The organism is Salegentibacter sp. Hel_I_6 (genome assembly GCF_000745315.1).
Lineage (GTDB): Bacteria > Bacteroidota > Bacteroidia > Flavobacteriales > Flavobacteriaceae > Salegentibacter.
In genome coordinates, this window is sequence record NZ_JQNQ01000001.1 from 4,036,454 (window position 1) to 4,094,124 (window position 57,671).

At 35.4% G+C, this 57,671-nt stretch carries 53 protein-coding genes (2 of these 53 running past the window's edge); 23 read left to right on the top strand and 30 right to left on the bottom strand.

What is annotated here, in order from left to right; all coding sequences use genetic code 11:
• Together FG27_RS17775 and nhaA are read right to left on the bottom strand one after the other, a co-directional pair.
• Window positions 1-1,765, bottom strand: partial view of a heavy metal translocating P-type ATPase metal-binding domain-containing protein gene (locus tag FG27_RS17775; protein ID WP_037321521.1) — the 5' portion only. Its footprint begins 641 nt before the window's first position; 1,765 of the gene's 2,406 nt are visible here — the first part of the coding sequence; its start codon is at window positions 1,763-1,765; the stop codon falls past the left edge of the window.
• Between the two features lie 75 nt (window positions 1,766-1,840).
• Window positions 1,841-3,166 carry a Na+/H+ antiporter NhaA gene (gene nhaA, locus FG27_RS17780; RefSeq protein WP_037321524.1) on the bottom strand — a complete coding sequence of 442 codons (1,326 nt, stop codon included), beginning with the start codon at window positions 3,164-3,166 and terminating at the stop codon, window positions 1,841-1,843.
• A gap of 258 nt (window positions 3,167-3,424) precedes the next feature.
• Between nhaA and corA the strand changes: the two genes are divergently transcribed.
• Window positions 3,425-4,501 carry a magnesium/cobalt transporter CorA gene (gene corA, locus FG27_RS17785; protein WP_037321527.1) on the top strand — a complete coding sequence of 359 codons (1,077 nt, stop codon included), beginning with the start codon at window positions 3,425-3,427 and terminating at the stop codon, window positions 4,499-4,501.
• A 13-nt stretch (window positions 4,502-4,514) separates the two neighbouring features.
• On the top strand, window positions 4,515-5,636 hold the full coding sequence (locus tag FG27_RS17790) for a lactonase family protein (RefSeq protein ID WP_231563360.1): 1,122 nt from the start codon (window positions 4,515-4,517) through the stop codon (window positions 5,634-5,636).
• A gap of 121 nt (window positions 5,637-5,757) precedes the next feature.
• On the opposite strand, the gene FG27_RS17795 is transcribed toward FG27_RS17790, so the two are convergent.
• The 6 genes from FG27_RS17795 to FG27_RS17820 form a co-directional block, all read right to left on the bottom strand.
• Window positions 5,758-6,678 carry a succinylglutamate desuccinylase/aspartoacylase family protein gene (locus FG27_RS17795; protein ID WP_037321530.1) on the bottom strand — a complete coding sequence of 307 codons (921 nt, stop codon included), beginning with the start codon at window positions 6,676-6,678 and terminating at the stop codon, window positions 5,758-5,760.
• A gap of 22 nt (window positions 6,679-6,700) precedes the next feature.
• On the bottom strand, window positions 6,701-7,750 hold the full coding sequence (locus FG27_RS17800; RefSeq protein WP_037321532.1) for a glutathione synthetase: 1,050 nt from the start codon (window positions 7,748-7,750) through the stop codon (window positions 6,701-6,703).
• Complete coding sequence (locus tag FG27_RS17805; RefSeq protein WP_037321535.1) at window positions 7,750-9,594, bottom strand: flavohemoglobin expression-modulating QEGLA motif protein; 1,845 nt, start codon at window positions 9,592-9,594, stop codon at window positions 7,750-7,752. The genes FG27_RS17800 and FG27_RS17805 overlap by 1 nt, the downstream gene beginning before the upstream one ends.
• Window positions 9,595-9,838: 244 nt before the next feature.
• Window positions 9,839-10,927 (bottom strand): endonuclease/exonuclease/phosphatase family protein, encoded by a 1,089-nt coding sequence (locus FG27_RS17810; RefSeq protein WP_037321538.1) that lies wholly within the window; start codon window positions 10,925-10,927, stop codon window positions 9,839-9,841.
• 111 nt (window positions 10,928-11,038) lie between these two features.
• On the bottom strand, window positions 11,039-12,349 hold the full coding sequence (locus FG27_RS17815; protein ID WP_037321541.1) for a mechanosensitive ion channel family protein: 1,311 nt from the start codon (window positions 12,347-12,349) through the stop codon (window positions 11,039-11,041).
• A gap of 3 nt (window positions 12,350-12,352) precedes the next feature.
• On the bottom strand, window positions 12,353-12,637 hold the full coding sequence (locus FG27_RS17820) for a DUF3817 domain-containing protein (RefSeq protein ID WP_037321544.1): 285 nt from the start codon (window positions 12,635-12,637) through the stop codon (window positions 12,353-12,355).
• Window positions 12,638-12,793: 156 nt separating this feature from the next.
• On the opposite strand from FG27_RS17820, the gene galE reads away from it, so the two are divergent.
• The gene (galE, locus tag FG27_RS17825) at window positions 12,794-13,834 is read left to right on the top strand and encodes a UDP-glucose 4-epimerase GalE (protein WP_037321548.1); all 1,041 of its coding nucleotides are present in this window, start codon (window positions 12,794-12,796) and stop codon (window positions 13,832-13,834) included.
• 68 nt (window positions 13,835-13,902) lie between these two features.
• On the opposite strand, the gene FG27_RS19035 is transcribed toward galE, so the two are convergent.
• From FG27_RS19035 to FG27_RS17840, 4 genes are all read right to left on the bottom strand, one after another.
• Window positions 13,903-14,061, bottom strand: coding sequence for a YqaE/Pmp3 family membrane protein (locus FG27_RS19035; RefSeq protein ID WP_079713206.1), 159 nt, complete (start codon window positions 14,059-14,061; stop codon window positions 13,903-13,905).
• Window positions 14,062-14,151: 90 nt separating this feature from the next.
• Entirely contained in the window at window positions 14,152-14,925 is a 774-nt protein-coding gene (locus tag FG27_RS17830; protein ID WP_037321551.1) for a DUF1206 domain-containing protein, read from the bottom strand.
• A 95-nt stretch (window positions 14,926-15,020) separates the two neighbouring features.
• Window positions 15,021-15,638: a YqaA family protein gene (locus tag FG27_RS17835; RefSeq protein ID WP_037321554.1), complete on the bottom strand. Its 618-nt coding sequence runs from the start codon at window positions 15,636-15,638 to the stop codon at window positions 15,021-15,023.
• A gap of 192 nt (window positions 15,639-15,830) precedes the next feature.
• A complete protein-coding gene (locus FG27_RS17840; RefSeq protein WP_037321557.1) occupies window positions 15,831-16,205 on the bottom strand; it encodes a hypothetical protein in 375 nt (124 codons plus the stop codon).
• Window positions 16,206-16,480: 275 nt separating this feature from the next.
• Here FG27_RS17840 and FG27_RS17845 point away from each other — a divergent pair, with 275 nt between their 5' ends.
• The 5 genes from FG27_RS17845 (at window position 16,481) to FG27_RS17865 (ending at window position 20,848) form a co-directional block, all read left to right on the top strand.
• Complete coding sequence (locus FG27_RS17845; protein WP_037321560.1) at window positions 16,481-17,191, top strand: SDR family oxidoreductase; 711 nt, start codon at window positions 16,481-16,483, stop codon at window positions 17,189-17,191.
• A gap of 262 nt (window positions 17,192-17,453) precedes the next feature.
• The gene (locus FG27_RS17850; protein WP_037321563.1) at window positions 17,454-17,786 is read left to right on the top strand and encodes a helix-turn-helix transcriptional regulator; all 333 of its coding nucleotides are present in this window, start codon (window positions 17,454-17,456) and stop codon (window positions 17,784-17,786) included.
• A gap of 32 nt (window positions 17,787-17,818) precedes the next feature.
• Window positions 17,819-18,868 (top strand): ACR3 family arsenite efflux transporter, encoded by a 1,050-nt coding sequence (arsB, locus tag FG27_RS17855; RefSeq protein WP_037321566.1) that lies wholly within the window; start codon window positions 17,819-17,821, stop codon window positions 18,866-18,868.
• Complete coding sequence (locus FG27_RS17860) at window positions 18,868-19,923, top strand: ArsO family NAD(P)H-dependent flavin-containing monooxygenase (RefSeq protein WP_037321568.1); 1,056 nt, start codon at window positions 18,868-18,870, stop codon at window positions 19,921-19,923. The genes arsB and FG27_RS17860 overlap by 1 nt, the downstream gene beginning before the upstream one ends.
• Before the next feature lie 178 nt (window positions 19,924-20,101).
• A complete protein-coding gene (locus FG27_RS17865) occupies window positions 20,102-20,848 on the top strand; it encodes an SDR family oxidoreductase (protein WP_037321571.1) in 747 nt (248 codons plus the stop codon).
• 248 nt (window positions 20,849-21,096) lie between these two features.
• Here FG27_RS17865 and FG27_RS17870 read toward each other — a convergent pair whose 3' ends face one another.
• Window positions 21,097-22,092 (bottom strand): NADP-dependent oxidoreductase, encoded by a 996-nt coding sequence (locus FG27_RS17870; RefSeq protein WP_037321573.1) that lies wholly within the window; start codon window positions 22,090-22,092, stop codon window positions 21,097-21,099.
• A gap of 204 nt (window positions 22,093-22,296) precedes the next feature.
• On the opposite strand from FG27_RS17870, the gene FG27_RS17875 reads away from it, so the two are divergent.
• The 3 genes from FG27_RS17875 to FG27_RS17885 are packed head-to-tail and all read left to right on the top strand — an operon-like array spanning window position 22,297 to window position 26,934.
• Entirely contained in the window at window positions 22,297-24,540 is a 2,244-nt protein-coding gene (locus tag FG27_RS17875; protein WP_231563361.1) for an FUSC family membrane protein, read from the top strand.
• Complete coding sequence (locus FG27_RS17880; RefSeq protein ID WP_037321575.1) at window positions 24,541-25,062, top strand: DUF6155 family protein; 522 nt, start codon at window positions 24,541-24,543, stop codon at window positions 25,060-25,062.
• A gap of 18 nt (window positions 25,063-25,080) precedes the next feature.
• The gene (locus FG27_RS17885; RefSeq protein ID WP_037322468.1) at window positions 25,081-26,934 is read left to right on the top strand and encodes a T9SS type B sorting domain-containing protein; all 1,854 of its coding nucleotides are present in this window, start codon (window positions 25,081-25,083) and stop codon (window positions 26,932-26,934) included.
• On the opposite strand, the gene FG27_RS17890 is transcribed toward FG27_RS17885, so the two are convergent.
• Entirely contained in the window at window positions 26,923-28,134 is a 1,212-nt protein-coding gene (locus FG27_RS17890; RefSeq protein WP_037321577.1) for an MFS transporter, read from the bottom strand. The genes FG27_RS17885 and FG27_RS17890 overlap by 12 nt on opposite strands.
• A 474-nt stretch (window positions 28,135-28,608) precedes the next feature.
• On the opposite strand from FG27_RS17890, the gene epsC reads away from it, so the two are divergent.
• Window positions 28,609-29,403, top strand: a complete 795-nt coding sequence (gene epsC / locus FG27_RS17895) for a serine O-acetyltransferase EpsC (protein ID WP_037321578.1) — start codon at window positions 28,609-28,611, stop codon at window positions 29,401-29,403.
• The gene (gene cysM, locus FG27_RS17900) at window positions 29,396-30,280 is read left to right on the top strand and encodes a cysteine synthase CysM (RefSeq protein ID WP_037321580.1); all 885 of its coding nucleotides are present in this window, start codon (window positions 29,396-29,398) and stop codon (window positions 30,278-30,280) included. Before epsC ends, cysM begins: the two co-directional genes overlap by 8 nt.
• Before the next feature lie 86 nt (window positions 30,281-30,366).
• On the opposite strand, the gene FG27_RS17905 is transcribed toward cysM, so the two are convergent.
• A complete protein-coding gene (locus tag FG27_RS17905) occupies window positions 30,367-30,930 on the bottom strand; it encodes a hypothetical protein (RefSeq protein WP_037321582.1) in 564 nt (187 codons plus the stop codon).
• A gap of 108 nt (window positions 30,931-31,038) precedes the next feature.
• The gene (locus FG27_RS17910; protein WP_197051698.1) at window positions 31,039-31,749 is read right to left on the bottom strand and encodes a Crp/Fnr family transcriptional regulator; all 711 of its coding nucleotides are present in this window, start codon (window positions 31,747-31,749) and stop codon (window positions 31,039-31,041) included.
• A gap of 159 nt (window positions 31,750-31,908) precedes the next feature.
• Here FG27_RS17910 and FG27_RS17915 point away from each other — a divergent pair, with 159 nt between their 5' ends.
• The gene (locus tag FG27_RS17915; RefSeq protein WP_037321583.1) at window positions 31,909-33,423 is read left to right on the top strand and encodes a DEAD/DEAH box helicase; all 1,515 of its coding nucleotides are present in this window, start codon (window positions 31,909-31,911) and stop codon (window positions 33,421-33,423) included.
• Window positions 33,424-33,526: 103 nt separating this feature from the next.
• On the opposite strand, the gene FG27_RS17920 is transcribed toward FG27_RS17915, so the two are convergent.
• On the bottom strand, window positions 33,527-34,006 hold the full coding sequence (locus FG27_RS17920) for a hypothetical protein (protein WP_037321585.1): 480 nt from the start codon (window positions 34,004-34,006) through the stop codon (window positions 33,527-33,529).
• Between the two features lie 147 nt (window positions 34,007-34,153).
• Here FG27_RS17920 and katE point away from each other — a divergent pair, with 147 nt between their 5' ends.
• The gene (gene katE, locus FG27_RS17925) at window positions 34,154-36,304 is read left to right on the top strand and encodes a catalase HPII (protein ID WP_037321587.1); all 2,151 of its coding nucleotides are present in this window, start codon (window positions 34,154-34,156) and stop codon (window positions 36,302-36,304) included.
• Window positions 36,305-36,469: 165 nt separating this feature from the next.
• On the opposite strand, the gene FG27_RS17930 is transcribed toward katE, so the two are convergent.
• A complete protein-coding gene (locus FG27_RS17930; RefSeq protein ID WP_037321589.1) occupies window positions 36,470-38,773 on the bottom strand; it encodes a penicillin-binding protein 1A in 2,304 nt (767 codons plus the stop codon).
• Window positions 38,774-39,685: 912 nt separating this feature from the next.
• Between FG27_RS17930 and FG27_RS17935 the strand changes: the two genes are divergently transcribed.
• From FG27_RS17935 to FG27_RS17955, 5 genes are all read left to right on the top strand, one after another.
• Window positions 39,686-40,546, top strand: a complete 861-nt coding sequence (locus FG27_RS17935; protein WP_051935926.1) for an SdiA-regulated domain-containing protein — start codon at window positions 39,686-39,688, stop codon at window positions 40,544-40,546.
• 9 nt (window positions 40,547-40,555) lie between these two features.
• Window positions 40,556-41,260 (top strand): TVP38/TMEM64 family protein, encoded by a 705-nt coding sequence (locus tag FG27_RS17940; RefSeq protein WP_037321590.1) that lies wholly within the window; start codon window positions 40,556-40,558, stop codon window positions 41,258-41,260.
• A 216-nt stretch (window positions 41,261-41,476) separates the two neighbouring features.
• Window positions 41,477-41,929 (top strand): cold-shock protein, encoded by a 453-nt coding sequence (locus FG27_RS17945; RefSeq protein WP_037321592.1) that lies wholly within the window; start codon window positions 41,477-41,479, stop codon window positions 41,927-41,929.
• 126 nt (window positions 41,930-42,055) lie between these two features.
• Window positions 42,056-43,357 (top strand): DEAD/DEAH box helicase, encoded by a 1,302-nt coding sequence (locus FG27_RS17950; RefSeq protein WP_037321593.1) that lies wholly within the window; start codon window positions 42,056-42,058, stop codon window positions 43,355-43,357.
• Between the two features lies 1 nt (window position 43,358).
• Window positions 43,359-43,574, top strand: coding sequence for a VF530 family DNA-binding protein (locus FG27_RS17955; RefSeq protein ID WP_037321594.1), 216 nt, complete (start codon window positions 43,359-43,361; stop codon window positions 43,572-43,574).
• Here FG27_RS17955 and FG27_RS17960 read toward each other — a convergent pair.
• Window positions 43,571-44,485, bottom strand: coding sequence for an AEC family transporter (locus FG27_RS17960; protein WP_037321595.1), 915 nt, complete (start codon window positions 44,483-44,485; stop codon window positions 43,571-43,573). The genes FG27_RS17955 and FG27_RS17960 overlap by 4 nt on opposite strands.
• The gene (locus tag FG27_RS17965; protein WP_037321597.1) at window positions 44,469-45,989 is read right to left on the bottom strand and encodes an FAD/NAD(P)-binding protein; all 1,521 of its coding nucleotides are present in this window, start codon (window positions 45,987-45,989) and stop codon (window positions 44,469-44,471) included. The genes FG27_RS17960 and FG27_RS17965 overlap by 17 nt, the downstream gene beginning before the upstream one ends.
• A 436-nt stretch (window positions 45,990-46,425) precedes the next feature.
• Here FG27_RS17965 and FG27_RS17970 point away from each other — a divergent pair, with 436 nt between their 5' ends.
• The gene (locus FG27_RS17970) at window positions 46,426-46,881 is read left to right on the top strand and encodes a KTSC domain-containing protein (protein WP_037321599.1); all 456 of its coding nucleotides are present in this window, start codon (window positions 46,426-46,428) and stop codon (window positions 46,879-46,881) included.
• A 172-nt stretch (window positions 46,882-47,053) separates the two neighbouring features.
• Window positions 47,054-48,298 carry an NAD(P)/FAD-dependent oxidoreductase gene (locus FG27_RS17975; protein ID WP_037321601.1) on the top strand — a complete coding sequence of 415 codons (1,245 nt, stop codon included), beginning with the start codon at window positions 47,054-47,056 and terminating at the stop codon, window positions 48,296-48,298.
• A gap of 91 nt (window positions 48,299-48,389) precedes the next feature.
• Here the strand turns inward: FG27_RS17975 and FG27_RS17980 are convergent, their stop codons facing one another.
• Both FG27_RS17980 and FG27_RS17985 read right to left on the bottom strand, forming a co-directional pair.
• Complete coding sequence (locus FG27_RS17980; protein ID WP_037321602.1) at window positions 48,390-48,902, bottom strand: hypothetical protein; 513 nt, start codon at window positions 48,900-48,902, stop codon at window positions 48,390-48,392.
• A gap of 165 nt (window positions 48,903-49,067) precedes the next feature.
• Window positions 49,068-49,562, bottom strand: coding sequence for a DUF4251 domain-containing protein (locus FG27_RS17985; RefSeq protein ID WP_051935927.1), 495 nt, complete (start codon window positions 49,560-49,562; stop codon window positions 49,068-49,070).
• 231 nt (window positions 49,563-49,793) lie between these two features.
• Here FG27_RS17985 and hpf point away from each other — a divergent pair, with 231 nt between their 5' ends.
• Entirely contained in the window at window positions 49,794-50,099 is a 306-nt protein-coding gene (gene hpf / locus FG27_RS17990) for a ribosome hibernation-promoting factor, HPF/YfiA family (RefSeq protein ID WP_037321604.1), read from the top strand.
• An 82-nt stretch (window positions 50,100-50,181) separates the two neighbouring features.
• Here the strand turns inward: hpf and FG27_RS17995 are convergent, their stop codons facing one another.
• From FG27_RS17995 to FG27_RS18030, 8 genes are all read right to left on the bottom strand, one after another.
• Window positions 50,182-52,200 (bottom strand): aconitate hydratase, encoded by a 2,019-nt coding sequence (locus FG27_RS17995; RefSeq protein WP_037321606.1) that lies wholly within the window; start codon window positions 52,198-52,200, stop codon window positions 50,182-50,184.
• A 263-nt stretch (window positions 52,201-52,463) separates the two neighbouring features.
• A complete protein-coding gene (locus FG27_RS18000; protein WP_037321608.1) occupies window positions 52,464-53,180 on the bottom strand; it encodes a hypothetical protein in 717 nt (238 codons plus the stop codon).
• A 73-nt stretch (window positions 53,181-53,253) separates the two neighbouring features.
• On the bottom strand, window positions 53,254-53,817 hold the full coding sequence (locus FG27_RS18005) for a 4'-phosphopantetheinyl transferase superfamily protein (RefSeq protein WP_037321610.1): 564 nt from the start codon (window positions 53,815-53,817) through the stop codon (window positions 53,254-53,256).
• Entirely contained in the window at window positions 53,814-54,068 is a 255-nt protein-coding gene (locus FG27_RS18010) for an acyl carrier protein (protein WP_037321611.1), read from the bottom strand. The genes FG27_RS18005 and FG27_RS18010 overlap by 4 nt, the downstream gene beginning before the upstream one ends.
• 102 nt (window positions 54,069-54,170) lie before the next feature.
• The gene (locus FG27_RS18015; RefSeq protein WP_037321612.1) at window positions 54,171-55,433 is read right to left on the bottom strand and encodes a beta-ketoacyl synthase; all 1,263 of its coding nucleotides are present in this window, start codon (window positions 55,431-55,433) and stop codon (window positions 54,171-54,173) included.
• 11 nt (window positions 55,434-55,444) lie between these two features.
• The gene (locus tag FG27_RS18020; RefSeq protein ID WP_037321614.1) at window positions 55,445-55,891 is read right to left on the bottom strand and encodes a 3-hydroxyacyl-ACP dehydratase FabZ family protein; all 447 of its coding nucleotides are present in this window, start codon (window positions 55,889-55,891) and stop codon (window positions 55,445-55,447) included.
• Between the two features lie 8 nt (window positions 55,892-55,899).
• Window positions 55,900-56,694 carry an enoyl-ACP reductase gene (locus FG27_RS18025; protein WP_037321616.1) on the bottom strand — a complete coding sequence of 265 codons (795 nt, stop codon included), beginning with the start codon at window positions 56,692-56,694 and terminating at the stop codon, window positions 55,900-55,902.
• Window positions 56,688-57,671, bottom strand: partial view of a type III polyketide synthase gene (locus tag FG27_RS18030; protein ID WP_369794132.1) — the 3' portion only. Its footprint extends 111 nt past the window's final position; 984 of the gene's 1,095 nt are visible here — the last part of the coding sequence; its start codon lies off the right edge, out of view — the gene reads right to left on this strand; the stop codon is at window positions 56,688-56,690. Before FG27_RS18030 ends, FG27_RS18025 begins: the two co-directional genes overlap by 7 nt.

Genomic DNA, 57,671 nt, shown 5'->3' on the forward strand with positions numbered 1-57,671 from the left:
TTTGACTTTCCCTCACAAAAGAAGATGAACCAATCTTCATTTTACTGCCATTATTTCCAGAGCTAATTCCTTTCCCAGTATGTTCACTAAATTCATCTAAACTCAGGATATTGTTTTTATCCAGGATCTGATATAGTTGCCTACTAAGTGGATGCCCCGATGCTCTTAAACTGCTGCTAAGCAATTGTTCTTCTTCAGCATTAAGTTTTAAACCTTCGTAGAAAACTTCGGTTTTTTTATTTGAGGTAATCGTTCCGGTTTTATCGAAAACAAGACAATCTATTTTTGCTATTTGTTCAATAACACCGGCTTCTTTTAAGTAAAATTTATTTCTTCCGTAGATGCGTAATAAATTTCCGAGGGTAAACGGTGTAGCTAAAGCAATGGCGCAGGGACATGCGATGATTAGAACCGCGGTAAACACATTTAATGCTATAGAAGGATCGTAAATTAGCCAGAAAAGGGTTGATAGAAATGCTATGCTTAAAACCCCAGCGGTAAAGCGTTTGCTTATTTGATTTATTAAACTTTGAAATTGTCCTTTTTTATCTTTTTTGAAGACTTCATTGCTCCAAAGTTTGGTCAAATAACTCTGGTCTATGGCTTTTATAGCTTCAATCTCCAGGACTCCCCCTTGCTGACGACCACCTGCGTAAAGGGTTTCGCCAGATTCTTTCTTAACCGCTTCTGCTTCCCCGGTTACAAAACTGTAATCTATATTGGCCGCACCCTTTATTAAAACCGAATCTATAGGAATTAACTCTCCGTTTCTTATTAAAACCCTATCTCCGGGCTTCACTTTATAAACCTGAACCTGCTCTTCTATAATTTCTTCGGAAGAACTTTTTGTTATTCTAGTGACCGCCATTGGGAAATAGGATTTGTAATCCCGTTCAAATGAGAGATAGGAATAGGTTTTTTGCTGAAAGAATTTTCCAAGGAGTAAAAAGAAAACCAGTCCTGTGAGACTATCAAAAAATCCTGTACCCAAATCCAGAAAGATTTCTGTGGTACTTCTTATAAAAAGTACTGCGATTCCCAGGGCAATGGGAACATCTATATTTAATATTTTAGCCCGTAAACCTTTATAAGCCGATATAAAATAATCTGATCCTGAGTAAAAAACTACAGGTAGAGAAAAAACAAACATTAACCATCTAAATAAATGCTTGAATTGTTCCAGCCAGAACTCTTTTACCTCAAAATATTCGGGAAAAGAGAGGAACATCACGTTACCAAAGGCAAAACCGGCAACGCCTAACTTATAAATTAAGCTTCGGTCTATGCTGTGATCTTTTTCATCGTAATCTTTCAGGGAAATATAGGGTTCGTAACCAATTCTGCTTAGAAGATATACCAGCTCTTTCAGGCTTATTTTTTCCGAAGAAAAACTTATGCGTACGCTTTTCTTCGGGAAATCTACCTGCGCAGATTTTACACCTTTGTTTAATTTCCCAAGATTTTCCAGAACCCAAATACAAGAACTGCAATGCATAGAGGGAATAAGAAAATTAACGATTTGGGTATTATGCTCATTGAATTCCAGCAGTCTTTCGGCTATTTCAGGATTGTCCAGGAAATCAAATTTACCTTCTGAGACAGCTGGGGAAATACCGGGTTTTTCCTGAAGATCGTAATAGTAAGTTAGATCACTTTCGTTTAAGATTTCAAAGACGGTTCTACAACCCGTGCAACAGAAATCCTTTTCCTGAAAAACAATGTGATCTTCTTTACAAGCTTCACCACAGTGAAAACAGCTACTCATAACCAATGTATTTTAGCTGCAAATTTTCGGGAAATTAGTTTTTTATAATATGATGGGAATCAGCTTTGGCAAGAATTAATCTCCGTTCCCTATTTTTCGCAAATAGAAATAACCAATTAAGCCTGCTATTAATGAGGCTAGAAGAATACCAATTTTAGCTTGAGAAATATAGTTTTCGTTTGCAAAGGCAAGTTCGGTAATAAAAAGTGACATTGTGAAACCAATGGCTGCAAGAAAACCAATCCCATACACATGTTTCCATTTTACTTTTTCCGGAAGTGATGCTATTTTAAACCAAACCATAAGCCTGGAAAGCAGGACGATACCAAAAATTTTTCCAAAGATGAGTCCAACTGAAACTCCCGTGGTCACCGGACTTAAAATGGAATCTAAGGAAGTTTCGTTTAGGCTAACTCCCGCGTTAGCAAATGCAAATATTGGTAATACCACAAAACTTACAAATGGGTGCAATGCATGTTCCAAACGCTGCAGGGGAGGTGTGGCATCTTCGGTTAAAGAAGAGAATTTCTCTATGTTACGGTTAATATGTTCTTCGGCTTCTTTAGGGTTTTTATTTCTATTTTTAAAATCCTGTTTTATTTGGTAGGCTAAAAGTTTAGATTTCCGAAGAAATAATGGAGTATTTATACGTTTTGTGTTTGGAATAGCAAAGGCTGCTAAAACAGCTGCAATGGTGGCGTGAACACCAGAAAGTAAAATAGCCAACCATAAACCACCAATACCCATGATGGCATAAAATATAGTGTTTCTAATTCCTATTAAATTGGCTGTAGCGAGGATGAGAACAAAAATCCCGGCAATAGCGAGACTTTGCATAGAAATATCTGAGGTATAAAAAAATGCAATAACCAGCACCGCACCCAGGTCATCTACAATGGCGATGGCTGTTAAGAATACTTTTAATGGTAAAGGAACGCGGTCTCCAAGTAAGTATAAGATTCCCAGGGCAAAAGCAATATCTGTAGCCATAGGAATTCCCCATCCAGAAACAGAATCTAAACCAGAATTAAAATAGAAATAGATAAGTGCAGGGAACAACATACCGCCAATAGCAGCGCCAATGGGGAGCATAGATTTTCTAAAACTGGAAAGTTCACCCTGTAAGATTTCCCTTTTAAGTTCCAGCCCAATCATAAAAAAGAAAATAGACATTAGCCCATCATTGATCCAATGCAATAGATTTTTCTTTATTACAAAGTCGTTGATTCCTAAATGAATGTATTGTTTCCAGAGATTATGATAAGCATCTGAAAGAGGTGAATTTGCCACGATCATTGCAAGAATTGCAGAAAAAATTAGCAGCAAACCCACTGATGTTTTTTTCTCGATAAAGTTTTTTATAGGTAATAACAGGTAGATGTCAAGTGGCGTTTTTTTCATGATAACCTGGTTCTAATGAATAGCTTATTTTATATAAATAATAAATTTATGCCCATTTTTAAATGATAAATATGATTAACCTCAGGTTTAAAGACTTAGTTGAGTTTAAATTGTTTGAAAACAGATAAATTAGTTTTATAAATTATGGAGTAAATAAGTTTGAATTTCTAAATAATTCAGGAAAATAAACTTTGCTACCTTTAGCCTTATAAAGTAAACTACCTAATAACATTTAAATCTCGATTATCAAGTAAAATTATGGTGAAGAAAATAACCCAAAGTTTAAGGAGGCCAAAGATGAAATCTGTTAACCAACCTCCTGGTACCGTAACTTATGTTGGAAGAAAAGAATCCAGTGAAACCAAACTTGAGGTAATTGATTACAATAAAGATAATTTCGAAAAATTAAGCTCGTCAACTACTGAAGATGCCTTTAAATTTGAAGCCGAAGATCGTATTACCTGGTTTAATATTGATGGATTAAGCAATACCGCTGAAATAGAAAAACTTGGGAAATATTACGATTTACACCCACTAATCATCGAAGATATTGTGAATACAACACAACGTCCAAAAATAGATGAGTATGAAGATTACTTATTTATTGTGGCTAAAATGTTATATCACCAGGATGGAAAATTGGTTAATGAGCACATAAGTTTTGTATTGGGAAAAGATTATGTTCTTACTTTTCAGGAAGCCGGTGGCGATGTTTTTGATGGGGTGCGGGGCCGGCTGGAAAAAGCTTATGGCCGTATTCGCAGTAACGGATCTGATTACCTGGTTTTCGCGCTTTTAGATGCTATTGTAGATCATTACTTTTTAGTTGTAGACGAACTTAGTGAAAAGGTAGAGGCTTTAGAGGAACAACTTTTTGAAAGCCAGCCAAGCAATGATATTACTTATGAAATCCAGGATCTTAAAAGAGCTATTTTAAGAGTTAGGCGTGCAGTTTTTCCACTTAAAGAGGTGATTTCCAGGTTTCAGAATATGGAAAATGAGCTTATTAAAAGTAGAACTAGAAATTACATAAACGACCTCCATGACCATATTTTACAGGTTTCAGAGAATATAGATCTTTATCGTGAGATGGCCTGGGGTCTAATGGATATGTATATGACAACCATTAGCAATAAAATGAACGAAGTGATGAAGGTTCTAACCATAATGGCTTCTATTTTTATTCCGCTAACTTTTATTGCCGGTATCTACGGGATGAATTTTGAGTATATGCCAGAGTTGCAGTGGGAGCATAGCTATTATGTATTATGGGGAATAATGATAGTTATTTTCCTATTAATGATCTTCTATTTTAAACGAAAAAAATGGTTATAATCTAACCTTAATTATGATGAAAATTACTCTAATAATTCTTGCCGTAGTAATTAGCGGAAGTTGCATTGCACAAAATACTGAAAGTGCTGTTTATATTGGTACATATACCAAAAAAGAAGGTCACGTAAACGGGAAAGCAAAAGGAATATTCCTGGCAAGCCAGGATCCTGAAAATGGAGGTGTACAGCCTGAAAAAACCGTAGCTGAAATTACAAATCCCAGTTTTGTAAAAGTTTCTAAAGATGGTGAAAATTTATATGCGGTAAGTGAATTGGGTGGGGGTGATGCTAAATCGGGTTTTATATATTCTTATAAAAGAAATAGTGATAATAGCCTGGATGAATTAGGAAAGTTAAGTACAGAAAGCTTTGCACCCTGTCACATTGAAATTGACAAAAGTAGAAAGTATGTTTTTGTTTCCAATTATATGGGAGGCGTGGTCATGGTTTATAAAAGAGGTGAGGACGGCAACCTGCAAAAACAACAAAAAGTGCAATTAGAAAATCCCAATACTTCACACGCACATTCTGTTTCTATTACCTCAGATAACCAAACTGCTTATATTTCAGATTTAGGGAACGATAAGATATGGATATTTGATTTTAATGCAGAAATCGGAAATTTAAGTCTTAAAGAAAATCCGTTTTTGCAATTGGAAAAAGGAGCTGGCCCAAGGCATTTTAGCTTTTCTAAAAATGAAAAATTTGCTTTTTCTATGAATGAACTCAATTCAACAATAAGTGTGCTTGAAATTGATAAAAATGGAAACCTGGAAATTATTCAGAATATTTCAACTTTGCCTGAAGATTTTAAGGGTAAGAATTCTGGAGCAGATATTCATTTACATCCTTCAGGAAAATTTATTTATGCTTCCAACCGTGGGCACAATAGTATCGCTGCTTTTAAAGTAGATGAAAAAGAAGGGAAATTAAATGCAATTGCCCATTACACTACAAAAGGTGAAACCCCGAGAAATTTTGCGATCTCTCCCGATGGAAAATTCCTTTATGCTGCCAATCAGGATACTTCCACAATTAGCAGTTTTAAAGTAAACCAGGACACCGGTGAATTGGAAGAACACTTGCTGCCGGTAGAGGTGATGTCTCCGGTTTGTGTAGAGTTTGCTGAAAACTAATCATATAAAAAAGACCTCACAGGTTTTTTAAATCTGCGAGGTCATAATTGAAATTAGAATCCATACTGAACTTATTTCAGGATTTAAGATGTTATTCAGTTAATTTAAGTTTTCTGAAGGTTTACTTTCCTTCAACTTCTTCAATGACAAAAAAACCATCATTTCCTTGCGACTGATAGAGCGGCATAAAGATTCTCGCGTCCCATTCGCTTTTCAACTCTTTTCCATTTTGTATTGCAAGGATTTCTCCTTTTTTAATCTTTTGGAAATTCTCATAGCCTGGTTCCATTTCAAACTTATCAGAATCTTCAAGTCCGTGGCGATGTACTAACTCGAAAGTTTTTTGATCTGGAGCATTCTTTTCAGCAAACCGGTTTACGCATTCAGGATAAGTTTCAATTTTAGAAAGATCAAGATTACAAGCTTCTTTTAAAGCAAGCCAAATTACTCCTTCATGATTCTCTACAGAGGTTTTATCTTCATGCTGGCCGGCTTCAAATACAAAACCGGTCATACCAGTTCTACTCAAATAGTGATCTATATCGCCGGTTATAATATCGCTAAATCCGCGTACGATAAATGTTGGGAAATTGTGTGCCCATTTATCATTATCATTTACCTCCTGCACCGAGACATAAGGTAAACTAGCTGATGAGGTAGTATGGCAATCAAGGAAATATCGTTTGCTAAAATTTTTCTCGGGAAATTGGTTTAAGATTTCAATAATCTCCCACATTTCTTTTTGCTCATGGGTTTCAGACTTATTTTGTTCGATATTTTCTTTTGTCCAAACACGATTTAAGTCTTCATCTATATACCGCTTATTTTGATTAAGCGCTTTATGATTTCCTGAAACCCCAACCAGGGTTCCTTCAATTTCAGGTTTTGTTTTTTCCAGTTGTTTAAATACCTCTTCTAAAGCCTTTACTCCACTGGGTTCATTTCCATGAATACCTGCAGTGACGAAAAGTAGAGGTCCTTTTTTATTGCTGGTGTATTTCCCAATTATCCTGGGAATATGTTTATCTGGTTTGTTATCCATAATATGTTCCTTTTATTCTAATCTATTGCATACAGGCTATTTCCCGGTTGTCAAACTGGTGACCGTAAAGTTCTTTATATTCAACTTTGCGTTCTATAGCTTCAATCACGACATCTGAAAATTCAGGTAATCCAATATCTTTAAAATGTTCCATTCCTCCGGGACTCAATACATTGATCTCAATAAGTTTATCTTTTACCACATCAAGGCCAACAAAGAAGAGCCCGTCGCGAATAAGTTTGGGTGCGGTTAGATCTACAATACGCTGCATCTCTGGCGTAAGATCACTACTATCTGCAGTAGCACCTAGCGCGAAATTACTTCTAAATTCACCTTCACCGCTTACACGCCTTATAATGGCTTGCTTGCCGTCTTTAGTCATCACGCGGCCATTCATTAATATAATTCTTACATCACCATCTTTTACCGCCGGAAGGAATTCCTGAGCTATTACATAGCCTTGCTGACTAATAGTTTCAATAATCTGGTTGATGTTTTTCTCATTTTCATCAATTAGAAAAACATTTTGACCTCCAGAACCTTCTAATGGTTTTAATACGATCTTTTTATTATTCTTCTCCCAAAATTTTAGAATATCTTCTTTATTCCTTGTAATAAGTGAATCGGGTTTAATCTCAGAAGGAAGTTCTTCAAAATAGAGTTTATCTATAAATGCATTTGATAGCGCATAGGCATCATTAAGCACCAAAACTCCCTGTTGCTGCATCATTCTTCCAAAAGCTACACCGGCCTGCTCAGCCCATTCTCTTCCAGATTCTTCCTCGGTTGGATTATTTCTTATAAACAATACATCTAGTGTATTTGCTGTTATTTTTCTTTTCCTGGCTTTACTGCTTTGTAAAGCTTCCAAAAACTTTTTTGGTGATTTGGTTTTAGTACTTTTAGGAACCTGAGTGCTATAAATACTAATTGGCGAATCGTGATGAAAATTAAAATCTCCAACACCCATTGCATAGACTTCGTGACCTCTAGAATGAGCCATTGTCATTAGCATTACCGAAGTTCCGCAACTTTCGGTAGCGATATCATTTAATACAAAACAAATTTTCATTAGGTTATCATTTGTGAAAGGGGAAGCCCCTCTCTGATTAGGTTTAATTTATTGGTAATATTTTCGGTTAATAAATAACTTGGGCGCAAAGCGCTTGTTTTTAATACTTTTCTTTCGGTTAATTCTTCAATGATTTTGGTATGTTTTAAACCGAATTTTCCTGCTAATAAAGGTTCGTATTCACCACCATCCTGAAGATGATCCCTTAGTTGAACCAGTCCTTTTAAATAGATAATGTCTTTTAAAAATCCGCCTCCCTGCATTATTCTGGAAGTAATATTAAAAGCTCTTTCTGCGGTAAATCCATAATCCATTTTTAGCAATCTAAATAACTGGGGAAACTCAGCTCCTTCCATTAATGCCGATCCTGCAATCACCCTTCCGGCAAGGGTTCTTAACCTGTTTCCGGTAAGTCCATTTACTAAAAATTCAGACATTACGGCGAGACCTTCCTGTAAGGGATCGTAATCTGCAAGACCGCTGCTTAATAATTCTAATGGTTGCTGAGTTCCGTTAAAATAGGTAAGTACATGGGTACCAACTTCATGCTGAATTAGCGCGGTAGCCTCGGTTTTATTCATTCTGTAATCTGCAGGAATATATAGCTCACCTTTGCTAACCATCATAATGTTCACATCTTTACGAATATGAACCTTACTTTTAAAATTTTCGTCCTGCTCAGCGAAATAATCAAATTCCCGCCTTGCCAAACTACTAAAGCCTTTGGCGTCTATAAATTCAGCATTTTTATCTTCTTCAACTTCATCTACTTCTCTTAATATCTTACCTGCCTCATCACTTAATTTGGGACTTAGACCCTTATAAAGTCTAATACTGTTGTAAAAGAAATTAGGGGTGCCACGTTCACTCAACATGGTAATTTGTTGATCTAGCTCCTCCCGTTTCTCCCTAAAAATATGAGACATTGCAGGATCATCTATTTCTTCAATTTTAAGATTGTAAAGCTCTCTTTTTAAAATATCTGGATCTATTGGCAGTAACCGGTAATGGTAGTCTAGTACCTTCTCATAATTGCTTTCAAAAAAGGTTTCTTTGATATTATGAATATTGGCCGGGGAAACCAACCATAGAAATTGATAAGATCGCTCTATTTTTGCAAGCGCTTTATCTATTTCGAAAACTTTATCCTTGAGGTGTTTTCTACCCAGCGCTAAATAACTGCCTACGCCGCTTGTAGTTTGCACCCGCACATAATCGAATATCGCTTTATGAATGCAGGTAATAAGATAATCTTTAAATTTCCGTAAAAATACCGGATAAACTTCGTTGTTTTCATCGCGATACACAGGCGGAATCTCAAGCCCTAAAATAACGGCCCCCGATTTCTTTGCATCTTCAATACTCAAAAGTTCCTCATCACCTTGCTTTTGACGATTAGGGGTATCTTTAATTTCTGCTTTTAAATAAAGTCCTGAAAATACTTCGTTTATAGTATTCAGTTCTTTTTGTAAAACTTTTACAGAGCTAGGTAATTTTTTTGCCGGGGCTTTAATAGTAAAGCAATTATTTGTTTCCCCTGTATAGATTTCAAAAACCATATAAGATTTGAAATCGGAGGAAAGCTTATCTGCCAGGGCATATATCAGCTTTTGATACGCATCAAAAAATTTGTTACCGACTAAAAGATATGAGGCTTCGCTAATAATAATTCGTTGGGTACCAGCATCATTTTCTCGTTTTCGGTAAACTACCAGGTAAGGTAAATTATCTTCTATATGAATTAAACCACCTCCCGGAAGCGATGCGCTTATTTTACCATCTTCTTCAAGAATTGTTAAAATTTGTTTAATTGATTTCTCCGATAATTCAGATATTTCCAGCATTCTTAGTCGTTTCTATTTTTTAATTTGAATATTATTAAATCAGAATCAGGGATTCAAAGCGAAATATTCACCATAAATGTGCTTGAACAATATTTAAATTTAGAAAGAAAACTAAGGAATACTAGTTCTTAAACTTACTTTGGGTTTTATTTAAGAGATAAGGTAAATAATTACTTAAAAAGAGAAAATGATAAAAAGACAGAAGAATAAAATGGGAAAACTAACAATATAATAAGAATAAAAATTACTCCTTACTTTTTGCTTTCTCCTTCGCTTTTTCTTCCTGCTTTTCTATCTGCTCACGAGCATTTTTTAATTCAGCTTCTGTAGCGGGCTCAGGTTTTTGCTCTTCAGCCTTTTCTGGCTCAAGATTAAGTTCGATATATAAGGGATAATGATCTGAATCTATTTTACTGCCTAATCTAAAATCTGCCACCCTAAATTCTTCAGTTACAAACACGTGATCTAGAGACCAGCGCATAAGAGAACTGCTGGCATCAAAGGAATTATAGAATCCGCGACCAATCCTGGTATTTAGTAGCCCACCTACATTTTGAAAGAGTGCGGTGGTAGAAGACCATGCGACATCATTAAAATCTCCTGCAACTAGCACAGGGATTTTAGAATCTTTAGCCATAAAAGCAATTTTCATCATTTCGGCATCCCTATCTGTAGAAGAAGGATTATGTTGTGGCATAGGAGGTGTAGGATGAATGCCGTGAAACATTATCTTATCACCAGATCTTAATTTTAAAATACTGTGAATAGAAGGAATACTATCATCTACCAAATATCGAACCTGGGGATCTTCAAGTTCTAAGCGCGAATAGAGAAGCATCCCGTAGGTATTATCTAAAGGAATTTCTACTTTATAGGGATAAGAATTTGTAACTTCAGAAAGATCGTTTTTCCATCGTGTATCTGTTTCGGTAAAAAGTAAAACATCGGGATTTTGCTTCTTAATATCTGCTATAACCAGATCTGGATTTTCATTTTTCTGAAGCACATTTGCTGCATAAAGGCTAAATCTATTACTAAAATTTTCTTCTGAAACTTCTCCAACTTCGTAATTCTTATGCGGAAAATAGGGGTAGATCTTTACTACCTGGAATAGGAAGCAAGCAAGTAAAACACCCATAAAAATATAATCTTCAGCACGTTTTATATCAAACTTTATAAAATATGCAGCCAGGGCTGTAAGGGTAAGTAAGCTTAGCTGAATATGCAAATAATCAAAAATACGTATCCACCAGAAATCGGCAGCAATTAGGGGTATTAGCGTCATCACTACGGCGATAACCCCAAATACCTGAAGAAATCCTTTTAAAGTCATAAATTTTTGATTGGTTTGGCAGCCGAAAGATAATCGTTTATTCGGAGTTACTTACTAAACGTGATTTAAAATGCATGGAGACTAGCACTTAACTTTTTAAATCGAAGAAGATTAATTTCCTGATTCCTGTTCAGATTTTGACTGTATTTTTTCATTAAGATAATCGCGAATATCATCGCCTGATGGAGCTTCATAAAGTTGAAGGTCAAAATAAGACACGGCAGCTATAACGTGATCAAAAATATCAGCAGTGATATATTCAAAATTTTCCCAGCGTTTGTCCCGGCTAAAACAAAGAATTTCTAAAGGAATTCCATGTTCTGTAGGTTGCAGATGCCTAACTATTATATACATTTCTTTATGTACGGCCGAGTGGTTATTTAAATAAGTATCTATATACTTTCTAAAAATGCCCAGGTTGGTTTGGTTTCTTCCGTTTAAAGGAAGCTTTCTATCAATATCATTTTTAGTATTGAAATCGTTAATTTCATTTTGCCGATCTTCCAGGTAAGAAGAGATTATCTGTATATTTTTATATTTCTCAAAATCATCAGAAGTAATAAATTTTACAGAATTCTGCTTTATAAAAACAGATCGTTTAATTCTTCTTCCAGGAGATTCCTGCATACCACGCCAATTTTGAAACGATTCAGAAATAAGGCTATAGGTAGGAATAGAAGTGAAAGTGTTATCAAAATTTTGAACCCTAACGGTAGCAAGGCTAATTTCGGTTACGGTACCATCGGCGCCATATTTACTAAAAGTGATCCAGTCACCAATTCTAACAATATCATTTACACTTACCTGTATAGAAGCCACAAAGCCCAGGATAGTATCTTTAAAAATCAATAATAAAATCGCGGAAGCCGCACCCAGGGAAATTATAAAATTAACGACATCTTTACCCGTAATTTCAGCAATAATGAAAATAAAGGCAAATAGCCAAACAATAATCATTATAACCTGAATATAGCTTTCTACCGGCTTATCTTTAAATGATTCTAAGGTTCTTAAATAATTTTTGGTAGCTCGCAGAATACTTCTTATTAACCATACAATAAGAAAGATTATATAAATATCTATAAGAAAATAAAAGGCTTTTACTGCCAGGGGAAATTCCTGTAAGATATAGGGAACAGTAAAATATACGATGATTAATGGAGCTATTTCACCTATATATTTAGGGAATTTGGTCTTTATAAGATAGTCATCAAAAGTTGTTTTGGTCTTGTGGGTAAAACTTTTAAAGGCTTCAACTACAACATTTTTCATGAGATAATTTACTCCCCAAAGTATTACAGCCAGAATCAGGAAATTAAGCAGCAAATTAAGATAAACCGCAAGAGTTTCATTAACTCCCTGATCTACCAGAAAGTTTTCAAATAGAAAAATCAAATTTTTGAATCCTTCTTCTATATTCATAGCCTATAGATATTTTTTTTCAACATAAAAAGGGCCAAAAGGAACGAGGGAGCAACCAAGAATAATAAGCAACTCTTTAAAGTTCCAGTTCAAGGGTTTAAATAACCAAATAGCGCCAAATACGTAAGCGATAAAAAGAACTCCATGTGCCATTCCTACTTGCTGCACCATTTGTGGCATATCCCAAATATATTTTAGCGGCATTGCTATAAACAATAGTAATAAAAATGAAAGTCCTTCAAGTATGCTTACATATTTAAAAACCGTTTTTTGTCTTTCTAGGGGCATAATCTAAAATTTAGATTGCAAAGATAGGTTTTATAGAGAATTTAGTGTTTTAGATTCCTACTTTCCTTGAGATTATTAATAGTAGGAATTAGTATTTTCTTAGCAGCAATAACAAATACATTTTTATTAATTTGCATTTAAACAAAATTAAAAGAAATGAGCTCTAAAATATTGGTAACCGGCGGACTTGGATTTATAGGTTCACATACGGTTGTTGCACTTCAGGAAGAAGGTCACGAGGTAGTGATTATAGATAATTTATCTAATTCCTCTATAGATGTACTGGCAGGCATTACCAAAATCACTCAAAAAACTCCGACTTTTGAAAATATTGATCTTCGGAATAAAAATGAAGTAAAAGATTTTTTTGATAAATATCCCGATATTGAAGGAGTAATACATTTTGCTGCATCTAAGGCTGTTGGGGAAAGTGTAGAAAATCCTTTACTATATTACGAAAACAACCTTTCAAGTTTAATCTACCTGCTTAAAGAATTGCAACAAAAAGAAAATGCCTATTTCATATTTAGTTCTTCATGTACTGTTTATGGCCAGGCAGATACCTTACCAATCACCGAAAATGCTCCTGTTAAAAAAGCTGAATCTCCCTATGGAAATACTAAACAAATAGGTGAGGAGATCCTTATTGATACCGCTAAAGTTAATAAGAATTTTAAAGCGATTTCCCTTAGATATTTTAACCCAATAGGCGCCCATCCTTCTGCTGAAATTGGTGAATTACCTATTGGTACTCCACAAAATTTAATTCCTTTCATTACCCAAACGGCTATAGGTAAACGAAAAGAACTTTCGGTTTTTGGAGACGATTACTCAACTCAGGATGGTACCTGTATTAGAGATTATATTCATGTAATGGATTTAGCCAAAGCACACGTTGTTGCCCTGGAAAGACTTCAGCAAAATAAGGAGAAAAGCAATTTTGAAGTTTTTAATTTAGGAACAGGTAAAGGTAGCTCGGTTTTAGAAGTTATCAACTCTTTTGAACGTTCTACAGGTGAAAAATTACCTTATAAAATTGTAGGTAGAAGGGAAGGCGATATTGTTTCAGCCTATGCTGATACACAAAGGGCAAACGCAGAATTGGGTTGGAAAACCGAAAAACATTTGGATGAAGCTTTAAAGAGTGCCTGGGATTGGCAAAAGGTAGTAGTAAAAAGAGAAGAGGAAGAAAATTAATTTTTCTTCACTTAATTTAATAAAAAAAGGTCTGGAATTATTCCAGACCTTTTTTTGGTATATAAGATTTATCGCGAGCCGTTTACGATGAACGCGTGAATTACTCCGGGAATCCATCCCAATGCAGTCAATAATAAACTTATTAAAAAAGTAACGCCTAAACCGTGTTTCATAAATACGGCTAGTGGCGGTAGTAAGATATTTAAAATGATCGTTAACATAATTATTTTTTTATTGGTTATTTCATTCGAAATTACGCAGAAATAACAACCCTGGAATTACATTTAACGAGTCCTTGGTATGGGTTTAACAAAATATCATGCTTTAAATTTTCTGTATCTGGCGAGCATAAAGACATAAATACTGTAGCAAACAAAACCCGCAGCTACCAATCCCATTAACCACGAACCATATTGAGATTCCTGTAAAAACGAAAATGCATCGGTGGTGCCTTTTATATCTGAAGTATTAGATTCTATCGCTCCTCTAATAAAAATATATGCTAAAATACCGAAGATAATTCCACGAGCGATAAGCCCAAGATATCCCGTATTCTTAATAGTTTTTCGTTTCTTTTCATCAGTAATGGAATCGAAACCGAAATCCTTTAAAAATTCTTTAGTTTTAGCTTTCTTAAACTGAAAAATACTGGCAACTACAAGTCCTAGACCAATAACTGCAAAAATAACTACTCCAAGTGTACCGGTAAGTCCGCCCCCAGAGCCACCTCCAGAGGAGCCGGCATTAATTAATTGCATAAAAGCGAAAACGGCAAGACCAAGATATAAGACCGCACTTATAAAATAAGCGACTCTTTTACCCTTTCCTTCTTTATCATCTCCAATATTTTCAGGATCTTTAATTGCTTGTATAAAGCGCCAGGCGGAGTAGCATAATAAACCCAATCCTATTAAAACAAGTAAAGCATTACCAAAAGGTTGCTTTTCTAAAAATTCAATTACTTGTAAGTTGCTAGATTTTTGCCCGCCCATATTAAAAGCAGCCATAAATGTAAGTATCCCCATAATACCATAAACCGTAGCTTTAGCTACATAGCCAATACGGGCCATTTTTTTTAATTTAGAATCCATCTCAAGAATAATTTGGTTAGTTAATTAAAATTACTCCTTTGGAAATAGAAAATAGAAAACTTGGGAAAATTTTAGACTTTTGAAATTAATAAGAATTATACCATTTCAAAAATAACCAGGGCATATAGGTAGAATCTTACAAAACGAAGTAAGCCAAACATTAAGTAACTGGCAAAAGGAAACTTTATAATGCCTGCAGCTATACTTGTCATGGCAAAAGGAATAGGAAGTAGCGCACCTACAATAATTAAAAAACCACCCCATTTACGGGTGTTTTTAATATGTTGTGCCATCTTTACCTCAATTGCCTCGTGTACTGCCGGGATTTTTGTCATCCATCTTCCAATAAAATAGGAAATTACCCCGCCTAAATAAGACGCAAGGGCTAATAAGGATAGAAATAAAATTGGACTGGCAGATTTACCAGACCAGGCGATAAATAATTCTGGAGGGATTAATCCTAATAAAGATTCTGAAGCAAAAAATACGCTTATAATACCAAGAGGTGAATAAGTTTCAGTAACCGTAACGAGCATTTGCTCAATATCAAGAACCCAACGATCTATGGCTAAAAGCGCTCCAATAAATAAAACGATGGGTAATATTGCCTTCTTTACGCTTTTCCAGACAAAACTGTAAAAACCGGTATAACTATAATACTGGTGCAACAAGCGTATGCGCGACTTCTTTTTAGATTTCGCATTTTTCTTCATCAACTTCTCCTTTAGCAATTTACTCACTAAGTAAAACTTCAATATCCTGCCGTAAATACCGAATATTTATATTCTATAAACTTAATGGCTTGTGGGCTTAGCCCAAGATTATTTCTTATCGAAATATTTCAATAAGAATTCTATGCAGATGATATTCAAATACCAGGCCGTAGTATTTATTTAAATTACGATCTAATTTTCTTCAGCATATTCATTGAAAGCGTTTACGTATTCACGTAATTCAATTTCATTAACACGGTTAGTAGGATCGGCCATCAAAGAAAGTAAATAGTCCAGACTTTCCTGCCCGGTTGTCTCCTCCTGTACCGGTGCTTCTTCTCCTTCTTCTATAGGGTCATCTTCTGGAATCGCAATATTAAAAGAATCGTAAGCATCTACGTGTTCATAAGTTAACCTGATTATTTTAGCTAAAAGTGGCTGCCCTTCTTCTACGACAAGGGTCCTTAACTCTTTCAGGTCAGTTACCAGGGTATTGGTAATAATTCCGTTACGCATTAAATCGCGCTGAATCTTATTGAGTAATTTTTGGGCTTTGATATTATTCAAGAGAAAATAAGTTAATCAGGTTATACTATTTTTTGCAAATGTACTGCTTTCGTGGTTTTATAAAACATTTTAACAAAGAAATTAATGGAAATCACTACGCGCAGGCACAAGCCCCAAAGTGGTATGTCCAAACTAACTTTTGCCTAAGAGCAAAACCGTATTCAAAAATTTTATCATTTTAAATTTCTTTAAAATTAACAATATCTTAGTCCTTAAGATTTCAGCGAAATAGCATTGTTTAGTAGCTTTAACTCAATCAAAAAAATACAAATACTATGAGTTCATTAAAAGGAAAAGTTGCATTTATAACAGGTGGAAGTAAGGGTATTGGATATGGAGTAGCCCAATCACTTTTAGACCTGGGAATGAAAGTTGCCATAACAAGTAGGTCTAAAGATGCTGCCGAGAAAGCTGCAAAAAAATTAAGCGCCACCGATGCTCTAGGTTTAGAAGCAGATGTAAGAAATTACGAAAGTCAGGAAAAGGCTGTAAAAGCGGCAATTGATAAATTTGGGCAATTAGACGTGATGGTTGCCAACGCAGGGATAGGTCACTTTGGATCTATAGATGAATTATCTCCCGAGAAATGGCAGGAAACGATAGATACCAATTTAACCGGAGTTTTTTATAGCGTAAAATCCAGTTTAGCTGCTTTAGAAAAATCTAAAGGATACCTAATTACCATTTCCAGTCTTGCCGGAACAAATTTCTTTGCAGGAGGAGCTGCCTATAATGCCAGTAAATTTGGATTAACAGGTTTTACTCAGGCAGTGATGCTAGATCTTAGACAAAAAGGAATTAATGTAAGTACAATTATGCCAGGTTCTGTGGCTACGCATTTTAACGACCATACCCCAAATGAAGAAGATGCCTGGAAAATTCAGCCGGAAGATATTGGCGAATTAGTGGTAGATCTTCTAAAAATGAATAAACGTACCTTACCAAGTAAGATAGAGGTAAGACCATCAAAACCACCTCAGAAATAATTTTTTAAGAAATTAGAAATTGAGGCTGTTTTAAAAGATTTAATGTCATCAAGTTGTAATGAGATTTTTGAAATTGGATAAAAAGTTTTAGATCTCGTCATCCTGAATTTATTTCAGGATCTAACATGTTAGAAGCTGAAACAAGTTCAGCTTGACTAATTTTTACTTTTTGTACGACCTGGACAGATTAAGAAACTTTTTAAACAGCCTCTTTTTTTAGCGCTCTATTTATCGTAATATTGCAATAAACAATTATAGAAAAATGGGTCTTACAAAATCTGAAATATTTTCTCCTTCGCAAAATGAACTAGCGGGAATCGCTAAAGTCCTGGGGCATCCTGCAAGAATAGCTATTCTTCAGGAAATTATAAAATCAAAATCCTGCATTTGCGGCGACCTGGTGCAGGAAGTTGGTCTCGCACAACCCACCATTTCTCAACATTTAAAAGAACTAAAAAATATCGGTTTAATAAAAGGAGATATAGAGGGTACCAGAGTTTGCTATTGCATAAATGCCGAAAAATGGAAACAGGTTAAAGAACTTTTTACCACTTTTTTAGATTCTAATATCCCTCAAAAGGATCAATGTTGCTAACCAATTAATTTTCAGAATAAATATTTTCCGTGATGTCTCTAAAAAAGATGAATTTTCTCGATAAATACCTTACGCTTTGGATTTTCCTGGCAATGTTTATAGGAGTTGCAATAGGTTATTATTTTCCGCAAAGCTCTGGAATTATTGATTCTTACAGCATAGGAACAACTAATATTCCCATTGCGATAGGTTTAATTTTAATGATGTATCCGCCCCTGACGAAAGTGAATTATAAATATTTGCCCAGGATTTTTAAAAATGTAAAAATCCTGAGTGTATCCTTATTATTAAACTGGATCATTGGCCCAGTTTTGATGTTTTTCCTCGCAATAATTTTTCTTCAGGATCACCCCGAATATATGGTGGGCTTAATTCTTATTGGCCTCGCCCGTTGTATCGCCATGGTTTTAGTATGGAATGATCTCGCTGAAGGCAGCAGCGAATATGGCGCCGGTTTGGTCGCCTTAAACAGTATTTTCCAGGTTTTCTTTTATAGTTTTTATGCATGGATTTTTATTACCATTTTACCTCCATATTTTGGATTTGATGGCGCTATTGTAGATGTTTCTATAGGTACAATCGCGGAAAGTGTAGCTATTTACCTGGGAATTCCATTTTTTGCCGGATTTTTAAGTCGGGTGATTTTGGTTAGAGCTAAAAGTGAAGCCTGGTATAAAGAAAAATTTCTTCCGGCTATTTCGCCCCTCACTTTAATCGCATTGTTATTTACAATTTTAGTGATGTTTAGTTTAAAAGGAGAAACTATTGTTGAAATTCCAATAGACGTAGTTTTAATCGCTATTCCGCTGGTGGTTTATTTCATTCTCATGTTTTTTATCAGCTTTTTTGTTTCTAAATTCTTTGGAGCAAATTACAAACAGAATGCTTCCATTTCCTTTACCGCAACCGGAAATAATTTTGAACTTGCCATAGCGGTAGCTATCGCGGTCTTCGGAATAAATAGCGGCCAGGCTTTTGCCGGTGTGATCGGGCCTTTAGTGGAAGTTCCGGTTTTAATTGGTTTGGTGAGTGTGGCATTTTGGTTGAAACAGAAATATTATCCTAAAGAAAAATTAGCATAATGGCGGAAGTTTATGACGTAATAGTAATTGGAGGTGGTCAAAGCGGACTTGCCTGCGCTTATTATTTAAGAAGAACAAAACTGAATTATTTAATACTTGATGGACAGGAGAAATGCGGTGGAGCCTGGCAAAAAACCTGGGATTCTTTAAGGCTTTTTTCACCGGCAGATCAATCCTCGCTTCCGGGTTGGCTAATGCCTAAAAATGAAGATGGATTTCCACCCAAAGATCACGTGATTAATTATTTGTGTAAGTACGAAGAACGTTATGAGTTTCCGGTTAAGCGCCCGGTTAAGGTTGAAAATATAATAAAGGAATCAGGCATTTTTAAGATTAAAACATCAACAGGAGATTTTTCAGCAAAAACAGTGATTTCCGCAACCGGAACCTGGAAAGCGCCTTTTATTCCGAAGATAAAAGGAATAGATATTTTCCTCGGAAAACAGATTCATTCGGCTCATTATAAAAATACCGATGAGCTTAAGAATAAGAATGTGCTTATTGTTGGGGAAGGAAATTCTGGAGCACAAATTTTAGCTGAAATTTCTAAAGTTGCGAACACTAGTTGGGCTACTTTAAAAGATCCTGAATATTTACCCGATGATGTAGATGGAAGAGTTATTTTTAATGTGGCTACCGCAAAATATAAAGCCGAAAAAGAAGGAAAGAAATTCAACCCAGAAGCTTACAATCTTGGAAATATTGTAATGGTACCAACTGTTAAGGAAGCCCGGGAAAGGGGAGTACTTAAAACCAAAGGTAGTTTTACCGAGTTAACCGAAAGTGGCGTGAAATGGAAAGACGGAACTAAAGAAGATTTTGACTTTATAATTTGGTGTACCGGGTTTCATTATGCTACCAATCATCTTGAAAATATTGTGAAAATTGATGATAGAGGTAAAGTGAAAACAAAAGGAACAAAAGCCCAAAATTCACCCGGACTTTGGTTAGTAGGTTATGGTGGCTGGACCGGTTATGCATCAGCAACGCTAATAGGTGTTGGTAGATCTGCCAGAGCAACGGTAAAAGAAATCACCGAATATTTAAAGGAGTAAACTCTCTTTGAATAATTAAATTTCGATTATCTAGTAATTTCATAATTTTTTAAGAAGTTAGAATACTTCATATTGATGTATGTTAGGCAATGCCGTTAAATGCATACTAAAAATCTAAAATTACTGGTTTTCAGTCCTTATCCACATTAGCTTTGTTATAGAACCAAAAAAAATAGATATGAGTATTAAAGGAAAAACTATAATAATTACAGGAGCTTCTAGTGGAATTGGAGAAGCTACAGCAAAGAAATTATCTCAGGAAGGCGCAAATGTTGTACTAAGTGCTCGCCGTGAAGACAGATTAAAGTCTTTGAAAGATGAAATAGTAAAAAACGGTGGATTAGCTTTAGTGGTAGCTGGTGATGTTACTAAAAAAGAAGATTTTAAAAAAATAGTTTCATCAACTTTAGAAGAATTTGGAAGTATTGACGGAATTGTAAATAATGCCGGATTAATGCCTCTTTCTTACGTGAAAAATCTTCATACTGAAGAATGGGATAAGATGATAGACGTGAATATTAAAGGAGTAACAAACGGTGTAGCCGCAGTGCTACCAACAATGATGGAGCAAAAAAGCGGACATATAATCAATATTTCTTCCAGTGCAGGGCATAAGTATTATCCCGGCGGAGCAGTTTATTGCGCTACAAAAGCTGCAGTAAAGATGTTTTCTGAAGGACTTAGAGCAGAGTTAGCTCCTAATTATGGAATTAATGTGACTTCTATAGATCCTGGATTTGTTTCTACGGAATTGACAGATACAATTACCGATGATGAGATCAAGAAAGATATGGAGCCAATGTTTAAAGAATTAACTCCATTACAGGCAGAAGATATTGCTGATGCAATTTATTATTCATTAAGTCAGCCGAAAAGAGCTAATATCAATGATGTTTATATAATGCCAACAGACCAACAACAATAAGTTAGGCACCTTAATTTAAAAGAAGTTATCTGAAACGTTTTAAAAACGTCATCCTGAATTTATTTCAGGATCTAAAATATTAATAATTGAAACAGGTTAGAAGCTGAAACAAGTTCAGCTTGACGAGAATAGAATTCTTAGAAACCTCTTTTTTATACTTTACAGATATCAATTATTTTTAAATTTAAAAGCTCGTTTGAAAAATTTTCCAAACGAGCTTTTTTTTATGACTAATTCTAAGAAGAATTCTAAATTTCAACCACCATTTTACCGGTATTTTTTCCTTCAAAAAGATCTAGAAATGCCTGTGGTGTTTCCTCAAAACCTTTTACAATCGTTTCATCGTATTTAAGTTTTCCCTCATTTAGCCATCCTGCAAGTTCTTTTATTGAACTTTCAAATTCATCAAAATGATTTCTTACTAAAAAGCCCTGCATTAAAGCACTTTTTTTGATCATTATTCCTTCAAGCCTTGGGCCTGTAGGCATTTCTTTTTCATTGTAAATAGAAATTGCTCCGCAGTTAATAATCCTGGCAAATCGGTTAATATTCATCATCACTGCGTCTAGAATTTCACCACCAACGTTATCAAAATAGACGTCAACACCATCGGGACAGGTTTTGGCTATTGCCTTTTTCATACTTTCGGTAGTCTTATAATTTATACCTTCATCATAACCGAATTTCTCTTTTATATGATCTATTTTTTCATCGGTTCCGGCAATTCCAATTACCCTACAACCTTTAATTTTCCCAATTTGTCCGGCAACACTACCAACTGCACCTGCGGCACCTGAAACTACAAGGGTTTCTCCTTTTTCAGGTTTTCCAATATGTTTAAGGGCTAAATGAGCGGTTAAACCGGTTAATCCCAAAATACCAAGGTATGCGCTGGCCGGGGCTAAATTAGTATCAATCTTATTCAAATTCTCACCGGTATGGGTTTGGAAAAGCTCCCACTTTAGCATTCCACTTACAAAATCTCCAGCATTAAAATCTTTGCTATTACTTTCTATAACTTCAGCCACCAACATAGATTCTATAGGTTTATTCAATTCAAATGGTGGGATATAGGATTCCTCGTCTCGCATTCTTCCACGTAAATATGGATCTACAGATATATACTTCGCTTTTAGTAAAATTTCATTTTCCCCCGTTGTTGGTTTTTCAATCTCTTTAATTTCAAAATCTGAAAGGGATGGTTTTCCCTTTGGGCGGTTTTTTAATAATATACTTTTATTCATTTTAGATATTTTTTTTATTTCAAAGTAAATTACCGCTTAGTAGAGACCTCTGCAACTCAGGATTATTAATTTAAACTTAAAATCTCCATTTTCATATAATGGTCTCAGTTCAAAATTTCTTTATTGTGTAAATGTTATCATTTTTTAAAGGATTGCCAATTACTCTATAATACACCGTAACTTTGTTTTATAAAAGCACAAAATTTGCCCAACATTATTTTTAATTACTGGCAGGAATTCCTGAAATATCTTAGAAGCACCGACTTCTCTAAAGCGATGGTGCTAACTGTGGCTATAGGCTCACCGGTTGGGATTTTCATTTGGTTAGGCAATTTTGAAATAGGAGTAGTGCTGGCGATGGGCGCTTTACTAAGTTCTCCCAGTGATATTCCCGGTAGTTTTAGACATCGAAATGTTGGGGTAATTATTGCCGCAGTATTAGCTGGAATTGTATCCATAATAATGGGTTATTCGGCGCCTTATCTTTGGCTCGTTTTACCTCTTTTGGGCATTTTAATGTTTGGTATTTCTTATTTGGCGGTTTATGGTTTTAGAGCCTCTCTTGTAGCTTTTGCCGGTTTATTTGCGATTGTTTTGAGTTTTGCTAATATCTCGACGGAAATTCTACCCTGGGAACGAGGTTTACTAATTACCGGCGGCGGTTTGTGTTACCTGCTCTTAAGTAATTTCTGGACCTATCTTAATCCGAAACATCATACGGAACAACTTTTAGCTGAATGCCTTGAGCTTACCGCAAAATATTTAAAAACAAGAGCGCATCTTCTTACTGAAACTAATGAGAGAGAAAAACTTCAGAAGGAATTATTTCTTCTTCAAACCGATCTTAACGAAAAACACGAAAGTCTACGAAACTTACTAATTAATGCAAGACGTGCTTCCGGAAACTCCAATTATGCCCGTAAACGTCTACTTATTTTTATTGAATTGGTAGATATCCTGGAGTTGGCTATGGCGAACCCCGTTGATTACAAAAAAATGGACGAGGTGCTGAAGGATGACCGGGAATTGTTAGAACGCTTTAAAAAACTAATAAAAAAGATCGCATTTCAGCTTGACGAAATTTCAGTAGTGGTTGAAAAAAAGAAAGAATCTTCAACTAAAGAAATTCGGGAATATTTAAAAGCAATAGAAGACAATTTTAAGGAGGTACGCGCACTTATTTCTTCAGAAAATAATGAAAAAGCATTTTTACTTCAGAATCTATTCGATTATCTGGAAAAACAAGGGCAAAAGATAAATACCATTGTTAGGGTTCTACATAATCTAGATACCCGTGAGCCGGTATTAATGAAAAACAAAGAGGTAGCACAATTTATAACTCCGCAAGATTATGATCCCAAGACCTTAATTGAAAACTTTAATTTTGGCTCTCCAATTTTCAAGCACTCGCTAAGACTTGCTATCGTGATTTTAGTAGGTTTTAGTATAGGATTATATTTTTCGTTTGAAAATGCGTATTGGATCATTCTTACCATTGTAGTAATTATGCGTCCAAATTACGGACTAACAAAAGACCGTTCAAAACAGCGTATTGTAGGTACTCTTATAGGTGCCGTAATCGCTCTGGGAATTGTTTTTCTAATAAAAAACCAGGTTGTTTATGGTTTTTTGGGCTTATTTTCACTTACGCTGGCTTTTTCCTTATTGCAGCGGAACTACCGTACCGCAGCGGTTTTTATTACTTTGAGTATTATATTCATTTATTCTCTCCTAAAACCTGATATCTTTAATGTAATCCAGTTTAGAGTAATAGATACTGTGCTGGGAGCCGGTCTTGCTGCTTTAGGAAATCTCGTTTTGTGGCCCGCGTGGGAGTCACAGCATATCAAGAACGTAATTAGAGAAAGCATTAGTGCCAATCAAAAATACCTGAAAGAAATTGATAGTTTTTATCACGAAAAGAAGAATCTCCCTACTTCCTATAAACTTTCCAGGAAAAAGGCCTTTCTGGCGATGGGTAATTTAAGTGCTTCCTTCCAGCGAATGACCCAAGAGCCAAAATTTAAACAAAAGGAATTAGAGCAGCTTTATAAAATTGTAGGTTTAAACCAAACCTTTCTTTCTGCTTTGGCGTCCCTGGGAACTTTTATTAGAAATCATAAAACCACTACAGCATCCAGGAATTTTGAAGTTTTTGTTTCCCATATTTGCACCAATCTTGAAAATGCAGCGAAAGGCCTGGAAGAGACTCAAACTTTGAAGGAGGTTGATCCCTCAAGTACAGAAAAAGCTGCTTCTGAACTTCTTAAAACCTATAAAAGCTTACTGGCAGAAAGTCAAAAACAACTAAAAGAGGAACCGCAAAAAGATCAAAAAGAAGTACAGCTAAAATTACAGGAAGCTCAATTGGTTAGTAGTCAATTGCAATGGCTGTTGGAAATCTCAGAAAATCTGCAAAAATCCATAGCGAAAATAAAATTTAGCTAAATGAGTAAGCGCCAATTAAAAAAATACCTTGAGGAATTAAGTAAAGAACAACTGGAAGAGCAAATTGTAGATCTTTATGAGCGTTTTAAACCGGTAAAGGTTTTTTATGATTTTGTATTTAATCCCCGGGAAGAAGAATTAATGCGGAAATCGAAATTGAAGATCTCAAAAGAATATTTTCCAGAAACCAGACGTAAACCAAAGGCCCGACGTTCTATTGCGCAAAAAGAAATAAAACATTTTAAGCAACTTGGGGTTGAACCTCATTTAACCGCCGATTTGATGCTTTTTAATGTGGAAATTGCCCAAACTTTTGCTGAAGAAAAAAGCAATTTAAAAGAGCCATTTTGCAAAAGTATCTTTAAATCTTTTGAAGAAGCAGTACATTTTATTAACAAGCAAGGAATATTAGCAGCATTCAAACTTAGAATTCTAAAAATTGCTGCCGAAGCTGAAAGTCAAAACTGGCCTAACGCTTACAGGTTTGAGAAAATTGAAATGCAATTTCAAGATGCGCAGTAATTGTGTACTTTTGAAGAAATGAGATTTTCGCTTCTTTTCTGTTTTCTAATATTTTGCACTTCCGGATATGCCCAACTGGGTTTTTGTGAAGGCAGTAAAGGTGACCCCATATTTCAGGAAGATTTTGAAGGAATAACCCAATTATCTGCCGGTACAACTAATTATACCTACGTAGATCGTGATCCTGAAGATGGGCAGTACACGGTTTCTAACCAAATTGGAAACTTTATTACCTCCTGGCATTCAAGCTTGCCGCCCAACACTGTTTCTAATAGAAACGCACTTATTGTAAACGCGTCTTTTACTTCTGGCCGATTTTACCAAACAGAGATTACCGGTCTCTGTGAAAATACTACTTATGAGTTTTCGGCATTTTTAATGAATATTTATGATCGCTCCAGTAATGTGTGTGAAAATGGTGGAATTCCAATAAACGTTCGTTTTGAAATTTGGGATGAAAATGATGCAAACTTGCTTAAAGAAGGAAATACAGGAGATATTACCTCTACAAATAGTCCGCAATGGGAGCAATATGCACTTACTTTCCAAACTGAAGTAGGGCAGGAGGCCATTATCCTTAAAATGTTTAATAATGGAGAAGGTGGCTGCGGTAATGATTTAGCCATAGACGATATCATTTTCAGGTCTTGCGGTGATCTTACCACGATTACTTCAGAAAACGCTAATAATCGATTAGATTTTTGTGCTGAAGAAGCGCCGGTAAGTCTTAGCCTGGAGGCGACGCCAGATTTTTCGGTTTATGACACTCACGCTTACCAATGGCAGGAAAGCAATGATAATGAAACCTGGAATGATATTTCTGGGGAAAATGATGAAGTTTATAATACTCCACCACTAAATAATTCTCGATTTTACCGAGTTAAGGTAGCTGAAGATCCTGTAAACCTAAACGATAATTTATGTAGTTCTGTTTCTGAAATTTTCACGGTTAATATTCTTGAAACTCCTTCGCCACCAGAAAGCGCCGGAAATATAAGTATTTGTAGTGATGATGAAATTCCTGAACTAAATGTTGATGTGGAAGATAATGAAACTGCCAACTGGTATGATGATAATAATAATTTGATTGCTGAAAATATGGTTTCCTATTTGCCGGAAGTACCGGGAATTTATTACGTAGAAGCAGTAAATCAAGGTTTTGATTGTGAAGCTAGTGAACGTATTGCTATCGAATTAATCATAAATGAAAGTTTGCAGGTAGAGGATGAAGTTTTACAAATTTGTGAGGGTGAATCCCTTATTCTAGATTCCGGTCTGTCTGTACTCTCCTATGAATGGTCTACAGGTGAGACGACCCGGGAAATTGAAATAATTGAACCAGGAACATTTAGCGTTATTCTCACAACTTCAGAAGGCTGTTCTTCCACAAAGAACTTTGAAATTAACCAGGTAGATATAGCTGAAATAGAACAGATAAATTCTGATTTAGAGGATATTATTGTCACGCCCGCTAACGATGGCGATTTCGAATATTCCCTGGACGGAGGCAATTATCAAATGTCAAATAGGTTTACATCGGTTCCCAGCGGAATTTATATCGTCTATATGCGAGATATTTCTTCATGTAATACGGTAAGCCAGGAATTTCCGCATATTGTTATCCCAAGATTTATAACGCCCAATGCAGATGGTTATAATGATAATTTCAGCATTAACGGGCTCGAATATTTTCCCTCTTCAGAAATAAGAATTTTTGATCGTTACGGGAAATTATTAAAAGCCGGACCGGGAGAAACTTTCACCTGGAACGGAAACTTAAATGGGCGTGCCTTACCTTCTAATGATTATTGGTATCATATTTATATAGAGGGTTTTATAACGATTAAAGGATCTTTTAGTTTAAAGCGTTGAGACTTTTGTAATATTCTTTATTCGTTGTGAATTTATGCTTATTAATAGCATCGCAGCAAATAATAGAAGGATAATAGTACTAAAATCAAAATTACCATCAATCATGAACCCAACCAACAAAGGACCTAAGGCGGTACTTATCACCATAAACATAGTAAATACACTTCTAATTGCACCCATTTTTTCGGTTCCGTAGATTTCGGCAATAAGCGACGTTTTTACAGTGCCAGCCATTCCACCGGTAATTCCTGCAGTAATTAAGAAAAGGAAAGCACCAAGAATGCTGTCCATCAAAGCGAAAGGAATCAAACCTAAGGTCATTGGAATTAAATAAAATCTGAACATTTTCTTCGCACTAAACTTATCAACCCAGGTTCCTCCAACTAATGAAAATATAAACCTGGAAACAGCATAAACGGTGAAAAATGTAGCGTAAAGTTTTGGTGACCAGCCTTTATCTTCAACAAAAACATATTGATAAAAGAAAATAGCCGTGTTAGTGAAACTCAGTATAAAACTGGCAGGCATCATAATTCCGAAACGTTTCTCGAAAACTACACCCTTGTAATCTTTTAAAAGCGACCAGGTAGATGGTTTTCCTTTGGTAGAAAGTTGGTGGTCAAAATCCAGTAGATTAGTAAACTTTAACCTTATTAAATATAGCAGTAAGGCCACACCGCTCACAATAGTGGCAATACGCCAATCAAAAAAAGCGATAATGGAGGTGATTATTATGGGAAAAATAGCTTCTCCCATAGAATAACCCAATGAGGAAATACTAAGTGCTTTTCCACGATTCTTATCAAAATACTTAGAGATTATAGTCATGCTTATATGGCTCATTAAACCCTGCCCGCATAACCTAAGCCCGATTAAAGCTACAAAAAGAATAGCAATATGATAGGAGAGTCCGAGTAAAATACTGGATAGTCCCAGGCTTAAGACGGTAAAGGCAGTAACTTTTTTTACCGGTTTATGGTCTACGGTATGCCCAACGCTTAGCATAATTATTGAAGCCGCTACGGTGCAGCCGGCATAGATAGCACCAAATGTACCTTCAGATATATTAAAGGATTTGACAATTTCAGGAACATAGAGCGAAATAAGAAAAGTTTGGCCAAAACTGGATAGGAAGGTGAGTAGCCATCCAAAACTTACTTTTTTAAAATTTCCGCGTAAAAAATAGAAATAGTCCTTCAAAATGCTTTGTTTCAATTTAGAAAACCGCAAATATAAGGCTACCTATAGAGAATAAAAGAAGTAGGGAACGAAATGTATAAAATATAAAAGCCACCCTTTTGAGGTGGCCTGAATTATTTCTTTTTCTAGTTAACCTAAACTATTTTTTAGGCTTTTCGTGTTTTGCGGGTTGCTTTTTTGGTGCCGCTTGCTGTTTTCTTGGCTCCTTCTTTGCATCTTCCATTTTTTGTTTCCCATGTTGTGCCATTCTAATAAAATTTAATTGGTTTTACGAATTAAAGTTACCAATTTAATAAACTGGCTTGTAGTTATTTGTGACAAAATTAACTCAGTTATTCTCTTGTGAAAAATTAAAACTAATAGAAATTAAATAAGATTATTGAAAGCATTTATAGCTATTTAAATGCAATTTGATTTGCTATTGTTTACATTTGAATTAAAACAAGGATTGTTATATAAAAATTGCAGTTTTAAATGAGCCAGAACGAAGTTATAGAAAAAATAATAGCACAAAAAAAGCTTCCGAATTTAAAATTCAGTATTAAAGAAAAAACCGAAGCTTTTACTAAAAATCTTTTTTACACCTTGTTTGATCAGGAAACACCTGTAGAAAAGAATATCGTACAATTAGGAAAAGATTTTGAAGAACTGGCAGATTTAGTTTGCTGGAAGCCAAATACGCCTTGTAGGGATATTTGGCAGGAATATTTAGATAAACTACCAAAAATACTGGAAAAACTTAATAAAGATGCGGTCGCGATTTCAGAAAACGATCCTGCAGCAAATTCTTTAGAAGAAGTTATCCTTTCTTATCCCGGCTTTTTCGCTATTGCTATTTACCGGTTTAGTCACGAATTCTATAAATTCGGATTGCCTTTGGTACCACGATTAATGACAGAATGTGCACATGGTCTCACAGGAACCGATATTAATCCAGGAGCCCAAATTGGTACACCATTTTTTATAGATCACGCTACAGGAGTTGTTATTGGAGAAACAGCCGTGATAGAAGATAATGTAAAGATTTACCAGGGAGTTACTCTCGGCGCTTTATTTGTAGACCGCAATCTAAAAAACATTAAAAGGCATCCCACTATTGAAAATAATGTGACCATTTATGCGAATGCTACTATTTTAGGCGGAGAAACTGTTATTGGAGCTAACAGTATTATTGGAGGGAATGTATGGTTAACAGCTTCAGTCCCAGAAAACTCTATGGTATCACATACTCCTCAAATCAATATTAAAAATACGAGTAAGAATGAATAATTCTATATTAGACCTTATAGGAAATACACCCCTTGTAAAAGCGCAAACTTTGGTTGATAATCCAAAAGTTCAGCTTTATTTTAAACTGGAAGGTCAAAATCCCGGTGGAAGCGTAAAAGATCGCGCTGCTTATAATATGATTAAAAGTGCATTAGATAGAGGTGATATTAGCCCCGAAACAAAACTTATTGAAGCTACAAGCGGCAATACCGGAATAGCACTAGCCATGGTAGCCAGAATTTTTAAGTTGGATATCGAGCTGGTGATGCCTGAAAATTCTACGATAGAACGTGTGCAAACGATGCGCGCTTATGGCGCTAAAGTAACACTTACCGATGCCGATGGGGGCATTGAAGGAGCTCGTGATTATGCTGAAGAAAAAATGGCAGGCGGAGATTATTTTATGATCAACCAGTTTAGTAATAACGATAACTGGCAGGCTCATTATAATACAACCGGGCCAGAGATCTGGAACGATACCAAACATAAAGTAACCCACTTTGTATCTTCCATGGGAACAACCGGTACAATAATGGGAACTTCTACTTTTCTAAAAGAAAAGAATAAGGAAATTCAGATCGTTGGGGTACAACCTACCGATGATTCCCGAATTCCAGGAATTAGAAAGTGGCCGGAAGCTTACTTACCAAAAATATTCACACCCACAAAAGTAGATCGAATTTTGGAAGTAAGTGAGGCAGAAGCCATCGAAATGACTAAAAAACTAGCCAGGGAAGAAGGCATTTTTGCCGGAATGAGCAGTGGAGGAGCTACGGCTGCTGCTGTTAGACTATGCAACGAATTAGATGAAGGTATCGTTGTGAGTATTGTTTGCGATCGTGGAGATCGTTACCTGTCTTCTAATATTTATGATTAAAAAATACTCCGGAAGTTTCATAGATAAACTTCCGGAGTAACCTATCTCGGAGCAAGCTCAGTAGTATGCATTGAAAATAATATATTTTATTCTATAGTTGCAACTGCTACGCCACGAGCGTCTCGATCAACATTTAATTTTACAGTTTTACTTTTATTACCATTTTGAAGTTTTACTTTATAAAATTCTTCATCAAGCGCCCAGCCATCTTTTGAATATGCCAGGTGTTTGGTTCCAACCAAAGAATATCCTTCATTAGCTCTTAAAACACTTATTAAAGAATAATAAGGTAGATTAATATCTTTAAATCTTTGACTGCTGGATTGTATTTTTCCAGCTGCATTGTAATTAACCTTTAAATTACCTTTATTAGTGATAAAAGTAACGGTGTAAGTATCATAATCTTTATCCTGGTTGGCTTCAATGAAATCCATTATATTGAAATTTTCTTTCGCAAATCTCAAAGGATTAGAGTGAAACTGCCCTATATAATCTTCGCTCACATTAAAGCTTAAAGAGTTTGAGGATCCATCTATTTCCAGGGATTTTGGATTATAATCCAGGTTAAGTTCCTCCAACTTAATTACTCGTTGGGAATAAGCCATCGCTACAAATGCAAGGCACATCAAGGTTAAAATTAAGTTTTTCATAATAATTGATTTAGAGATTAATAAATAATTCCACTCTAAAGATACCTTAGTATAACTTTAGATAGAACTACTTAAGTAGCACTAAATCAATATTTAATAATATTTAGCTTAAACACCCTTTTGGTTGTTTGTTGCTTTTTCTAGCAAAAGGGTAAGATTAATAACTTCCATTTCTTTTCTTCCTATTTGTAGAATTCCTTCATTCTTGAAATCCTGAAAATGCCGATTTACAACGGCACGAGTAGTGCCTATTAGATTTGCAATTTCTTCATTAGAAAGATCATTGATAAACTCCAGTTTCTTAGATTCCTGATTAAGATTTTTTAATATTAACCTGGCCAACCGGGCGGGAATTTCAAGAAGGGTATGATTAATTGCATATTCTTCCAGGGTTAAAAGTTGTTTTCCCAGATAAGGTAGTAATCTTTGATTGAGTAAAGGATAATCTTGCAGCCATTGCCGCATTTTAAGCGTAGGTGTTGTCAACATTTTTACTTCTTCCAGAGATTCATAATATAATTTATGAGAACATTCCTCGATTAAAGAGATCACATCAAAAAAGTCATTTTTCCGAAGTAAAAACAAGGTAAATTCCCGTCCTGTATCTATATCGGTTTGAAAAATTTTCACCCTTCCTGAAATTATGATATGAAATTTATGCCGGTGTTGATGACAACTGCTGCAGGTGTATGCCGGCCATTTTTCCTCCAAGAAGTTTGAAGCAATTTCCAAAAGTATTTCTTTTTCAAAATCCTTAAAAAGAATATTGTTGCTTATGGTGTTAAATTTACTGGGATTGCTTGCTCCTTCTCGCTTCATAATCATCAAGTTCTATAAAAAAAGCGCCTAACGGAGGGAGTAAAATTGCAACCTAAATTTAGGTATTTACGATTTAAAAATTTGCATTTGTATCTTAAAAATTTCTTTAAACCTAAGAAATCAGCTATTTTTGCAAACTTGCAGATCTGAAAAAAAATTATGGCGGTGGAAACCTTTGGAATAGAAGATAAAAAAGTTGATAAAGAGCTTTACGACTATCAGCAGAAAGATATAGACAAGATCTTTAATGTGATAGAAGAACATCCTGAACATTATAACCTGCTTTATCAGCTCCCTACTGGTGGTGGTAAAACGGTTATATTTTCGCAAATGGTACGTGAATATATACAGCGTACTCAAAAGAAAGTTCTTATTCTTACTCACAGGATAGAGTTGTGTAAGCAAACCTCGAATATGTTAGATGGGTTTGGTGTGCGCAATAAGATCATCAATTCTAAAGTAAAAGAATTACCAGATCAGGAAGACTATATGTGTTTCGTTGCTATGGTAGAAACGCTTAATAATCGTTTGCACGACGAGAAACTGGAAATTAAAGATATTGGGCTTGTAATTATTGATGAGGCGCACTATAATTCATTCAGAAAATTATTCAAATTCTTTGAAAAGTGTTTTATCCTGGGAGTAACCGCCACACCGCTTAGTTCAAATATCAAATTACCAATGAAGGATAATTACCGCGAGCTTATCGTTGGTGATTCTATAGACTCCCTTATTGAAAAAGGTTTTTTGGCTCGGGCTAATACTTTTAGTTACAACGTGGGACTTACCAGTTTAAAGGTAGGGATGAACGGGGATTATACGGTAAAATCTTCGGAAGAACTGTATTCCAACATTTCCATGCAGGAAAAGCTGCTTACCGCTTATTATGAGCGCTCTCGCGGAAAGAAAACTTTAATTTTTAACAATGGTATTAATACTTCTATAGAAGTTTATGAAACCTTTAGAAATGCTGGTTTACCCATTCGTCACCTTGATAATACTACCAGTAAACAGGATAGAAAGGATATCTTAAAATGGTTTAAGCATACGCCAGATGCCATTGTAACTTCAGTAAGTATTCTTACCACCGGCTTTGATGAACCAACCGTAGAAACGATTGTATTGAACAGGGCTACAAAATCACTTACTTTATACTTTCAAATGATTGGCCGTGGTTCCCGCGTACTTCCCGGAAAATCAGAGTTCAATGTGATAGATTTAGGTAATAACCTGGCTCGTTTTGGGGAGTGGAGTGCTCCCGTAGATTGGAAACAGATCTTTAGAGCTCCAGATTTCTATTTTGAAAATCTTTTAAGTGATGAAGATATTGAGCGCGAGTTTAAATATGTAATGCCCCCCGAAATTAGGGAACAATTTTCTAATACCGATAATGTTGATTTTGACGTAGAAGAAGCCTACGATAAAGTAATAAAAACTGGGTTAAAATCTAAGGCGGTGTTAGAATGGTCTATGGAACAACACGTACAAATGTGCGTAGAAAATTCTGAAGATGTTTTTGATGCTCGAATTCTTGCAAAGGAACTTAAAGATGATATAGCTTCCAGGATAAAACAATATTCTTATTGTATTAGCAAAAGCACAAAAAACTATCGCGATTGGCTGGAGGAAGATTACTCCAGAAAACTGCGAATGGCTATAAATAAAGAATTTTAAATTATAATTTAAACCTGAACCTACCCTTAATTTTGGTAGGTTCAGATTTACTTAACCTATCAGATTTAAAAAATCTTAGGTATTTTGTTTCCCGTAAACCGGTTTAATCTAAATCTGCCGATTGTATATCCCGCTTAATAAATTCCCTTTCTCTTACAGATCCTCCAGCGACAATTGCAGCACCTATAATTACCAGGTTTTTAATAATATACTGCCCTTCGGTGGTAAGTACAAACGGAAAGTTTTCAAAACAGGCTTCAGGCAAAACTATTAGTGGTAAGAAGGTACCGGGTATTTGAAAAATAAGCAATAATACGGCCAGTCTCAATGTTTTTTTAGAAAGCATAAATATTCCAATTAAAACTTCCCATACTCCCAGAACAGGTATAAATATTTCAGGATCAAACCAAAATACTGTTGCTGCAATTAGTTCCTGAGCAGGACTGTCCCAAACAACTTTTAAAGCACCAAACCATATAAAATTTATAGCTAGGGCAAATCTTAAAATCGGTTTCCCGTATTTATACATCCAATGACTAATTTGGTAATCTAGCTTATTAAAATTGGCTTTATTATCCTTCATTATTTTCTGGTTGAATTTCAAAATTCAGAATTTATGCTATTCTATAAAAACAGATTATTAATTATAGGATTTATTTAACACGCCTAAATTTCGGAAATCACATTTATTTTAGAATTTTAAAATAACCATTATAATAAAATCAGAATTATGAAAAATGAAGGCAAGAAAAAAGCTTCAGAAAACAAGAAGCTTCAGGATTTGGAAAGAAACCGTGAAGACGGTAAAGACCAGTTCTTAACCACCAATCAGGGGGTGAAAATTAATGATAATCAAAATTCTTTAAAAGCAGGAGACCGCGGGGCATCTTTATTAGAAGATTTTATTCTTCGTGAGAAAATAACTCATTTTGATCACGAAAGAATTCCAGAAAGAATTGTACACGCCAGAGGCTCTGCAGCACATGGTTATTTCCAGGTTTATGAATCTATGGCGAAATATACCAAAGCTGCATTTTTACAGGATCCTTCTAAGAAAACTCCGGTATTTACAAGATTTTCTACTGTTGCAGGCTTTAGAGGTTCTACAGATTTAGCCCGCGATGTTCGAGGATTTGCGGTTAAATTTTATACAGATGAAGGCAATTATGATCTCGTAGGAAACAATATTCCGGTATTTTTTATCCAGGATGCAATTAAATTTCCAGATCTTATACACGCAGTAAAACCAGAGCCTCATAATGAAATTCCGCAAGCTGCTTCAGCCCACGATACGTTTTGGGATTTTGTATCGCTAATGCCCGAGTCCATGCATATGATTATGTGGGCAATGTCAGATCGAGCAATCCCAAGAAGCTTAAGAATGATGGAAGGTTTTGGAATTCATACTTTTCGGTTTGTAAATAAGGAAAGAAAAGGAACTTTTGTAAAGTTTCACTGGAAACCACTTTTAGGAACTCACGGCGTAGCCTGGGATGAAGCGCAAAAAATTTCAGGAAACGATCCAGATTTCCATAGAAGAGATTTATGGGATGCTATTGAAAATGGCCAATTTCCAGAGTGGGAGTTGGGCGTACAGTTAATTCCTGAAGAGGATGAGCATAAATTTGATTTTGATCTTCTAGATGCTACAAAATTAGTTCCTGAAGAACTGGTGCCGGTTAAGAAAATTGGTAAAATGGTTTTAAACCGAAATCCCGATAACTTCTTTGCAGAAACCGAACAGGTAGCTTTTCATCCCGGCCATATTGTACCCGGAATTGATTTTACCAACGATCCTTTATTGCAGGGAAGATTGTTCTCTTATACCGATACTCAATTGAAACGTCTCGGAGGACCAAACTTTCACGAGATCCCTATTAATCGTCCTATAGCGCCAATGCATAATAATCAGCGTGATGGGCATATGCGCCAGGAAATTAATAAAGGACAAACAAGTTATCAGCCTAATTCTTTAAGGGGCGGTTGTCCTTTTCAGGCTAAAATAGCAGAAGGTGGTTTTGATAGTTATCCTGAAAAAGTAGATGCTAAAAAAGTACGTGAACGCAGTGCAAGTTTCAAAGATCATTTTAGTCAGGCTACTTTATTTTTTAACAGTCAAACTAAGGTGGAGCAGCAACATATTATTGACGCCCTTAGTTTTGAACTTGGCAAAGTTGGTGTTTCAGAAGTTCAGGAGAGAGTACTCGGCCTACTAAACGAAGTTAGTAAAGAACTGACTAAAGAAGTTGCTTCTAATTTAGGGATGAAAGTTCCTAAAAAGAACAAACAATTAAATCACGGAGTTCCCGCAGATTTCGATCCTAAACGCTACGAACCTACTAAAAGCAATCCTTCATTAGAAAAAGATCCCGCTTTGAGCATGATGCATAAAGGCTTCGGAAATATCGCAACCCGCCAGGTAGCATTTTTATGTGCTGATGGGGTAGATGATAAATCGGTTGCCGAGATGAAGAAAGCTTTAGATAAAGAAGGGGCTATGGTTAAGATCCTTGGGCCAAATTCAACAGAAGTGAAAACTGCTGATGGGAAATCTTTAAAAGTAGATGAAGCTTTTAGAACAACAGCTTCTGTGGTTTTTGATGCCTTTTATGTTCCTTCTGGAGATAAAGCGCATAAAGCGCTAAAAGAGATTCCAAAGGCAATTCACTTTTTAAATGAAGCTTATAAACATTGCAAACCAATTGCAGCAGGGCAGGAAAAGGGATTACTGGAGGAAACTTATTTCTGGAAAAACCTGGATATGAAAAATCTTGAAGAAGATGGAGTAATTGTGGGGAAAGGTAAATCTTCCAAATTTATTGAAGCCATAGGAAAACACCGTTTCTGGAAAAGGGAAGAAAAGGATAGTATTCCTGCTTAAAATATTTATAAAGTCACAGCTTTTATAAATATTGAGACTGTTTGAAAAGTTTTATAAGTCGTTATTCTGAATTTATTTCAGAATCTAAGATTTTATAATCTAAACAAGTTATAAGCTGAAACAAGCTCAGCTTGACGGAATTAGACTTTTCAAACAGTCTCTTTTTTAATTTTTATCTTTCCCGCCAAAAAGGCGTTTAAAGAAACCTTTTTTCTTCTTTTTATCTTCTTGTTCCGGTTCTTCAGCTTTCTCTTGATCACTACCTCCAAATAGTCGTTTAAAGAAACCGTCTCGTTTTTCGGGATCGCAATCCATCATTTCTTTTATTTCAGAAGACACAGGGCTGAACCTGGCTTGAGTTAATTCATTAAATTCAGAATCGCTATTCATTTTTTGCATTAATTTTGCAAAAACCGGTAAGGCAGAATTCGCCCCCTGCCCAATCCCGGTGTTTCTAAATCCAATCCTGTGATCGTCAGATCCAACCCATGTCACAGCCAGTAGGTTAGGGGTAATTCCCACAAACCAACCGTCTTTATTATTTTGGGTCGTTCCGGTTTTACCGGCAATATCATTGCGCAATCCGTAAGTAGTTCTTAACCGGGTAGCGGTTCCTTCGTTTACCGTGGCTTTCATCATTTCTATCATGATTTTCCGGTTTGTTTCAGAAATACTGCGGTTTACTGAAATTTCAGGTTTAAATTCGGCTAAAACATTTCCTTCCCCATCTTCAATTTTAGAAATATAAAAAGCCTGGCTGGTGTTACCATTATTTACAAAAGGGGTATAAGCTTCGGTTAACTCGGTTAAACTCAAAGAAGCAGTGCCTAAAGCTATGGAAGGTACTTTAGGTAAATCTGATGTGATTCCCATTCGTTGTGCCTGTTCAATTACCTTTTCAATGCCGGTTTCCATCAAAACTTTTACTGCAATAGTATTCATAGACTGGCTTAAGGCTTCCTTTAAATTGTAATTCATATGAGGATCGTCTTCATCACCACCCGAATTTGAAGGAGTCCAGCCTTCGGCATAGGTAACCTCTCTTGATGAAAAATAATCACAGGGTTCAATACCATTTTCTAAAGCCGCAGTATAAACAAAAGGTTTAAAAGTAGAGCCAACCTGTCTCTTGCTCTGCGACACGTGGTCATACTGAAAATGTTCAAAATTAACTCCGCCAACCCAAGCCTGCACCGCACCTGTTTGCGGAGTTACCGCAAGCATCCCGGCATTAAGAAACTTTAGATAATGTGCAACACTATCTCTTGTACTCACATTTCTGGTTTCCGTACCTTCATAATTAAATAATTCGGTAGGGTGTTTCTGGTTTAGAATTTCCATGATTTCAGCTTCATTATGCCCTTCCTTAGCTAGGTTTTTCCAGGCTGAAGTATTTTTGAGAGCATCATTTACAATTTGCTGATTAGTTAACCATGGTGCCGCGGCTCCCCAGGCATCTTCGTGCTGTTTTTGTAAATTTTGTAGATGTTCTTTTAAAGCCGCTTCGGCTAAAGTTTGCATCTTAAAATCCAGGGTAGTATGAACACTTAATCCGTCTCGATAGATATTAAACTTTTTGCCATCTTTATTTTTAAGGGTATCTAAGATCTTACTCACGTCTTTTCTTACCTGCTCTCTAAAATATGGAGCAAGGCCTTTATCGTGACTGTAGTTTTTATAATTGAGTACTAATTCTCTTAGTTTGGCTTCCTGCACTTCTTCTTCGGTTAAATAACCATATTTCCCCATTTGCTCAAGAACAACATCTCTACGTAAGCGACTTCTTTCTGGGAAAATTCTGGGATTATAAGAATGAGAAGCTTTTAAGGTACCCACTAGAACTGCGGCTTCTTCCAGGTTGATTTCAGAAGTATGTTTTCCGAAGAATTTCATTGCGGCACTCTCAATTCCGAAAGTATTATCGCTAAAAGGAACAGTATTAAAATATAACCTGATAATATCTTCTTTTGAATAAATATCTTCCAGTCTTTTGGCAATAATTGCCTCCTGAAATTTATTAACTACAATACCAAGCGCGCCATAATCTTTTCTACCATAAATATTTTTAGCTAACTGAAGACTTATAGTACTACCCCCGCCGGCAGACTCATCCTGAAGTAGAATAGATTTAAAAACCACTCTTAAGAGACTTCGATTATCTATGCCATCGTGCTCAAAAAAGCGGGCGTCTTCGGTAGCTACCAGCGCGTTAATTAAATGAGTTGGTAGTTCTTTATAAGTGATAGGTTGCCTATCAAAAACATAGAATTTGCCAATAAGTTCCCCGTTTTTAGCCAAAACCTCTGTAGCCCTGTTCTGTTTAAGCTCTTTTAGCTCGGTAGAGGAGGGGAGCTGGCCCCAGGCGCCAAAATAAATACTGGCCATAAACAATACGAAGATCGTGAAAAGGCCTGCGAGAATTATTAAAGCCCATTTTAATTTGGGATTTCTTTTAATTTTGTTTAGCATAGTAGATTTAATTGCTACAAATAAACAAATACCATACAAACCAGATTTAAATTTTAATGATAATTTAAGTTTTTTTAGATTACAGTCTTTCAGACTACTAGTTGAGAGTATAATCTATTCTGGAAAATACAAAGCTCTAGAATAGAGATAATAAAAAACCGGCTACAGATTATGGCTGTGCCGGCTAAATTTTATCAAGTTTCATAATTTTAAGGAATTAAAGATTACTATTTAAAACATCAAATGGTACTCCTATAAAATAGTATCTTAATTTAGTTTCCCTCATCACTTTAGGGGAGAAGACTTTAAATCCTGATTATCAAGTTAACTTATTGGGCTAAGATTGAAATTCCAGTTGTTTCTGGTAAAGTTTTCCCGAAATTTACCTCGGGGCTTTTTTCCATAAACAGCGGTCTCTCTATTGCTTCCAAAATATCGGTTTATATACTCCTGTGTTTTCATGATTTTAAGTTTTAAAATAACGACGCTTAATATCCCAATTACTGCGGTTACTGATTTTTATCTGATTTAAAAATGGACGGTTGTTCTGAATAGTTTTCATAATTTCTAAGTTTTTGATGTTATTATTTTAAATAGCGTCTTTTGGTGTTCCAGCTATTTTTAGCGCTTTTCTTATCCTGGTTGAAGAAGGGACGGTTAATAGTTTCAAAGGTTTTCATAATTGTAAATTTTAAAGGTTATATCTAATAGACTGATGATAATCTTGTTTGTTACAGTACTATGCAATAAATAGTACTAAATTAACTTACCTTTAACAATTACCCCGAATTTATTAGCTTCAGAAAAGAATTTATTTAGCTAATTTTAAAATTGCGTTGTTAATAATAATCAATTATGATGGTAGACTTTAATAATAGCGCTACTTTAGAATTTCAGGAATTATAGATATCTATGAAAATGAATAAAATAGTTTTAGGGATTGTTGGTGCTGTATTTATCCTGGCCGGAATTATTTTCTGGGCTTTTAAAAATAATAGCTATTTATCTTTTGATGATGAAAACAAGACCTATACTATAGAAGAGCAATGGAATTTACCTACAATCCTTGAAGAGGTTTCAGGAATTAGTTATTTAGGCAATAATGAGATGGCTTGCGTTCAGGATGAAGAAGGCGTAATATTTATATTCAACTTAAAATCTTCTGAAATTACTGCCCGAATACCATTTGGTGAGACCGGAGATTACGAAGCATTAACAATAGTTGAGGAAACAGCATACATCGCGAGAAGTGATGGAAAGATATTTAAGGTTTCGAATTTTAGACAAGATTCTCCTACTGTAAATACTTATCAAATTTCAGGTCTGGATATTAATGAAATGGAAGGTCTGGAAGTAGATGTTAAAAACAAACGCTTACTTCTTTCGGTGAAGGAATATAATAATAGAAAGGAAACCAAAGGAATATATACTTTTGATCTTACTACTGAAACCGTTAATAAAGAAAGATATTTCACTTTAAATGGAGAAGACGAAATCTTTAAAAATCTTAGAGGTGGAAGATCTTCCCAAATTATTAGACCTTCTTCCATAAGGTTTCACCCAACCACAGGTGAATTGTATGTATTGGAGGGAAACCAGCCGAAGTTGATTATACTCGATAAAAATGGAAAAGTATCTAAAATTCATCTTTTAGATCCTGAAACTTTTCCTCAACCTGAAGGCCTTGCTTTCGACGATGAAAATCGTCTTTATATTTCTAATGAAAGCAGAAGACAGCCAGCAAATCTATTAAGAGTTAAATTACATAATTAATTAGAATTTATGCCCGATCCTGTAGAGAGTACTTCAGTAAGAAAAAGTAAAGCCCCTTTAGTAATTTCAGGAATTATAGTTGCTGCGCTTATTGCAGCCTATTTTTTTATTCCAGGTGTACAATCATTCTTCTCGGAAGCCTGGAGTGTACTAACCAGCAATGACGAAAAAAAAATATCTGACTGGGTATCAGAGTTTGGATGGATGGGTCCAACAATTCTTATTCTGGCAATGATCGCGCAGATGTTTCTTATCGTAATCCCTTCGGTAGTGCTAATGGTAGTTTCTATATTGGCTTATGGTCCTATTTTTGGGAGTCTTATAATTTTTGCAGCCATTTTCTCAGCATCTAGTGTTGGATATTTTATAGGTCGGTATTTTGGGCCTGTAATTGTGCAAAAGCTAATAGGTGCCAAAAATGCGAATAAAATAGAAGATTTTATTGATGATTATGGTTTTTGGGCTATTATTGTTACAAGAATAAATCCCTTTCTTTCTAACGATGCCATTAGTTTTGTAGGAGGAATTCTCAAAATGGGTTATTGGCGTTTTATTGGGGCAACCCTTGTGGGTATTGCCCCTTTAACAATTTTTATCGCAATTATTGGAGACAGTACCGATGGTCTAAAAACAGGATTGCTATGGGGTTCTATCGTAAGTTTAATCATTTTTGTGCTATACGTTATTTGGGATAAAAAGAAGCGCAAAAAATAAGGCAAAGTCTATTTTATAAAATTCATAAATTATTTATTCCCTTCAAATTAAGTAATTTAATTTCTATAACTTATCTTTGTAGAAGTTTAAGCAGTATCCTTATCGGGATGCTTTACCTTTCTTGAAGATTAATGGCATTACAAGCCGGTAAACTACCACAAATATCTTCAGAAAAAATTCAAGCTTACTCACTCAATTACTAATTAAAATTAATTAATGGGCAAATCGCAGCAGACATTCAGTAAAACTGAAAAAGAAAAAAAGAAAATAAAAAAGCGTAAAGAAAAAGAGGCTAAAAAGCAGGAGCGCAAAGAGAACTCTAACAAAGGCGGTAATTTTGAAGACATGATCGCTTATGTTGATGCTGATGGTAATCTAACCGATACTCCGCCAGATCCTTCTCAAAAAGTTGAAGTTGAAGCCGAAAGTATAGAAATTGGTGTTCCTAAGAAAGAGGATATGCCAGAGGAAGATCCGCAAAGAAACGGAAAGGTTTCTTTCTTTGATCATTCTAAAGGTTTTGGATTTATTATAGATTCAGAAAACAACGAAAAATATTTTGTTCACGTTACCGGATTAATCGATGAGATTGATGAAAACGACAAAGTAACTTTTGAACTGGAAAGAGGAATGAAGGGAATGAACGCCGTTCGCGTTAAACAACAATAATACTCTACTCTCATAAAAGGTTCGGTAATATAAGATTGCTGAACCTTTCTTTTTTATTACCAATCTATAGCCTAAACAGGCATATCCTTAAAAGTCTTATTTAAAGACTTTATTATTTCAAAATACATGCAAATCAAGAATTTACAGGAAATCCTAAATAAACTGGAGATTTCCCAGCTTAATGCTATGCAGCAGGAAGCTTTTAAAACTATTAGTGAAAATCCTAATACTGTTTTGTTATCTCCAACAGGATCGGGAAAAACACTGGCATTTATACTTCCGCTTTTAGAAGAATTAGATCCGGAATTAGCTGAAGTACAAGCTGTAATTTTGGTTCCCTCTAGAGAATTGGCGATTCAAATTGAACAGGTGACACGCGAGATGGGAGCTGGTTTTAAAGCAAACGCTGTTTATGGCGGCAGGGCTTTTTCCAAAGATAAAATAGAACTGCAACATCCACCCGCAATCCTTATTGGTACTCCGGGGCGAATTGCCGATCATTTTAGAAGGAATACTTTCTCCAAAAAAGAGATCAAAGCGCTTGTTTTAGATGAATTTGACAAATCTTTAGAGGTTGGGTTTGAAAATGAGATGAAGGAGATTATAGGAGAACTTACGAGCTTAAAAAAGAGAATTCTTACTTCAGCAACGCAAAATATTGATATCCCTGGGTTTGTAGGTTTGGAAAGCCCTCAACGAATAGATTATTTAAAAGGAGAACAGCCTTCTTTAGAAATTAAAACCATTCAGGTAAATCCTAAAACAAAACTTCAAAGCCTGGTTAACTTACTTTCAGAAAACGCAAAAGGCTCAGGAATTATCTTTTGTAATTTAAAAGATAGTATTGCTGAAGTGAGTGATTTTTTAAATAGAAACCGCATTGAACACGGTATTTTTTCTGGAGGAATGGAACAGAAAGATAGGGAAAGATCGCTTATAAAATTCAGGAATGGAACGCATAGAATACTTGTGGCTACAGATCTTGCTGCCCGTGGAATAGATGTGCCGGAAATTGATTTTATAATTCATTATCAATTACCTTTTAAAGCTTCAGAATTTACACATAGAAACGGACGTACGGCCAGAATGCACCAGGAGGGAACCGCTTATGTTCTTTCTGATAGAAAAACACTACCCGATTTTATTAAATCTAATGATTATAAAATCCAGGATCCAAAGGGAGATAATAATTTAGTTGAAAAAACAACTTTGTTTATTTCCGGAGGAAGAAAAGATAAAATTTCAAAAGGAGATATTGCCGGACTTTTCTTAAAACAGGGAAACCTGAAGAAAGAAGAATTGGGCCTTATAGAACTTAAACAAGATTGTGCCTTTGTTGCGGTGCCAGAGCAAAAAGCCGACGAACTTATTAGCTTGCTTAACAATTCCAGGTTGAAAAAGAAAAAGGTAAGAGTTCGTTATATTTAGTATGGAAAACAGTCAACCTAACAATCCACTTCACGGAGTAAAACTTGCCGAAATCTTAGCCTTTTTAGTAAGCCGTTTCGGCTGGGAAGAAATGGGAAAACGCATTAACATTAAATGCTTCACCCAGGATCCTTCTATAAAATCCAGCCTTAAATTTTTACGAAAAACTCCCTGGGCCCGAACCAAAGTAGAGAGTTTATACCTTGCTTCAATCTAGTTAAAAAACATTGCTAATAATGGAACTAAGACTAAAGAAAGTGCCATAGAGAGTAATACCAGTAGGGCTGATTCTTTTTCTTTAGATTCTAAAAATGAAGCGAACACCGTAAGATTTGCTGCGATGGGAAAAAGCGGAATTAAAGCCATTACCTGTCTTTCTTCAGCGCTTAATCCATCTACCAAAAAATATTCCGCTGCCATTAAAGCCGCGGTAATTACCACTGCACTAATAGCGCGAATTCCCAGTACTTTTGAATAATAATTCCAGTTAAGTTTCTTAAAATTGATATTGGTGATATTCATTCCAATAATTAACATTCCTGCTACCGAAACAATTATTCCCAGAGTATCTACAACCGGAGATACAAATTCCGGTGGTTCGTACTGCATAATTTTTAATATAACAGCAAGAATAAACACGTAGATAAATGGAACTTTAAAAACTTCAATTATAGATTTTTTAGTTCCAAATTTTGATTTTGCAACCTGTATGTATCCTATGATATTTCCGTATAGTGCGGTACCGATATAAATACAAATTAGCGTGGTTACCGCCTCTTTACCAAATAATGCCTGTACTGTTGGAATTCCGAAGAAAGCAACATTAAAAAATGAAAAACTGCTTCTCAACAGGTTTTTATTCTCCAGTTCGTGGAAATGTTTGTAGATCCAGGTGGCGGGAAAAACCATTAAAAAAGCCAATCCAAATGAAATTATTGGTAAAATAGTAAGTTTTGCTACCGAAGCTTCTAATACATGATCCACCACCAAAATTGGCATAAAAACAAACAATAATGGTTTATGTATGATCCATTTTGGAATTAGTTTCTTTTCCTTTAAAAAATACCCTATAGGAATACACAGTAAATAAGGTAGCAAACTGGAGTATAACTTAGTAAATATTTCCATGTTCCCTTACTTTAAATATTAATTCCTGTGCTACCTTGGCAATTGTTTTCACATTATACCATACGGCATTTACATCCATTAGCATCCCGTTTGCCAGGTGACCAACTGCATAAATATTTTCACCTCCTTTTGGTGAAATAGCCTGTAAAGTTCTCGCATTAATTACTGCACCACCCAGGGGATAAGCAGAAAGATATTCTCTTTTAATCAAGTTTGAAATTAATTTGCTATCCATCGCTTCTAGCGCCGTGGCGCTTCCCGTAGCGTTTATTAATTTATCTACTTTGTAAGTTTTCTCTTCATTAGTTTTTATTTCAAAGATCTTTTCTGCTTCATTAAATATTACTTTTTGGTTCTTAGGAATAATTTGTAAACTACCCTTGTCTATAAGTTCAAGGATTTTTTTTGCATTATATAAAGGCATGGCGTGACGATTTACCGCCCAATGCCGGCCTAACCATTTTCCAAAAATTTCTTTTTGCTCCCTATCCATCCAATTCCAGATTGTGGAACTATCGTAGCGTAAAGAATAAGCTAAATTTAGGAGTGTATCTCCACCTTTCTCAGCAGTGTTAATATCATATCTTAGAAATTTTTCAGCGTGTTGACCATCCCTATTTAAAGCCTTCCAGTCTATTTTATCTCTTTCGGCATTTTCAGCATCCTTGATAAAAAACCTGAATAATTCTTTCACCTTTGGCGAATGCAAGTCTTTTCTTTTTATTCTATGTATATTTTCCAGCGTTAAAAATTCCCGTTCAATTTCCTTATTTTCATCTGGCTGAACCCGTGGTAACATTCCATCTGGTGAAAATAAAGTAACCTTTCCATTGTGCTCGTTATCAACTAAGGTCATTACGGTATCTATGGCGCTCAAACTGGTCCCTAAAATACCCACATGGTCATTTTTTGAGATACCCTCTTTCAACCTGGAAGAAGGCCATGGAAAATCAAAATAACTATCGTGTTTTCTGAATTCCTTGAAGATGTTAGGTTTAGGGGTCCCCGGAGCCAACAAAATATAATTTGCAATAATTGGTTCTGAAGATTTTAAATGAACTTTAATTTCTTCATTTTTCCCTCGTTCCAAATCTATGGCTTCATCATTAATTAGTTTTACTTTAACCCCCGAATCCTTGGCTTTCTTCAAGGTTTTCTTTACTTCTTCAGAAACATAATTACCATATAAAATCCTACTGGTATAAGCAGATGAAGTGTCACTTTCGCCTTTAACGTCTTTACGCTTTTTACCACCATTTTTCTCCAACCATTTTGTAAAATGCCCCGGCTCGTTTGCATAGATTCCCATGAGATCTGCCTGAGTATTTAGTAGATGAGATTTTTGCCGGGTTCCAAATGCGAGTCCATACCCAACTTTAGGTCTGCGTTCAATAAGATGAATGCTAACTTTCTCCTGTAGTTTTTGCACGATAACTTGCAATACTATTTCTATAAGCGCTGCAGATCCACAGGCACCGCCCCCAATAATTACTATATTTTTCAATGGAATTTAAATTTCAGAAATTAAAAAAAATCAATTTAGCCATAAGAGGAGACCTGATGAAAGTTTTATTATTTATTTGACATTAGTTGAGCCTGAAATTTTGCTATTAATTATTTAAAATTAAACTTTTAACAAGTCAAATGTGGGTTACCGTAAAACTTTTTCAGAAATTCAGAATACTTTTGGACGTTTTGTGCAGCGCTATTATGAAATAAAGATTTAATAAAAACAAAATATGAAAAGCTCCTTAAAATGGTTAAAATCTAACTGACTAAAGCTACTGGTCGCGGTTCTAGCAGGCATTATTACCTACGAGCTTTTAGATTGGATCTATCTCCAGGAATTTTAATTTAAATAAATATCAATAGCATTAAAATAACCAGTTAACAATCCAATAAAAAGGAGTAATTTTGCCGCTTATTTAAAATTAAAAGTAATGAAGCGTGTAAATCAATATAAAAAACTCTTTAATGTTGAAAAAGAGATAGATCTTAAACAACTTAAAACCGCTTACCGAAACCTTGTTAAAGAATGGCATCCCGATAAATTTAGGGAAACCGATGAAAAGCACGCCGAAGCTGAAATAAAAAGCAAAGAGATTATTGACGGGTACCACTTTTTGGTTAGTATCGCACCTCAAACTATAAATGCAAATCTTGAGGAATATAATCGTACCATTAACGAAGCAGGAATTGCCGACTACCAGCATAAAGGGAATTTATTGGAAATCTCTTTTACCAACGGTACTACTTATGAGTATTTTGGAGTAAATAAAAAGCTATTTATCAAATTTATCAGTTCAGATAAGCAGGTGAGGTTTGCAAAAAGAAATATCTATAATTCATTTTTATATAGAAAATCGAAGAAAGATCTGGAGCTGGAAACTGCTTAGGTCTATCAAATTTTACGGTATATTTTAAACCCATAGCAAAAATGCTATGGGTTTTTTAATGCATAGTGTACAAAGGAATTCACCCTTAAAATCCTTATAATTCCATTAACATTTGTAAACGCATAAATCTTTTCTTAAAGCTGTATTTTTGGGAATAACCAAGATATTAACTATGGAAAAATCTGAACATAAAATAAAAATTATTGGGGCCGGTCTCAGCGGACTCATCGCTGCAAAGGTATTAGAAGATCACGGTTATGCCCCCGAAATTTATGAAGCTTCAGATAGTGTGGGAGGCCGTATCAAAACCGAGCTTGTAAAAGGTTATCAGCTTGACCACGGTTTCCAGGTTTTACTCAGTAATTATCCAAAGGCTAATCAATATCTAGATTATAAAGCGCTGGAATTACAGGAATTATTGCCTGGCGCTGTAATTTATGAAAATGGAAATTCAAAAACCATTGGAGACCCTTTAAGAGATTCATCCTTATTAATGCCTACAATCTTCTCCGGAATTGGTACATTTTCAGATAAAATTAAAATTTTAAAACTGTATGGCGATTTGAAAAAGAAATCGGTACAGGATATTTTTAAAACAAAAGAAACTACCAGCTTATCAAACCTCCAAGAGATAAGTTTTTCAGAAGAAATGATCAGGAAGTTCTTTAAACCTTTTTTTAGTGGAATATTCCTGGAACCAAACCTGGAAACTTCCAGCAGAATGTTTGAATTTGTATTCAAAATGTTTGGAGAAGGCCAGGCAGTAATCCCAAAGAGAGGAATGGGAGAAATTTCAAACCAGTTATTTAAACAATTAAAAATAACAAAAATTCATTTTAATACTCCGGTTAAGCAGGTAAAGGAAGGAGAAGTTATCTTAGAAAATGGAGAAATTATAAAAGCTAATTTTACAATAATTGCTACTGAAGCCAGTCCGCTGGTGAGTAATCTGAAAAACCAGGAAACCGAATGGAAATCCTGTCATAACTTTTATTTTGAGACTGAAAAGAGAACTATTAAAAAACCAATTATTGGATTGATTGCCGATGCAGAGGCTATAATAAATAATATTTTTTACCATACCAGCGTGGCAACTACTGAAAATGGCGGAAAGGAATTACTGTCGGTTACCGTAGTCAAAAAAACCAATCTATCTCAAGCCGATTTATTAAAAAAAGTACAGGAAGATTTAAAGAAATATTGTGGAGTAGGGGATGCTAAATTTTTAAAACATTATTTTATTAAAAAAGCTTTGCCTAAAATAAGCCCGTTGGAATATGAATTGGATCCCACCGAAACACAGCTGAACGAATCTATATTTTTGGCGGGAGATCAACTTTTAAATGCATCTCAAAATGCAGCGATACTTTCAGGAGAGCGAGCAGCTTTGGGTTTAATTCAAAGCCTGGAATCATAACACAAACATAAGTTCAATTTTTCATTTATACCATAAAAAAATGGCCGACTAAACTGAATCAGACGGCCATTCATTAAAATATTAAGATTGATTACATTTCAGCTTCTGAATCTTCTTCAGAAGTTTTCATAGCTTTATCTTTTATAGATTTATGTTGCTCCTCTATATTATCCTGTTCAGAATCAATTTCTTTCTGCTCACTCATTATACGATCATGAGTTTCCTGCATATCTGAAATTTGTGTTTTCTTCTCATCAGTAGATAGTTCACCGAAGTTTTGACCAAGCTCATTATGAGATTTAATCATTTCTTCGTGAGATGCAAGCTTAGCATCCTGATCTCTTAAAAGACCTTCAACTTCAGTTAATTTTTCAAGTTGTGTAGAATCTTCCAATTTTTCCATTCCTCTTAATTCCTGAGAAACCTGGTTGTGCGCTGTCTTTAATGTTTGTTGGCGCGAAGCTAATTGTTCGTGCATACTTATAATACTGTCATTTTCCTTAGTAAGCTCTTCTTGTTGCTTTGCAAGATCCTGATTAGCTCCGTCGTTACAACTTGTGAAACCTATAGCTACCAGGGCTAAAATCATTACATAAATTCTCATATTCTTAGTTTTTTAGTTTGTTCATCTAAATTATGAATTTATATATTGTATGATTTTAATTTGTTGTTAAATAAAAAGAACACCTAATTTAATTGCACTATAATTTATATTATGTAAAATAGAAAAAATAGGAATCTAAAGGAAATTTGGAATTCTATTTATAGACTAATCCTGTACCCTTAATTTTCTTATATCCCCCTGGTATGAAATAAATGATCTTTCTGAACTATTAACTCTGGTGGTTACATTTCCTTCAGGAAAAATATTGACGGTGAAATCTATAATTTCTGAATTCTGTTTAGTTCTAAATTTTATAATTCTTCTATTTTTATCTTCTTCAATCTCATAATTATTTAAAGGCCCCTCATAAATAAATCCTCCCTCAAGATTATAACCACCTCCTGAAAATCTTTCACCAAAAAATGGTAAAAACAAATTGACAGAATCATTTTTAAACCGAATAAAATTAGGATTATCAAGTATATTTACTCTGCCGCCACCCTGACTTGTAAGCCAATCGTGTTGTATTTCAAATTTTCCACTTTCTATTAGGGAACTTGTTCTCGCAATTTTTGCATCAGAGTTTGGTGCACTTCCGCAGCCTATAAAAAAACTTACAGATAAAGTAATTAATATGGAATAAATATGTTGAAGTTTCATCTTGACCTGGATTTAATTCTAAATTAATGACATTTTTTAAATAAAAACAGAATTTATATAGTTAATAAGATTTGTTTTTAAGAAACAATCAGCTTCCATCTTAAACCAGCTATTCAACTAAGAATTAAGTTAGTCTTTAAATATAATCTTAAACCTTTGCTAAGAATCACTTAATTCATTTGGGTACTATTGGAATTATAAGTTTCTTGTTGGTACAAAAATAAATTATTTATGGAAGCAATATATCAGTTCGTAAAACTCGATAAAAGTGAAAGTCTACAGGATTTCGCACAAAAAAAATTAGATAAGCTGGAAGTGAAATACGATTTTATCGTTAGAGCCGAGGTTTATTTTAAAAAGGAAGAAGCTCAGGACCCAGCCGGTTATATCTGTAATATCAAGCTAAGTGTACCTGGCCCTCAATTATTCGCTGAATCTAATAAAGATTCTTTTGAAGCTGCGGTGGCAGAGAGTGTAAAAGATCTTGATAGACAATTGTCCAAGAAGAAAAGCCAGATGAAGACACACTCGAATTAAGATAGTTTTTCAGCTTAATTCATAAAAAACCCTGATGTTACTAACATCAGGGTTTTTTAATTTAAATTAATGGATAAAGAATTTATTTATTTGCTTCTTCGGCATCTTTAGCCTGATCTTCACCTAATTCATTATTTTCAATACGTTCTTTAAACTCATTGATAATTCCACCTTTCAATAGAATATTTATTTGACGATCACTCATACTATGTTTGGTTTCAAAAGTAACTTTATCACCATTAGCTTTTTTGACAATCACTTTAATATTATTTCTATTTTTAATGTCTTCCCGAAGATTCTTGAAAATTATCTGATCATCCTGATCTATCTTTTCATAATCCTTAATATCAACAAATTCCAACGGAAGAATACCAAAATTTACCAGATTTTGCCAGGCTATTCTAGCATAACTATTAGCAATCACTGCTACCTGGCCTAAGTATTTGGGTGCAATAGCAGCATGTTCCCTACTCGATCCCTGAGCATAATTATCTTTGGCTACTACAATATGACCACCGTGCTCTCCTTTGGCTTTCATTGCACGATCATAAAATGTTTCATCGATAACCGTAAAGGAATACTTACTTATTTCGGGTAGGTTACTTCTAAATGGTAAAACCTCTGCTCCCGCTTTTAGAATTTCATCAGTAGAAACATTATCCCCCATTTTCAACATCACCGGAACACTATAATGATCCTGCATAGGTTCAATATATGGTAATGACTTAATATTTGGTCCTTTTTGAAGTTCTACTTTAGAGCCATCTTCTGGCGGAGCCACCAGCATATCTTCTTTAATGATCTGAAATTCTGGATATTCAAATTTTGGATACTTCATATCATATAATTTCTCCAAATCTCTTGGATCGGTAATTTTGCCTGTTAAGGCGGAAGCCGCAGCGGTTTCTGGGCTACATAAATGTACCTGGTCATCTTTAGTCCCTGATCTATCAGGGAAATTTCTTGGCATGGTACGTAAACTAATTGTACCAGATGCAGGAGCCTGTCCCATACCTATACAACCCATACAACCTGATTGGTGAAAACGCGCTCCTGATTTAATTAAATTAGCAAAAGCTCTATTCTCAATCATATTCTGAATAATTTGTCTTGAAGTTGGGTTGATATCAAAAGAAACATCACTACTAACCGATTTATCTTCAACAATTGCGCCTGCCACCCAGAAATCTCTTAATCCAGGATTTGCTGAAGATCCTATAACTACCTGGCTAATAGATTTTCCAGCAACTTCACTTACCGGTACCACATTACCAGGACTGGTTGGCAACGCGATTAATGGTACAAGATCATCTAAAATAATTTCTTCATGAAGATCATATTCACAACCTTCATCAGCTAATAATTCTCTCCAGTCATCTTCTCTCTGTTGCGATTTTAAGAATCTCTTTGTTTCCTGATCACTAGGAAAAACTGTAGTGGTAGCACCAAGTTCAGCTCCCATATTGGCGATCACGTGACGATCCATAGCGCTTAAATTCTTAAGCCCTTCACCATAATATTCTATTACTTTACCTACTCCGCCCTTAACATCGTGGCGGCGTAGCATTTCCAGAATTACATCTTTAGCACTTACCCAATCTGGTAAGTTTCCAGTAAGTTTTACACCCCAAACCTGTGGCATTTTAACAAAATAGGGCTGTCCTGCAATAGCTGCAGCTACATCAAGTCCACCGGTTCCAATGGCCAGCATTCCCAAAGATCCTGCAGCCGGAGTATGGCTATCAGATCCTACCATAGTTTTTCCTGGTTTTCCAAAACGTTCCATATGCACGGGGTGACTAACACCGTTTCCTGGTCTACTATACCAAAGACCAAACTTTTGCGCTGCCGAAAGTAAAAACAAATGGTCATCGGCATTTTTAAAATCGGTTTGTAGTAGGTTATGATCTACATATTGCACGGCAACTTCCGTCTGTGCTTTTTTCAATCCCATAGCTTCCAGCTCAAGCTGTACCAGAGTTCCGGTAGCATCCTGGAGCAATGCCTGGTCTATTTTTATTCCTATTTCCTTACCGGGAGTCATTTCTCCCTTTAGCAAATGTTCTTTAATTAATTTCTGGGTTACATTCAATTTAGACATAGTTGGTTATTTTAATCTTTAAAATATTACATTTTATAAGAATAAGCTTTGGGTTTAACAATATCTTATATCTTAGTACAATAAATGAAAACACCTAAACGCTTTAACGTAAAGGTATTAAGAATAAAAAAGCCATAAATAAAGTTTTATCTTCTATTTATGGCCTAATTAAAGAAACCGTTTGAAAAATAACCTTTGGAATATTCAGAACCTAAATTGTAAATATTCCTTGAGCCACTTTCGAAACGGCTTAATTATAATTTTTAGCTTTTACTAAGTGCAGATAAAATGTCGGTTTGTTGACCTTCTTCAATATTGAAACCTGGTTTACCCTTTCTTGGAAATAAGTAAGCAAAGTCTTCATTAAAAGCACTCCAGCTTCCTGCCAGGCCAAAATCATCATTAGATTTGTCCATTTTTGGTCTTTTAAAAGTATTTAAATCTGAATCGTATGGTGAGCCTTCTGCATCTTCCCCAGGAAATAACATTCCGTCATTTACTTCAGAGTAAATAATTACCGAAGCTCCCCCATTCCCTGGAAGATCAAATACTTTTAAACCAAAATCTTTTAAAACCCCTTTTCTTTCAAGTATATCCTTTGTTTTAAAACTGTCTTTAAAATTGTTGCGAGGATGTGCGAAAATTGGTGCTCCCCCGGCATCTTCAGAAATCGTTTTAAGATCGGCGTAGGCATCTTTTAATATAGCATCGCAGGTAATTAAAATTCCTTTTATCTTGTAACCATCGGTTAGTAGTTTCTTTATCGCAGCTTTGGTAGATTCTTCTACCACATCAATAAGTAAAATATCCTGTCTATTTATATGTCTTATGGCATATCCCTGGTTAAAAGCACCATCTTTTTCCTCACCTTTAATAATAAAGGTATCAGGAATTAATTTTAAAAATTTACCGCTTTCTCCTTTTTGAACAAATTCGGCACTTTGGCTGTGTAGCACTTCCATCTTATCAACAGTCTTCATAATCAAAATCGTTTTAAATTAGTTGTTTGAAGATACAAATAAGGCAAGGCTTTCACAATGCAGAAACCAGGTTTTAGGACAGATTTAACGAGAAAGCATAGGCCGAATAGCGGCCGTGATGTGATAGACTAAATGGAATTTGCAGATTATCACCCCCGTAAGTCAAAAACGGGATACCCTGCTTGTTTTTACTAATGTTAAGGGATTCTAACGGAATTTCAAGCTGTTCAGAAATTTTAGCCAGAAACCTGAATCTCGTATTTTCACTCTCTGAAACAAATGTGAACTCAGTATTTGCAGCGTAAGTATGAACTTTAGCTGAAGAATAAATTGAAGTGGTTTCAAAAAATTCATTCTTAAAACACACCGCTCCCCTGGCCTCATCATTATATAATTGAAATACTTTGCAACCAAATTGTTTCGGATCAAAAAAACGATTCAATTTATATTTTCGTTGAACCGATTTGTAGACCGCTTCTTTCATACTCCAAAGCAACCATAAATTAAATTCACTGTCTACAGCATTTGAAATGAATTTTTGCTCTTCAGCCGTAAATAATTTCTGAAGAAATCCTTTTCGCTGCCAATTGCTTTGTATGTTGGCTAATTTGAGATCTATAATATCATTTCCTATCACGCTGAAGCCAGTTTGCGTTGAATAATATTCCTGGCATCACCAACGGTAAGCATTCCACTCATAGAATCGTTGTCAATTTCAATATCAAACTCGTCTTCTACATCTAAAATTACATCTACCAAATTGGCTGAATTCACCTCCAGATCTTTTATGAAATCGGTTTCTTCGTTGAAATTTTCCAAACCTTCTTTACGCTGAGTATAGGGCGTAACAATCTTTTTTAGTGAATCGAGTATTTCTTTTTCTTTCATATTTTTTCTAATAATAGCAATTTAAACTTTTTGTATTTCCAAATAGATTTACATCAAGACTACCCGCGAGATTTTTAACCTTGCAGGATCTACAAACAGGCTTTATATTTTCTTAAAGATCACCACAGCATTTACATCACCAAAACCAAAACTGGCCTTTGCCAAAATAGTTATTTGTTTCTCTATAGTTTTACGAGGAATTTTTTCTTCGGAAACCAAATTAGATATTTCGGGATTTAGATCTTCACAATTAATATTTCCGAAGATAAAGTTTTTATCAATTTGAAGCACACTGGCCACACATTCTATACTGCCCGAAGCCGCCAGGCAATGTCCCGTCATTCCTTTCAACGAGTTTATATATGGAAAATCTTTACTACGTAATGCTTTTTTCCAATTTTCAATTTCCAGCGCATCTTTTGTGGTAGCTGTTAGGTGCCCGTTAATTACATCTATTTCTTCAGCTGAAACTCTTGAAAATTGAATAGCATATTCAATACATTTAATAACAGCTTTGCTATTTGCGGCAGTCATACTACCACCACCTCGCTGACCTCCGCTATTTACAGCGCCTCCCAAAACTTCAGCATAAATTTTTGCGCCTCTTGCTTTTGCAGATTCATAGTCCTCCAGCACCAATGCTCCTGCCCCACTTCCCGGAACAAAACCTGTAGCCGATTCGCTCATTGGGCGTGATGCTTTGGAAGGATCCGCATTATATTTTGAAGGTAAAATACGCATCGCATCAAAACCTCCCCAAACATAAGGGCCGCTATCGCTACAACTTCCAACTAAAATTCGTTTAGCTTTTCCGGTTGCTATTCTTTCAAAACCCATTAGTACCGCTTCTGTACCCGTGGTGCAAGCAGATGAGTTTGTAGTTACCTGGTTTCCGCACCCCAATTTTCCTCCTAAATAGGCGCTAATTCCACTCGCCATAGTTTGCATTACGCTGGTGCTTCCCAATCTTCGAGTTTTCCCCGCATCGATTAAATGAATCGCTTCCCTAAATTTATCGACCCCTAAAATTCCGGTTCCAAAAATAATTCCGCTGTCCCAATCTGGCTCTTCATTATTTTCAATTTCAAGTCCGGCGTCTTTCCAGGCATCTGTTCCAGCTATAACTCCGTAAACAATACCGCTGGAATTTAGTCCGCGAAGTTCTAAGGGAGTAAAATACTCGGCTATTTTTTCATCAGAAACCTCAGGTTTTCCGGCAATCTGGCAACTGAATTTTAATTTTTCTAATTCATCCTGAAAACTAATTCCGCTTTCTCCTTTACAAATCGCATCTTCAAAATTGGCTAAACCTATCGCATTTGGTGCAACCACTCCCATTCCTGTTACAACTACTCGTTTTTTCATAGCAGAAATTTTTAGACAGCTTCATTTTTAATCATTCCTGCAATCTTTCCGCGACAAATCAATTTGTCTGTTTTATCATACATTCTAACTTCACATTTCAATTTATTAAACCTAAAAAACAATTTTTCAGAAACAACTTTAACTGTTTCCCCGGGAAAAACCGGGAGGTAAAAATCAACTTCCGAAGAACTTAAAGCGAGTTTTATATCATTTAATTTAGTAGAATTATTATCCAGAAGAAAAATCCCCAGGCAAACCACACCAATTTGAGCCATACATTCGGTTAAAATTACCCCTGGCGTAACCGGGTTATTTTTAAAATGACCTTTATAAAAAAATGAATCTACCGGAAAAGTATAAATACCTTCTGCCGATTTTTCATTGATTTCAACCAACTCATCTACGAATAGAAATGGCTTACTGTATGGAAGTTTTTCTAGGATGTTTTTATAATTCACGCGGTATTTTATTTTAAATGTTCGCCGCCATTTACAGGAATTATTGTTCCCGTAATCCAGCTTGCTTCGTCTTTGCTCAATAGATAGACAACATTAGCAACGTCGTTTGGAACGGTAAGTCTTTTAAAAGGATTATGTTTTAGGGCGTGTACGCGCAAAGTTTCGTTGCCGGGAATCATTTGAAAAGACCTTGTAACGGTAACACCCGCCTGAATACAGTTTGCTCTAATTCCATGCGATGCAAATTCCAGTGCTATACTTCTTGTAATTGCTTCCAGCGCAACTTTAGCCGCTGAAACAGCCGCGTAATTGGCCCAGGCTTTTTTATTGCCTTCACTGGTAAAAGAAATAATTCTTGCATCTTTTGCAAAAAGTCCCGCCTTGAAAATAGCTTTTGTCCAGTCGTAAAGACTAATTGCCATGGCATCTATGGTTAGCTGAAAATCTATATTTTCAAGCGTAGGTTCCTCGCCTGTCATTGGTTTAAGGTTTCCCTTAGAAATACTGTGTACTAAAGTTCTTATTTTACCCTCTTTCCCAAGAATTTTAGAAATTTCCTCAATAAGATTTACTCGTTTTTCAGTATTTGTGGCATCAACATTAAAGCTTTCAAATTGTACATCCTGTTCGCGAATATCTTCAAAAGCTTCTTCAATTTCACCGATATCTGCCCTTCTATCACGGTGAATAATAATTATATTCATTCCGTGATGTGCAAGCTTACGAGCTGTTGCAAATCCAAGACCGGTACTTCCGCCTAAAATAACCGCCCAATAATTTCGATCTTTAAATTCTGTTACCATTCTAATAAAATTCTTTGAGCCGAAAAACCGGGTCCAAAACTTAACATTAAGCCCTGTTCGCCTGGTTTTGGCTGTTTTTCCATAAATTCCTGCAGTACGTAAAGTACTGTGGCGCTGCTCATATTCCCATATTGACGAAGCACTTCGCGAGTTTCGTCTATATTCTTCCCTAAGTTACCAAAAAGATCTTCAACTGTTTGTACAATCTTCTTGCCCCCCGGGTGAAATATAAGATGATCTACCTTTTCAATATTTGAATTAAATTTTTGTAGAAATGGGTGTACAATTTCCGGAAAATGGGAAGCGATTGTTTGTGGTACACTTTCATCCAGGATCATTTTAAGGCCGTGATTTGTAAGATCAAAACCCATTAAATGCGTGGCTTCATAAAAATGATACATTTCCTCGCCCAATATTTTTGGCCCTTTCGCATTTTCTTCTGAAGAAAGTAAAACACAAGCGGCACCATCGCCAAAAATAGCGGCGCTTACCATATTTGCCATAGAATAATCATCTAACTGAAAAGTTGCCGTGGGACTTTCTACTGCGATTACCGCGGCTCGTTTTCCGGGATTTGCTTTTAGAAAATTATTGGCATAGATTATTCCTGAAATTCCCGCGGCACAACCCATTTCAGTAACCGGAAGCCTTGTAATGTCCCGACGCATTTCCAATGCATTAATTAAATATGCATCTAAGGAAGGAATCATAATCCCGGTACAACTCACCGTAATAATAAAGTCTACCGAATTTGCTTCCCAACCATTTTTCTTTAAAGCTTTTTCAAGAACATTTTTGCCGAGTTTTTTTACTTCCCTCACATAAATATTATTCTTGTCTTCAAAAGAAGTAGCAGTAAAAACTTCTTCCGGCTTCATGATAGAATAACGTTTATCTACTGCTGCTCCTTCAAAGATCTTCACAACTTTCCTGCGATAACGATCATCCTGGTCTTCTAACCAATGCTCAACAAGCGG

Excerpts from the sequence above, each read along its gene's own strand:
- FG27_RS17970 (WP_037321599.1), top strand. The coding sequence starts at position 46,426 with ATGAAGCGTGTAAATCAATATAAAAAACTCTTTAATGTTGAAAAAGAG.
- cysM (WP_037321580.1), top strand. The coding sequence starts at position 29,396 with ATGAATAATTCTATATTAGACCTTATAGGAAATACACCCCTTGTAAAA.
- FG27_RS17810 (WP_037321538.1), bottom strand. The coding sequence starts at position 10,927 with ATGACTTTAAAAGGATTTCTTCAGGTATTTGGGGTTATCGCCGTAGTG.
- FG27_RS17930 (WP_037321589.1), bottom strand. The coding sequence starts at position 38,773 with ATGCTAAACAAAATTAAAAGAAATCCCAAATTAAAATGGGCTTTAATA.
- FG27_RS17955 (WP_037321594.1), top strand. The coding sequence starts at position 43,359 with ATGGAAAACAGTCAACCTAACAATCCACTTCACGGAGTAAAACTTGCC.
- corA (WP_037321527.1), top strand. The coding sequence starts at position 3,425 with ATGGTGAAGAAAATAACCCAAAGTTTAAGGAGGCCAAAGATGAAATCT.
- hpf (WP_037321604.1), top strand. The coding sequence starts at position 49,794 with ATGGAAGCAATATATCAGTTCGTAAAACTCGATAAAAGTGAAAGTCTA.
- FG27_RS17795 (WP_037321530.1), bottom strand. The coding sequence starts at position 6,678 with ATGGATAACAAACCAGATAAACATATTCCCAGGATAATTGGGAAATAC.
- FG27_RS17980 (WP_037321602.1), bottom strand. The coding sequence starts at position 48,902 with ATGAGAATTTATGTAATGATTTTAGCCCTGGTAGCTATAGGTTTCACA.
- FG27_RS18025 (WP_037321616.1), bottom strand. The coding sequence starts at position 56,694 with ATGGTAACAGAATTTAAAGATCGAAATTATTGGGCGGTTATTTTAGGC.
- FG27_RS17960 (WP_037321595.1), bottom strand. The coding sequence starts at position 44,485 with ATGGAAATATTTACTAAGTTATACTCCAGTTTGCTACCTTATTTACTG.
- FG27_RS17905 (WP_037321582.1), bottom strand. The coding sequence starts at position 30,930 with ATGAAAAACTTAATTTTAACCTTGATGTGCCTTGCATTTGTAGCGATG.
- FG27_RS17920 (WP_037321585.1), bottom strand. The coding sequence starts at position 34,006 with ATGAAGGATAATAAAGCCAATTTTAATAAGCTAGATTACCAAATTAGT.
- epsC (WP_037321578.1), top strand. The coding sequence starts at position 28,609 with ATGAGCCAGAACGAAGTTATAGAAAAAATAATAGCACAAAAAAAGCTT.
- katE (WP_037321587.1), top strand. The coding sequence starts at position 34,154 with ATGAAAAATGAAGGCAAGAAAAAAGCTTCAGAAAACAAGAAGCTTCAG.
- FG27_RS17815 (WP_037321541.1), bottom strand. The coding sequence starts at position 12,349 with ATGAATATAGAAGAAGGATTCAAAAATTTGATTTTTCTATTTGAAAAC.
- FG27_RS17830 (WP_037321551.1), bottom strand. The coding sequence starts at position 14,925 with ATGGATTCTAAATTAAAAAAAATGGCCCGTATTGGCTATGTAGCTAAA.
- FG27_RS17915 (WP_037321583.1), top strand. The coding sequence starts at position 31,909 with ATGGCGGTGGAAACCTTTGGAATAGAAGATAAAAAAGTTGATAAAGAG.
- FG27_RS17880 (WP_037321575.1), top strand. The coding sequence starts at position 24,541 with ATGAGTAAGCGCCAATTAAAAAAATACCTTGAGGAATTAAGTAAAGAA.
- FG27_RS17910 (WP_197051698.1), bottom strand. The coding sequence starts at position 31,749 with ATGAAGCGAGAAGGAGCAAGCAATCCCAGTAAATTTAACACCATAAGC.
- FG27_RS17805 (WP_037321535.1), bottom strand. The coding sequence starts at position 9,594 with ATGCTGGAAATATCTGAATTATCGGAGAAATCAATTAAACAAATTTTA.
- FG27_RS17850 (WP_037321563.1), top strand. The coding sequence starts at position 17,454 with ATGGGTCTTACAAAATCTGAAATATTTTCTCCTTCGCAAAATGAACTA.
- FG27_RS17975 (WP_037321601.1), top strand. The coding sequence starts at position 47,054 with ATGGAAAAATCTGAACATAAAATAAAAATTATTGGGGCCGGTCTCAGC.
- nhaA (WP_037321524.1), bottom strand. The coding sequence starts at position 3,166 with ATGAAAAAAACGCCACTTGACATCTACCTGTTATTACCTATAAAAAAC.
- FG27_RS17835 (WP_037321554.1), bottom strand. The coding sequence starts at position 15,638 with ATGAAGAAAAATGCGAAATCTAAAAAGAAGTCGCGCATACGCTTGTTG.
- FG27_RS17995 (WP_037321606.1), bottom strand. The coding sequence starts at position 52,200 with ATGTCTAAATTGAATGTAACCCAGAAATTAATTAAAGAACATTTGCTA.
- FG27_RS17940 (WP_037321590.1), top strand. The coding sequence starts at position 40,556 with ATGCCCGATCCTGTAGAGAGTACTTCAGTAAGAAAAAGTAAAGCCCCT.
- FG27_RS17945 (WP_037321592.1), top strand. The coding sequence starts at position 41,477 with ATGGGCAAATCGCAGCAGACATTCAGTAAAACTGAAAAAGAAAAAAAG.
- galE (WP_037321548.1), top strand. The coding sequence starts at position 12,794 with ATGAGCTCTAAAATATTGGTAACCGGCGGACTTGGATTTATAGGTTCA.
- FG27_RS17950 (WP_037321593.1), top strand. The coding sequence starts at position 42,056 with ATGCAAATCAAGAATTTACAGGAAATCCTAAATAAACTGGAGATTTCC.
- FG27_RS17985 (WP_051935927.1), bottom strand. The coding sequence starts at position 49,562 with ATGAAACTTCAACATATTTATTCCATATTAATTACTTTATCTGTAAGT.
- FG27_RS17935 (WP_051935926.1), top strand. The coding sequence starts at position 39,686 with ATGAAAATGAATAAAATAGTTTTAGGGATTGTTGGTGCTGTATTTATC.
- FG27_RS17800 (WP_037321532.1), bottom strand. The coding sequence starts at position 7,750 with ATGAAAATTTGTTTTGTATTAAATGATATCGCTACCGAAAGTTGCGGA.
- FG27_RS17790 (WP_231563360.1), top strand. The coding sequence starts at position 4,515 with ATGATGAAAATTACTCTAATAATTCTTGCCGTAGTAATTAGCGGAAGT.
- FG27_RS17885 (WP_037322468.1), top strand. The coding sequence starts at position 25,081 with ATGAGATTTTCGCTTCTTTTCTGTTTTCTAATATTTTGCACTTCCGGA.
- FG27_RS17870 (WP_037321573.1), bottom strand. The coding sequence starts at position 22,092 with ATGAATAAAAGTATATTATTAAAAAACCGCCCAAAGGGAAAACCATCC.
- arsB (WP_037321566.1), top strand. The coding sequence starts at position 17,819 with ATGTCTCTAAAAAAGATGAATTTTCTCGATAAATACCTTACGCTTTGG.
- FG27_RS17860 (WP_037321568.1), top strand. The coding sequence starts at position 18,868 with ATGGCGGAAGTTTATGACGTAATAGTAATTGGAGGTGGTCAAAGCGGA.
- FG27_RS17820 (WP_037321544.1), bottom strand. The coding sequence starts at position 12,637 with ATGCCCCTAGAAAGACAAAAAACGGTTTTTAAATATGTAAGCATACTT.
- FG27_RS18010 (WP_037321611.1), bottom strand. The coding sequence starts at position 54,068 with ATGAAAGAAAAAGAAATACTCGATTCACTAAAAAAGATTGTTACGCCC.
- FG27_RS17865 (WP_037321571.1), top strand. The coding sequence starts at position 20,102 with ATGAGTATTAAAGGAAAAACTATAATAATTACAGGAGCTTCTAGTGGA.
- FG27_RS18000 (WP_037321608.1), bottom strand. The coding sequence starts at position 53,180 with ATGAAGACTGTTGATAAGATGGAAGTGCTACACAGCCAAAGTGCCGAA.
- FG27_RS17845 (WP_037321560.1), top strand. The coding sequence starts at position 16,481 with ATGAGTTCATTAAAAGGAAAAGTTGCATTTATAACAGGTGGAAGTAAG.
- FG27_RS18015 (WP_037321612.1), bottom strand. The coding sequence starts at position 55,433 with ATGAAAAAACGAGTAGTTGTAACAGGAATGGGAGTGGTTGCACCAAAT.